Raw genomic sequence first — 55304 nt, forward strand, 5'->3', positions numbered from 1 at the left:
GTATGTGACTCACGGAGCCGCCGCCGGGCCGGGGCGGCACCGACAGCGGTGCCGCCCCGGCCCGCGAGTGTGCTGCGCCCGTCAGCCGGGCAGCCGGACCACCAGATGCTCCCCGAGCGCGCCGAGGAAGTCGGCTGCGTCGAACGCCGCGCCGGCCGAGGCCACGCCCGTGGTCCGGACCCGGCCGTCCAGGATGCGCTGCACGGCCTCGGCGGCCAGCGGTGCAGTGATCGCGTAGATGTCCTGCCCGCGGACGTCGGCGCGCAGTTCCTCGCCACCCGTGCGGATCAGGACGTCGACGAAGAACGTCTGGTCCGAGCGGCCCTGCTCGTCGACCGCCTCCGGCGCCGGGGTGTCCGCACCGGACAGGTCCCGGGCGGCCTCGGCGCTCATGTAGGTGGTGACGGACGGGACATCGAGGTGGCTCGGCACCGTGACCACGTCGGCCATGGTGAACTCGGCGACCACCGCACGCCGGCCCAGCGGCTCGGGGAAGTCCCAGTCCTGCTGCACGGGTGCGTCCTCGTGGTACTGCAGCGCGCCGTCCGCGAACCGCACCCGGCGCCCGGCGCGGCGGTCGTGCGACACCCGCCCGGCCTCGCGCGTGCCCTCGGTCGGATGCCAGCTGCTCAGCCCGTACGCGACGTGCACCTCGTCGGCGGCCGTCCGGCCGCCCAGCGCCGCGGTGACCAGCAGGTCGCCGAGGCCGCCGTAGAACGCCATCGCCGGCACCACCGGGACGCCCGCGGCCGCGGCGGCCTCCGCGTAGTCGGCGAACATCGCGGCGTTCGCCTCGATCTCCGCGGCGACGTCGACATAGGGGATGCCGGCCCGCAGCGCGGCCTCGACCACCGGCCCGGCGGTGACCGCGAACGGTCCGGCGGCGTTGACCACGGCCGCGGCGCCCGCGAGCGCCCGGTCGAGTGCGGCGGGGTCGTCCACGGTCGCGGCCCGCACGTCGACTTCGGGCCATTCCGTGGCCAGCTTGGCGAGCTGGTCCGCGTTGCGGCCGGAGGCGATCACGGCGATGCCCCGCCGGGTCAGTTCGGCCACCAGGAAGCGGCCGGTGTGGCCGGTCGCGCCGTAGACCACCACTGCAGACGTCGTGCTCATGCTCCGGAACCCCGATCTGATCGCGGGCGAAAAAGCGACGCCGTGCGGACGTCGCCGGCCGCCCCCGGAAGTCCCGGGGGCGGCCGTACGCCTGTGCCCAGCGCGGAACGGCCCGGCGCTATTCCCGGCCGCGCCAGGGGCTCATCGGGCCGCGGTCCCGGCCGCCTCGGCGACCCGCGCCGCGTGCGTCGGGCCCACCGGCACGCCGGCCGGGCGCAGCTTGTCGTACTCCTTGCGCAGCACCGGGACGACCTCCTCGCCCAGCATGTCGAGCTGCTCCAGCACGGTCTTGAGCGGCAGGCCGGCGTGGTCGACCAGGAAGAGCTGGCGCTGGTAGTCGCCGAACGACTCGCGGAAGGTCAGCGTCTTGTCGATGACCTCCTGCGGGCTGCCCACGGTGAGCGGGGTCTGGTCGCTGAAGTCCTCCAGCGACGGGCCGTTGCCGTAGACCGGCGCGCGGTCGAAGTACGGGCGGAACTCCCGTATTGCGTCCTGCGAGTTGTGGCGCATGAAGACGTGCCCGCCGAGCCCCACGACGGCCTGCTCGGGGGTGCCGTGCCCGTAGTGCGCGTAGCGCTCGCGGTAGAGCTCGATCAGGCGCTGGAAGTGCTCCTTGGGCCAGAAGATGTTGTTGGCGAAGAACCCGTCGCCGTAGTACGCGGCCTGCTCGGCGATCTCGGGCGAGCGGATCGAGCCGTGCCACACGAACGGCGGGGTGTCGTCGAGCGGCCGCGGGGTCGCCGTGAAGCCGGTCAGCGGAGTGCGGAAGCGCCCCTGCCAGTCGACCGATTCCTCGCGCCACAGGCGGTGCAGCAGGGCGTAGTTCTCGATGGCGAGCGGGATGCCCTGGCGGATGTCCTGGCCGAACCACGGGTACACCGGGCCGGTGTTGCCGCGGCCGAGCATGAGGTCGACGCGGCCGTCCGCGAGGTGCTGCAGCATCGCGAAGTCCTCGGCGATCTTCACCGGGTCGTTGGTGGTGATCAGCGTCGTGGACGTGGACAGGATGAGGCGCTCGGTGCGGGCCGCGATGTAGCCGAGCATCGTGGTCGGCGAGGACGGCACGAACGGCGGGTTGTGGTGCTCGCCGGTCGCGAAGACGTCCAGGCCGACCTCTTCGGCCTTGAGGGCGATGGCGACCATGGACTTGATGCGCTCGTGCTCGGTCGGCGCGCGACCGGTGGCGGGGTCCGGCGTGACGTCCCCGACCGTGAAGATCCCGAACTGCGTACCCATGACCCGCTCCCGAAGCTCGTGCCGTGCTGTTGTTGAAAATTGAACTACAAATCCAAACGGATAGCAATCCGTTTAGCTTCCCGGGCCGCGCACGGCCCCGGAAACGGCCGTGGGGGGGGGCCCCGCCGCCCGGGGCGCGCGGCCCCCGGGGGGGGCGCCCGCGCCCGGACCCGGCCGTGCGCGCCACCCCTGACCAGGGGTGACGCGCACGAGGAGGAAGCGGCCGGGCCGCCTGCGGGGGCGGCTAGTAGCGGTCGCCCTGCGGGGCCGGCAGGGCGTTCAGCTCGTCGAGGTCCGCGGCGCTCAGGACCACGTCGGCCGCGCCCGCGTTGTCCGCGAGGTACTTCGGGGTCTTCGTGCCGGGGATCGGGACGACGTACTCGCCCTGGGCGAGCACCCACGCCAGCGCGACCTGCGCCGGGGTGGCGCCGAGCCGGTCCGCGATGGTCCGCACCGCGGCCGCCAGGACCTGGTTCGCGGCCAGCGCGTCCTGCTGGAAGCGCGGCAGCGAGCGCCGCCAGTCGCCCTCGGGCAGGTCGTCCACGGTCGCGAAATTGCCGGTCAGGAAACCGCGCCCGAGCGGCGAGAAGGGCAGGAACGCGATGCCCTCCGCATTGCAGTACGGCACCACCTCGGCGAGCGCGTCCCGCGTCCACAGCGACAGCTCCGACTGCACCGACGCCACCGGGTGCACCGCCTGCGCGCGGCGGATCTCCTCGACGCTCACCTCGGACAGCCCGATGTGCCGGGCCTTCCCGGCCGCGACCGCCTCGGCCATCGCGCCCCACGTCTCCTCCAGCGGGACGTCGGCGTCGACGCGGTGCAGCTGGTAGAGGTCCACGTAGTCGGTGCCCAGGCGCCGCAGGCTGTCGTCGATCGACTTGCGCACGTGCTCCGGGCGGCCGTTCTTGGTGAGGCCCGAAGTGCCCTGCCCCAGGCCATGGCTCAGCTCCAGGCCGACCTTGGTGGCGAGCACCGCTTGGTCCCGGATGCCGGCCAGGCCGCGCCCGACCAGCTCTTCGTTGGTGAACGGGCCGTACACGTCGGCGGTGTCGATGAGGGTCACCCCGAGCTCGATCGCCTGCCGCAGGACGGAGACCGACGTGGCGTCGTCGCGGCCGTTCGGGTCGTACGCGTGGGTCATGCCCATGCAGCCGAGTCCGATGACCCCGACGGACGGTCCGTGCGCACCAAGCGTGGTCGTTTTCATGAGCGTGCTCCCTGGGTCGGACGGGCTGCGGTACGGGACCCAGCCTGTCTCTTGGAGCGCACTCGAAGTCAACCGGGTAATCCGCCGGGCGCGCCCGGCGCCGGGGAAGCGGCGGGTATGCGGGCCGGGCATGCAGGTGGGCGTACCGCCGCCCCGGCCGGCGGTACGCCCACGGCCCCTCCTCGGGCGGCCGCCCTGCGCGTCAGTGCGCGGGGACGGCCGAGGGGCCCGCGGCCGCCACGCGACACAGCTCGCGCAGCGGCGCCGTCACGGACTGCGGACGCTCCGTCAGGACCATGTGCCCGCATCGGGGTTCGATACGCAACTCGGCATGCGGCAGTTCCGCGGCCAGCCGCCGGCTGTGCTGCAGCGGGGTGAGCTTGTCGCGGTCCCCGACCACGATGTGCACGGGCACGGACGCGAGGGCCGCGAGCTGTCCGGCCTTGTCGTGCGCGGCAATTGCGGGGAAGTAGCCGCACAGCGCCTCGACCGAGGTGTTGTGGACCATCCACGCGCACGAGCGGACCACGGACTCGTCCGCGTCCGGGCCGAACAGCCCGAGCTTCACCGACCGCAGATGCGACTTGGTGTGCGGGCCGGGCAGGATGCGCCGCCCGCGCGCGAAGACCTCGGGGCGGCGCTGCCCGAGCGCGAAGAACCGCAGTCCGGCCCGCGCCCGGAGCCGCTCGGCCACCGGGAACGGCTCGGCGAGCGGGACCAGGTCGCCCGACGACGTGCCGACCAGCAGGACGCCGCGCACCCGCGCGCCGAACAGTTCGGGCCGCGCGGCGGCCAGCGCCATGATCGTCATGCCGCCCATCGAATGCCCGCCGAGGACCACCGGCCCGCTCGGCGCGACGGCCTCAAGGACGTCGAAGAGGTCCTGACCCAGCTGGTCGATGGAGTACGGCCGAACCAGGCCCGAGCTCGAACGGCCGTGCCCGCGCTGGTCGTACGTCACCACACGCACCGAGGCGCCCGGGTCGGTGACGAGCGTGCGGGCCGGGACCGCCCACGAGCCGTGCGTGAGCGTCCAGCCGTGCGCGAGCACGACGGTGACCGCGGCGTCGGCGGGGCCGTGCTCGACGACATGCAGCGCCGCACCGTCCCGGGCCAGGACCACGCGGATCCGGCGCAGCGGGACGATCGGCGCCGGGGACGCCTCGGGTGCGGCCGCGGGAGCCGGGACCGGTACGGCCTGCACAACTGCGGCCGCGAGCTCGGGCTCGGCGGTCGCCTTCGCGGCGGCGGACTTGGTCTGCCGCGGCGCTCGGGCGGGCTTCTTGGCGGACTTCGCGGTCGTGGCGGGAGCGGGCTTCTTGGCGGCGGGCTTCCTGGCGGCGGGCGGCGCGGGCGCGGCTGCCGCGGCGGTGTCCTCGGCCGGACTCACGTCGGTCATCTTCACGGCTCCTCGGAGCGAAAAAGGACGAAGAAAAGGGACGAAAAGGGGCGGACGTACGGCCGGTTCCGGGGTCTGCGGCGGCGGTGCGGGTGCGGGCGGCCGGGGACGGCGGCCGCCCGCGCGGGAAGCGGGCGGTCAGGCCGCCGGGTCGGTGGCGTCGGCGGACCGCAGCGCGACCGGGGCCGGCAGGGGCGGGGCCGCGGTCGGCAGCGAGCGGCCCGCGAACGTCCGGACCAGGGGCTCGAGGCCGGAGCCCAGCAGGCGCTGGCCCACGTCGATGAGGGTGGCGTCCGGGCCGACGAAGACCCGGGCGCGGTTGCGCTTCACGCCGCGCACGATGATGCGGGCCGCACGCTCCGGCGAGGTGCGCGCGATGCGGTCGAAGTCGGCGGCGAGTTCGCCGGCCTCCAGGCCCTTCGCGGCCCGGGCGCTGCGCGCGATGTTGGTCTTGATGCCGCCTGGGTGCACGGTGGTGACCCGCACGCCCGAGTGCGACAGGCGCATCTCCTGGCGCAGCGACTCGGTGAAGCCGCGCACCGCGTACTTGGCCGCGCAGTAGGCGCTCTGCGTCGGGATGCCCATCAGCCCGAACACGCTGGAGATGTTGACCAGATGGGCGTCCCGGGCGCGGCGCAGGTGCGGCAGGAAGGCCTTGGTGCCGTACGCGACGCCCCAGAAGTTGATGCCCATCAGCCACTCGAAGTCCTCCCACTCCATCTCCTCGACGGAGGCGGTGAGGGCGACGCCGGCGTTGTTGACCACCAGGTTGACCGTGCCGAAGTAGTCCGCGGTGTCGTCCGCCCAGGCCTGCACGGCGTGCCGGTCGGCGACGTCCACGCGGGTCGCGGTGGTCTCGCTGGCGCCGTGCCCCAGGGCGATGGCCGCGGTCTCGCGCACCGCCTCGGCATCGATGTCGCTCAACGCCAGGCGCGCGCCGTGGCGGGCGAGTTCGTAGGCGAGCGCCCGGCCGATGCCGGAGCCGGCACCCGTGATCGCGGCGACCTTGCCGGCGAAGTCCTGCACGTCCAGCTCCTTGTCGGGGGACTCGGTGGATCTCGGTGGGGGAAGCAGTGCGGGGGCGGCGCGGGGTCAGTGCGGGCCGGCGGAGGTGCGGGCGCGGTCCCGGACCTGGTCGCGGGTCCGCGCGCGATGGCCGGCCGGAGAGAACTTGCGGTTCATCCACATGAACTTCCACACGTGGTCCGGCCACAGCGTCGTGTTCTTGCCGGTGCGCGGGTCCAGGTACCAGCTCTTGCAGCCGCCGGTCACCCACACAGTGTCGCCCAGCTTGGCCTGCAACTGCCGGTTGTAGGCCTCTTGCGCCTCGGGTGTGACGTCCAGGTCGGCGATGTCGTGCCGGTCCATCTGCCGGATGGCGTCCACCGCGTACTTGATCTGCGCCTCGATGATCAGCGTCATCGAGGAGTGCCCGAGGCCCGAGTTCGGCCCGATGATGAAGAACAGGTTGGGGAAGCCGGCCGTCATCGCGCTCTGGTGTGCGGACATCCCGTCCTTCCACGCGTCCGCGAGCAGGACCCCGTCGCGCCCGGTGATGGCGTGCGCCATCGGCATGTCGGTGGCCTCGAAGCCGGTGCCCAGGATGATCGCGTCGCACGGGCGCTCGGTGCCGTCCGCGGTGACCACCGAGTTCTTGCGGATCTCGGTGATGCCGTCGGTGACGACGTCCACATTCGGCTTGCCGAGCGCCGGGTAGTAGTCGTTGGACAGCAGGATGCGCTTGCAGCCGATGGTGAAGTCCGGGGTGACCTTGGCGCGCAGCTCCGGGTCCGGGACGCCGCGCTTGAGGTGGTGCCGCGCGATGCCCTCGATGCGCCGGACCAGGCCCGGGTGCTTGCCGTTGAAGCCGAGCCAGAACGTCTCGCGGCCCCAGAACAGGCCCAGCCGGACCGCCTTCTGGACCGGCGGCGCGGCCTTGTAGAGCGCCCGTTCGGCACCGCTCAGCGGGCGGTCGGTGCGCGGCATGATCCACGGCGCCGAGCGCTGGTACAGGTCGAGCTGCCCGACCTCGGGCTGGATCTGCGGGACGAACTGGATCGCCGAGGCGCCGGTGCCGATCACCGCGACGCGCTTGCCGCGCAGGTCGTAGTCGTGGTTCCAGCGCGACGAGTGGAACAGCTCGCCCTCGAACTCGTGCAGGCCCTTGATGTCGGGGTACGCCGGCTCGCTCAGCGGCCCGCCGCCGCTCAGCAGGATGTCCGCGGTGAGCGCGCCCTGCGAAGTGGCCAACTCCCAGCGCGACTCCGCGTCGTCCCAGGCCGCATGGCGCACCTCGTGGCCGAACCGCAGGTGCGGGAGCAGTCCCAGGTCGCGGGCGCAGCGCCGCAGGTACTCCTGGATCTCGGGCTGCGGCGAGAACGACCGCGACCAGGCCGGGTTGGGCGCGAAGGAGAAGGAGTAGAGGTTGGACGGTACGTCGCAGCAGGCGCCCGGGTAGGTGTTGTCGCGCCAGGTGCCGCCCACGTCCGCGCCGCGTTCCAGGATGACGAAGTCGTCGATGCCGTACTTGAGCAGGCGCGCGCCGGCGCCGAGTCCCGAGAAGCCGCTGCCGATGACGGCGACGCGCACATGGGGGACTGCGGACGGGGTGGGGGGCGTTGTCGGCAAGGTGTACTCCGGCACTCGGTCGGGCCCATGGCGGTGCTGACAGGCTGACCTTAGGAACATTACTGAACAGTAGTCAATAGATTGGCGGGGACCTCCGTACACTGTGCCGCATGCCTGCACCGCGACGAACCCGGCTGACGCCCGATCAGCGGCGAGCGCAGCTGCTGCTCCTGGGGCGCGACCTGCTCGGATCCCGGACCCTGGACGAGTTGTCGATCGACGAACTCGCCGAACGGGCGGGGATTTCGCGCGGCCTGATGTTCCATTACTTCAAGTCCAAGCAGGGCTTCCACCGCGCCGTCGTGGAAGCCGCCTGCGAGGACTTCCTGGCCTGCACCGCACCCGACTCCGCCCTGGAGCCGCTGCCCCGGCTGCACGCGGTGCTCGGCGCGTTCGTCGACTACGTCCTCGACCACCGGGCGACCTACGTCTCGCTCGTGCGCGGCGCGGCGAGCGCCGACGAGACGGTCCGCGAACTCGTCGACGCGGCCCGGCGCACCCAGGCCTCGCGCATCCTCGCCGGCTGCGCCGAACTCGGCCTGGCCGACACGCCGCTGCTGCGCACCGCGGCCCGTGCGTGGGTGGTCTTCGCCGAGGAGACCGTCGTCGCCTGGCAGGAGCCGGACGGCGACCGCACCGAGCTCGCCGCCTTCCTGGAGCGCACCCTGGTCGGCGTGCTCAGTTGCGTGGACCCCGCCGCGGACGTGCTGTCCCGGGCCTGACACCGCCGCCCGGCCCGGGCCGACCCGGCCGGGAGTACATGGCGGCCGCAGCGGGAACCGGAGACCCGACCGGGACGCGCCCGCGCCCCGGCGAGGGCGAGGAGCGCATCCCATGAGCACGACCCGGTACGAAGTGGCGCAGGAAGTCCGCGGCCAGGAAGGCGCGCAGTGCGCGCACCTCGGCCAGGTGCAGGACGTCACGCCCAGCACTCTGGAGGGCTGCGAGGACTGCCTCAAGGCCGGCGGGACCTGGGTGCACCTGCGCGAGTGCCTCGCGTGCGGCCACATCGGGTGCTGCGACAACTCGCCGAACCGGCACGCCACCGGGCACTGGAAAGGCGCGCAGCATCCGGTCGTCCGCTCCTTCGAACCGGGCGAGGCGTGGGCCTGGTGCTACGACGACCAGCTCTTCCTGCTCCCCGCCGAGTGACGGCGCCGGAGCTCCGGCCTACCGCCACGCGGCCGTGCCGGTGCCCCACGGCTCCGGCGGCGCGGACCAGTCCTCCGGGCCGCCCTTGATGCGGAACGGCGGCAGCGCATAGGCGAGTTCGCCCTGCTGCCCGACCATGAAGCCCAGGTGCGGCGCGGCCGCGACCCGGCGCGGGAACGTCGGCAGGTGCTCCTCCGGATCGTGGTGCCGCATTAGCCACGCGGCGGTCTGCGCGAGCGCCGCCTCGACGTGCGAGCCGCGTCCATCCTCCTGACGGGCCGCCAGGGCGCGCAGCACGCCTGCCGCAAGCAAATAGCCCGTGCCGTGGTCGAGCGCCTGCGCGGGCAGCACGCCCGGGCGCGGGTCGCCGTCCGCCTCGACCTCCGCGATACCGGTCGGGCACTGCACGACGCTGTCGAAACCGCGCCGGCCGGCCCACGGCCCCGGGCCGCCCCACGCGGACAGGTTCGCGGTCACGACGCCCGGGTGCCGCGCGGCCAGCGCATCCGGTGCGAGCCCGAAGCGGGCCAGCGCACCGGGCCGGTAGCCGGTGACCACGACGTCGGTGTCGGCGAGCAGCTCGTCCAGCTTCCCGAGCCCCTCCGGGGTCCGCAGATCGAGCAGCGCGGACCGCTTGCCCAGGCAGAAGTCGACGGCCTGGCCCGGAAGTTCCGGCATATGCGGCGGATCGATGCGCAGGACGTCGGCGCCCAGCAGGGCCAGCGTCCGGGTCGCCACGGGTCCGGCCACCACGCGCGTGAAGTCGAGCACGCGCACCCCGGCCAGCGGCAGCAGCGGTGATGCGCCGTCCGGCTCGGGCAGCGCGCCGAGGCGGCGCGGCGAGGGGACGCCGGTGCGGCGCATCGTGACCAGCGGGGAGTCCGCCAGCGCGGCACCGTGCTCGTGTGCCGCCCACTCCTCGGGGGTGCGCACCGCGAACGCCACGCCGCCGGCCGCGAGGATGAGCTCCTCGGCGTCCGCGGTACGCATCGGGGCCAGCGCGGCGGCCACGATCTCGGCCGGGTCGCCGCTCGGATCCGTCTCGGCCGCCGCGGACGCCTCCGCGGAGATGCCCAGCGCGGCGTACAGCGCGGCCCGGTGGTGCGGGTAGTTGGCGTGCAGCCGGACCACGCCGTCCGCGCAGCCGAAGAACTTCGACAGCGGGTCCATGCCGCCCAGCGGCTTGCCGGACAGCCGCAGATGCCGCTCGCTGGTGAAGGCGACCGCGGTCGCCTCGCTGTCCACGGTGACCGCGGCGGGTTCGGCGGCGCCGGTGCGCAGCGCGCCCAGTTCGGCCGCGGCCAGGCCGGCCGCCGCGGCGAGCGCCTGGGCCGCCTCGGTGACCGGCAGCCGGGCTGGGAGGGTGTCCGGCCGGCCGGTGAAGACGACGTTCGCGGTCGAGGCGGGGTCGCCGCCGAGGAACTGCCAGGCCTCGTCGAGCAGCCGGACTGGAGAAGGACGCATGGCCCCATCCCATCACCGGGGGCACCAGGCAGCGCGGGCGGGGGAGGGGTGCGCCGCATGGCAATCATCACGTTTGGCCGGGAAGCGTATCCGGATATCCGTGCGAGGAAGGCAGGGTTTTGCGGTGAACTGTCCGTTCCCCACGGGACCTCCACGAAGTCTCCTTCACCCTTTTGCGTGGTGTGCGGGGTTCGGAGGCAGCGCTCCGCGGCCCGGGACCTGACACTGGATGCGGGGCAACCGCCGTGTCGGTCACGTCGGTTGGGGTGAGATCCGAAATTGGGGAGAGACGCACCATGCGGAGGATCTGGGGCGGCAGCGGAGCAAGCGGACTGGGCGTCAACGACGTGTTGATGAAGGACGCCCGGTTGAGCGTGCCCGCGCGCGGTCTGGCCGTACATCTGCTCTTACTCCCGGACGGCGCGCAACCGGACCTGGTCCGGCTCGCGTCGCGGCCGGGGGAGACGGCGGAGTCCATCGAGGGGTACCTGGGGGAGCTGGAAGAGGTCGGCTATGTGCGCCGCCGCGTCGTACGCGACGAAGGGGGCCGGGCCGTCGAGGAAGTGACCGTGTACGCGAGGGCGGGTGTCGACGAGGACCACGAGGGCGTCACCGGGCGGCTGTTCCGCTGGCCGGCCTCGGAGCGGCGGGCCGCGGGCGAGACGGGTGCGGGCGGCGGGGGAGGCGCGGCCGCCCGGGCGCGGTGAGCGCGGCCGCGGCCGGCGGGTGACCTTCGCGGGGCCTGCCGCGTTGTAGAGCGCAGCCGGGCGGACCGTCTGCGGAGGAGAGGGTCCGCCCGGGGCTTCCGTCCGGATGTTACCTGCGGGTAGCATCCGGCCCATGACCACGGAATTCGACATCCTCGCCGACGGGCTGCGCCAGTCCGTGCCCCTGGTCCGGACCCTCGGTCTGGAGTTCGTCGAGCTGAGCCGCGACCACGCGATCCTGCGCCTGCCGGACAACTCGGACTTCCACAACCACGTGGGCGGCCCGCACGCCGGGGCGATGTTCTCGCTCGGCGAGTCGGCGTCCGGCGCCATCGTGCTGGCCGCCTTCGGCGACCAGCTCGGCCGCGCGGTCCCGCTCGCGGTGGGTTCGGAGATCCGCTACAAGAAGCTGGCCATGGGCACCGTGCTCGCCGAGGCCCGGCTGGGCCGCCCGGCCGAGGACGTCGTCGCCGAACTGGACAAGGGCGAGCGCCCGGAGTTCCCGGTGTCCATCGAGATCCGCACCGAGGACGGCACGCCGACCGCGGAGATGACCATCGTCTGGACGCTGCGCCCCAACCGCGCGTAACGCCCGGCGGCGGAGTCGGAACCGGGGCCGCGCGTGCTCCGGTCCGACTCCGCCGCCCCGCTCCGAGACCCCGCCGCGCTGCCGCGGGCCCCCCCGCGGGCGGCGCGCCGCCCCGGGCCCCCGCGGCCCCCGCCCCCCCCCCCCCCGCCCCGCTCCGAGACCCCGCCGCGCTGCCCGAGTCCCCGGCGCCGCAGTGTGCGCGGCGCCTGGGCAGCGCGGCGGATTCCTCGGCCGTCTCCGCTCAGTACCGCCAGCGGGTGGCGGCGGCGATCTCGTCCGGTGTCGACGTCGCGAACAGTGCGGCCTCGGCCCGGCGTACCGCCGCGACCGCGGCGTGCAGTTCGGCGCCGAGCGCCGCCTGCAGCATGGCCGAGCGGTCGAACGCGGCGACCGCGTCGAGGAGCGAGCCGGGCAGGCGCTCGGCCGGCTCCGCGCCGTGGTCCGACGCCGGGTTGCCGGTCGTCTCGGCCGGCAGCGCCAGGCCGCGGGCGATGCCGTCCAGGCCCGCGGCCAGCACGGCACCCACCGCCAGATACGGATTGGCCGCCGCGTCGAAGCACTTCACCTCGGCGTTCGCACCGGCCTCGGCGGTCTCCCGGCCGCCCGGGATCAGCCGGACCGCCGCCTCGCGGTTCTCCCGGCCCCAGCACCGGTACGCGCCCGCCCAGTGCGACGGCACCAGCCGCAGATAGCTCGCCACCGACGGCGCCCCCACCGCCAACAGCCCCGGCAGCGCGTCCAGCACGCCGGCCAGGAACGCCTCCGCGTCACCGGTCAGGCCGTGCGGCCCCGGCCCGCCGCGCATCAGGTTCCGCCCGTCGCGCCACAGACTCAGGTGCAGGTGGCCGCCGTTGCCGACCGCGCCGGGCACCACCACGGGGGCGAACGACGCGCGCAGCCCGTGCCGCGCCGACACCGCGCGGATGACGTGCCGGACCAGCACCGCGCTGTCCGCCGCGCCGACCGGATCCTCTGCCGCCACCGACACTTCGAACTGCCCCGGCGTGTACTCGGGATGGATCTGCAGCACGGTCAGCCCCGCGGCATCCAACGTCTGCAGCACGTCGCGCAGGTAGTCCGAGCAGTCGACCAGCCGCTGCATGCCGTACGCCGGGCCCTCGGTCGGCAACGTGAGGCGATCGCCGTCGCCGTCGCCGGTCCGCACCGCGACCCACTCGACCTCGAAGCCGGCCTGCACCGCGAACCCCAGGGCCGCCGCGGCGTCCTGCATGCGCCGCGCGAAACGGCGGGAGCAGCCCGGGTGCACGCCGCCGTCCTGGGTCAGCCGGTCGCCCGGCGCCCAGGCCCATCCCGGCAGCGCGGCCATCGGCACCAGGCGGTCCAGGTCGGGCACCAGGCGCAGGTCACCCACCGGACCGCCGATCCACGTGCTGTCCGTGATCGAGTCGTCCACCAGGAACACGTCGAAGCACGGCGCCGCGCCCACGCCCCACACCGCGGCGTGCTCCAACTGCCCGACCGGGACGCCCTTCACGCGGCTGATGCCGGAGTTGTCCACCCAGCCCACCGCGACGCCGGCGACACCCAGCGTGCGCAGTTCGGCGGCCGACTCCTGCGCCCGGGCGGCCTGGTCGCGGCGCGGGATGCCGGGCGGACCCGGCGTATCGGGGATCGGCATATCGGGGGCCGGTGCCGCGAGGCCGGGGAGTGGAGGAGTCTCGATGCCCGTCATACCCGCAATCCTTTCGGGCCACGGCACCGGCCGGAAACTCCCCGTTCGGGGGAATTTCGACCGTCGAAAACCGGATGCCCGGCGCCGCGGCGGCCCCCTAGGCTCATGATCATGAACCCCGACGCCCCGGCCTGGCCCGACCTCCGCATCTGCTTCCTCGGCGACTCCTACACGCAGGGCGTCGGCGACCGCGAAGGCCGCGGCTGGGTGGGGCGCCTCGCGGAGAAGGCCTGGGACCGCGGCCGGCCGGTGACCGGTTACGGCCTCGGGGTGCGGCGCCAGACCTCCTCGGACATCCTCGGCCGCTGGTCGGCCGAGGCCGCGCCGCGGCTGGCCGAGGGCGAAGCGCACGGCGTGGTCGTCGCGTTCGGCCTCAACGACACGGCGCACGTGGACGGCCGCCCGCGCGTGCCGCAGGACGAAACGGTGCGCAACCTCGAGACGCTCCTCGCGGAGGCCGCCGGGCGCGGATGGCCGGTGCTCGTGATCGGCATCCCGCCCATGCCCGCGCCCCGCCGCCCGGACGGCACCGCGTATGCGACGGCCCTGGAGGCCGCCTTCGCGAAGACCTGTGCGGCGCACGGCGTGCCGTTCGTCCCCGTGTACGACCGCCTCGTGGACCGGCCCGAATGGTGGGCGAGCATCGAGGCGTTCGGCGACGGCGCGCACCCGGACGAGGCGGGCTACCGCATGCTCGCCGACATCGTCGCGGACGGCGGCTGGTGGCCGTGGCTCGACGCCGTGGCGGCCCGCGCCTGACCTGGCCCGCTGCCGCCCGCGGCGCGTCAGTGCTTCAGACCGAGGCCGCCGGCCATGAGCCGCTGCCCGACCGTGAGCGGCTCGGCGACCGGCCCCTCGGGACGCCACTGCGGCAGGTACACCACGCCCGGGGCCTGGAGTTCGAGCCCGTCGAAGTAGGCGGTGATCTCCTCCAGCGTGCGGAACCGCCCGGTGCCCAGGCTGGTGAGCAGCGCGCCCTCCAGGGCCAGGGCGTCCGGGCTGGACGCGCAGAAGTGGGTCAGCAGGAAGCGGCTGCCCGCGGGCAGCGCGTCCAGGTACGTCTTGACGATGCCTTCCGGGTCCTCGTCGTCTCCCAGATGGTGGATCACGCCGACGAGCATGAGTCCGACAGGCTGGTCGAAGTCGATGAGTGCGCGTACGTCCGGGTGGGACAGGACGGCCTCGGGCTCGCGCAGGTCGGCGGTGACCACGGTGGTGTTCCGGTTCTCGGCGAGCAGGGTGCGCCCGTGGGCCATGACGATCGGGTCGATGTCGACATAGACGACCCGGGCGTCCGGGGCCACGGCCTGCGCGACCTGATGCGTGTTCTGCACCGTGGGCAGACCGGAACCCAGGTCCAGGAACTGCCGGATCCCGGCGGACGCCATCGCGTGCACGGCCCGACCCAGCATCGCGCGGTTGAAGCGGGCGACGTCGCCGATCTCCGGGACTATTTCCTGCGACTGGCGCGCTATGGCTTGATCCACAGCGAAGTTGTCCTGACCTCCGAGGATCGCGTCGTACACGCGTGCGATGCTCGGGACGGTCTCGTCGATCTCGCTCATGGTTCCCCTATTCGTCTGCTGCACAAGGCAGTTCAGCTGTTCGGTGATCCTGGCGCGGCCGTGCCCGAGGGAGCGTAGCCGCTTCCCGCAGGCGTCGCCGGACAGGGGAGCCGGCCGCCGGGCGGGCATAGGGGTGCGGTCCGTCGGGCAGCGGCGGTATCTGCGGCCGTCCGTTACGGACACGCCCAAGGGGCTCCAGGTCGCGCCTTTTATGGGGATTGGTACGTATTTCTTATATTGAGGGGGTGGACGGCACGGAAGGCACAGAAGGTTCGGCGCGGGCCGGCGGCCCCGAGGAGGAGCTCGCGGAAGCAACCGAGGAACCGACTGCGGCGACCACCGGGCGCGACTCCGGCGGCACACCCGACGGCGCCTCCGACGGATCTGCCGCGGAGGCCCCCGAGGGCGCGCTGGGCGAGGCGGTCGAGGACGCCCCCGCGGCCAAGGCCCCCGACGACCCGGCCGCCGCGGCCCGCCGCGCGCGCCGCCGCCTGCACGCCGTCCGCGTCGTCGCCTTCGCCGTGGTCGCGGTCTGCGTCGCGACCATCACCGGCCTCGGCGTCGCCCGCAGCACCGTGCTCGACCGCGCCTGGTACGACTCCGTCCTCGAACGCGAGGAGGCCTACGACCGGCTCTACGACGAGGTCCTCGTCGACCCGGAGATGGCCCACCTCACCCGCGACCTGCTGGCCCGCCTCCCCGTGCCGCCCAACCAGGTCACCGCCAACCTGCGCCTGGTCCTGCCGCCGTCCACGCTGCGCGGCATGACCGGCGACCAGATCGGCCGCGTCGTCGCCTACCTGCGCGGCGACGAGCCGGACCTGCGCTTCTACGCCGACCTCAAGCCGATCATCAACAACCTGGGCGGCGTCGCCGAGGTCTTCGTCGGAGACCTGACCGGCGACGTCCCCTCGGTCACCGAGGACAACGCGCCCGCGTTCGTCGCGTCCGTGCAGCGCGCCCTCGACGCGCTCGCCCTAGGCCAGAGCCCGGACAGCCTGCCCGCGCTCGACCTCGCCCCCGAAGCCGCGCCGCAAGTCGCCGACCTGATCCTGGAGAAGCTGCCCGAGGACCGCCGGGCCCCGCTGCGCGAGCCCGTCATAGCGTCCCTGCGGGCCGGGGACCTGGGCGGTGTGCTCGTCGCGGTGGTCCCCGCGCTGTTCGGCGACAAGGTCCTCGACGCCAAGCTCGGGCTCGCCTCGCTGAGCAAGGGCGAGCAGTGGGACCTCGTCGTCGACGTGCGCGCCCAGGACACCGACGTGAACCTCGGACCGCTGCCCCAGCTGCGCGCGTTCACGGTCTTCGGCCTCGGCAAGATGCTGACGCTGGCCTGCGCGTTCGCCCTCGGCGGCCTGTACGTCCTGTGGCGCACCGCACCGCACCGCGGACTCGGCCGGCTGCGCGGCCCCGGCGCCGCGCTGGCGGCCGGCGGCGTGCTGGCCGCGGGGGTCTGCCTGATCGCCTGGGCCGCACTGCCGCACCTGATTCCGGAGGACCGCGGCGGCTGGGCCCCGTCCGTCCGCAGCCTGGTCGACGACCTCCAGGGAGCTGCCACGCGCGACATCGTCGGCGTGTGGATCACCGCATCCGCCGTCCCGGTCTTCGCGGGCAGCGTGATCGCCGCCGTCGCGACCGCCGCGGTACGCCGCGGGGAGCGCGGCCGGGCCCCCGCACCGCGCTCCCGGGTCCGCACCGTGACCGGCTTCGCCGCGGTCGGCGCCGCCGGTGCGCTGGCGCTCACCATCCTGGTGCCGGTGCCCACCGTCGGCGACTCCGACAAGCAGCGCCGCTGCAACGGCATGCCGCAGCTGTGCGACCGGCGCTACGACGAGGTCGCGTACCTTGCCACGCACAACTCCATGTCCTCCACCGCGGACCGCTTCATCAGCCCGCTCCAGGACCCCGACCTCATCACCCAACTCGACCTGGGCGCCCGCGCCTTGCTCGTCGACACGTACATGTGGGAGACGCCCGAGGAGATCGCGCCCCGGCTGGCCGGCTCGGACCTGTCGCCGGAGGAGCAGGTCATCATGGCCGGCGTCATCGACCGCTACGCACCCGCCCGGCCCGGGCTGTGGCTGTGCCACTCGCTGTGCCGCGGCGGCGCGCTGCCGCTGGTCGGCACGCTGCGCTCGATCGGCGACTGGCTCGACGCCAACCCGAACGAAGTCGTCACCCTCATCGTGCAGGACGCGGTCAGCGGCGAGCAGACCGTCGACGCCCTGCAAGAGGCCGGCATGGACCGCTTCCTGGCCACGCCGCCGGCCGATGCGGACGCCGCCTGGCCCACGCTGCGCCAGATGATCGCCGCCAACCAGCGCCTGGTGGTCTTCGCGGAACGCGGCGACGGACCCGACCCGCGCTACCGCAACTTCTACCGGTACGGGATGGAGACGCCGTACATGTACCGCAGTCCGGAGGAGATGGACTGCGTGCCGAACCGCGGCGGGACCGGCAAACGGCTGTTCCTGATGAACAACTTCGTCACCGCGCAGGGCGGCAGCCGCATCGACGCGGGCAAGGCCAACACCAGGGAATTCCTGCTCGACCGCGCCCGGCGCTGCGAGCAGGTCCGCGACGCGCAGGTCACCTACATCGCGGTCGACTTCGCCACCATCGGCGACGCACGCGGTGCGGTGGACGCGCTCAACAGCGAACGTACGCGCCGCGCCGCGCAGTTCGGCCCGGGCGCACCGGCTGCCCCGGCCACGCCCCATGCCCCTTCGGCTCCCGGTACTCCCGGCACACCCGGTGCGCCGAGCGGCGGCACCGTGCCGGTGCCCGCGGCGACCATGACGCCGACCGCCCCCGCAGGGGCGTCCCGGGTTCAGTACGACAGGCCGAACCCGGCGGGGAAGTCCGGGTCCTGAGCGGGGCCGATCGGGAACGCCAGGCGCCCGAGCGGCGCGTGCCGGCCGAAGACCACATCGAGGACCATGCGGTCGGAGGCGCCCCGGTCGGCCAGCAGCGCCGCGCAGTTCCCGGTGAACTCGGGCGCGGGGCTGGTGCCTTCGATGCGCAGGACGACGATGGTCGGCACCGCGGCGGCGATGTCGAGCACGCGGTCGGTGTCGTCGTCGGTGATGCCGTCCGGTGCGGGGCAGTCGATCCGCAGCACCGCGACCTCGGCCTCGGCGGGATCCGCCACCGGCTGCGCGTACTCGGCCGCGGCGGCGGTGTCCTCGAGGCCCTCCAGGTACACCCGGACCCCGTCGCGCAGCGGCAGCGCGGGGCCGCCGGTCGCGCTGGTCCGGGTGCTGGTGCGGTTGGTCAGCAAAGTGAGTGCGCGCATCTGGGCGTCGTCACCGTCCGCGCGGGCGCCGGGGATCTGCCGCGGAACCGGTCCGGCGGCAGGCGCGCGGAGCGCGGCGCGGGCTTCGGACCGGGCTTCACCGCGGGCGGCGACCCGGGGGTCGACACGGGTGTCTGAAGGCGGCATCTTCCGGCGGCTCCCTTCGGGTGGGCCCCGGACGGGCCCATTCTGCGCCGCCCCATCGTGGCAGATAGCACGGACAGACGTGGAAGCCGCGTACCCGGGAGAGTGGCTCCGTCCGGTTGGTCGGGGCCGCCGGAAGCGCCGCGGAAGTGCCGCATGAGCGCCGGTGCGTGCGCCGGTCCGCGGGTCAGGTGCGCGGGTCGGGCAGCGCGGCCGCGGCGTGGAAGCCGAGCACCACCAGCACATCGCGCGTGGTGTGCTTGGCGGGGCCGTACCCGGCGATGTCGATGCTGGTGATCCGGTCGCCGCGGCCGCGGGCCAGCGTGAGGCCGGTGCCCTTCCTGGGGTCGGTGTAGAAGACGGCCGCGTCGCCGAGTCCGGGGATGTCCTCGATGCGTTCGGACGGCGACGCGGTCAGCCGGGTCACCTGCTCGGGCCCGCCGAGCAGTGCGCGCGGCAGGTCGACGACCCGTATCGAGAGCACCAGCACGCCGTCCGCATCGGAGAACTTGCAGGCGCGGTCGTGGTCGTCGGGCGCCGCGGCGAGCGGGGCGGAGCCCAGCGCGGCGGCGACCTGGGCCGGGGTCAGCAGCGTGCAGCCGGGTGTCGGGGGCGCAGCCGGGACGGCGGCAGGGAGGTCGGTGGCAGCGCCGGGCAGGGTCGGGGGAGAGGTCGACGGAACGGGCGGCGGCGGGGTCTCCGGGCAACACGGTGCGGACGACGGTGTGCATCCGGACACCAGCCACACACCGGCCGCGGCCAGCGCGCAACCGAAATCCCGCCACTTCATGCCGAGCCCCCCAACCCCGTCGCCCCCGGGCGTGCCTGCCGGGCCAGGACCGATCCCCACCGGTCCGCGGCCGACCGCGGATTGCTCCCCGTCCCGGACTCTAGTGACCTGCACGATGCCCCCGTAAGGGCCTCGGGCGTCTTGGCATATATAACCGGCCCTTGCGGTGTTGTTCTGTCAACAGTTCACAACCTCGCACCGACAACCGGAGCCGGTTCGGCGCGCCCGGGCGCAATCGCTATCGTCAGGGTCATGACTTCCGCACCACACAGCACGTCGCAGGGCGCCCGCGATGTCACGCAGGCCGTCATCCTGGCCGGTGGGCAGGGCTCCCGGCTGCGGCCGTACACCGACGACCGGCCCAAGCCCATGGTGGAGATCCCGGGGACCGGGATCCCGATCATCGGGCACCAGCTGCAGTGGCTGGCCGCCGAGGGGGTCACCGACGCCGTGGTGTCGTGCGGGCACCTCGCCGAGGTGCTCCAGGACTGGCTGAAGTCCGCGGAACTGCCCTTGAACGTCTCGACCGTGGTGGAGACCGAGCCGCTGGGCCGCGGCGGCGGGCTGAAGTTCGCGGCGCGTGCGCTGCCGCGCCCGGACGAGCCGTGGTACGCGACCAATGGCGATATCTGGACGCGGTTCTCGTTGCGCGAAATGGCCGCCTTCCACGACGAGCGGCACGCTACCGCGACGCTGTCGCTGGCCCGGCCGCGCATCCCGTGGGGGGTCGTGGAGACCGACAAGTTCGGGCACGTGCTGGACTTCATCGAGGCGCCGCCGTCGCCGTACCTGATCAATGCGGGCGTGTACGTGTTCTCGCCGGAGTTCACCGCGCTGCTGCCGGACGTGGGCGACCACGAGCGGACCACGTTCCCGCGGCTGGCCCGGGAGCAGCGCCTGTCCGGCTTCCCGATCCCGCAGGGCGCGTACTGGCGGGCCATCGACACCGCGAAGGACCTGTCCGAGGCGGCGAAGGAACTGGCCGCGCTCAAGTAGCGATCCGGGCGGGCGCGCACGCGGGTGCGGGCAGGCACGGCCCAGGGCACGGTACGCGGCATCGACCGCCGCGTACCGTGCCTTTGCCGTTTCGGGTGCGCCCGGGGCTCGTGCCGGCGGTCAGCGCGAGGCGAGGAACGCCTCGACCTGCTCGTGGATGTAGGCGGTGTCCTCGTCGTCCATGCGGTGGTTCATCGGCACGATGAAGGCGTACTCCATGACGCGGTCGGCGTTGGGGTAGCCGTCCGGGTCGGCGCGGTGCGCGATGTCCTTGAAGCCGGGCTGGCGCAGGATGTTGCCGGACCAGACGGTGCGCGTGGAGATGCCGCGGTCCTCCAGGTACTGCTGCAGTTCGCCGCGGGAGAATCCGGCTTCGGGGTTGATGATGGCCGGGAAGTTGAGCCAGCCGGTGTCGAGGCCTTCGGTCTGGCGGGGCGGGATGAACGCCTCGGGGTGCTTGGCGAAGAAGGCGTGGTGGGCGGCGAAGTGCCGCTGCCGGGTGGCCAGGAAGCGCGGCAGCTTCTCCAGCTGGGCGAGGCCGAAGGCGGCGCCGAGTTCGCTGGGTTCGAAGTTCCAGCCGATCTCGTCGAAGATGAACAGGTTGTCGTAGAGCACGCCGTCGATCTCCTCGAAGAAGTCGCGGTTGCCCTTCTTGGAGCCGAACAGCTGGAGTTCGGAGCGGCGGCCCCAGCGGCGCAGCATGAGGCCGCGGTCGCGCAGCGCTTCGTCGTCGACGAGGACCATGCCGCCGTTGCCGGCGCAGGTGATGATGTGGCTCATCGCGAAGCTGGTGACCGAGATGTCGGCGCGGGTGCCGGTGGGGGTCCCGCGCAGGGTGGCGCCGAGGGCGTCGCAGGAGTCTTCGACGACGGCGAGGCCGTGCCGGTCGGCGATCTCGCGGATGCGGTCCCAGTCGGGGGCGTTGCCGGCCAGGTTGGGGGTGAGGATGGCCTTGGTGCGGGGGCCGATGAGGCCTTCGAGGCGGTCCACGTCGATCTGGAACGAGTCGGGGTCGACGTCGGCGAGGACCGGGACGAGGCCGGCCTTGACCATGGGGGCGATGTCGGTGGAGAAGGTGAGGGTCGAGGTGATGATCTCGTCGCCGGGTTCGAGGCGGAGGAGTTCGATGGCGAGGTAGAGGGCGGACGACCCGGAGTTGCACATGAGGCCGTGGCTCTTGCCGAAGAGTGCGGCGACCTTCTGCTCCATGGCGGCGACGTTGCGGCCGATGGTCATGGCGCTGGGCGGGCCGTTGAGGATGGCCAGCATGGCGTCTATCTCGGCCTGGTCGTGGACGCTTCCGGCGTACGGGATCTTGCGCATGGGTGCCGCCCCCTGGGTGGTGTCGGTGCGAGTGTGATGCTGTCCGGGTGCCGGGTGTGGAGCTGACGTCCCGTCACTGAATCCTTTTCATAGCTATCATGGCTATGATGGCGGGGCAAGGAAATGCGGAGGCGCGGCAGCGCCGCCGGAACAGGCTCGAGGAATCGGGGAGCACAGTGCGGTACACGACAGTGGGCACGTCGGGGCTGAAGGTCTCCGAGGTCGGTCTGGGCTGCAACAACTTCGGCATGCGCATAGAGGAGCCGGCCGCGCACAAGGTGGTGGGCGCCGCCCTCGATGCGGGCGTCACCTTCTTCGACACCGCCGACATGTACGGCGGCGGCCGGTCCGAGGAGATGCTCGGGCGTGCGCTGGGTGCCCGCCGCGACGACGTGGTGGTGGCGACCAAGTTCGGTGCGCCGAGCAAGGACGTGTACGGCGGCGGTGCGTCGCGGCGCCATGTCATGCGGGCCTGCGAGGCCAGCCTGCGGCGGTTGGGCACCGACCACATCGACCTGTACTACCTGCACTTCCCGGACCCGCAGACACCGGTCGACGAGACGCTCGCGGCGCTGGACGACCTGGTCCGGCAGGGCAAGGTCCGCTACATCGCGAACTCGAACCTGGCCGGCTGGGAGCTCGTGGACGCCGACCACATCGCGCGCAACGCGAACAGCGCCCGGTTCGTGGCCACCCAGCTGGAGTGGAGCCTGCTGTCCCGTGAGGTGGAGCGCGACACGGTGCCGGCCGCCCGGCACCTGGGCCTCGGGGTCATCCCGTACTTCCCGCTGAAGTCGGGGCTGCTGAGCGGCAAGTACCGGCGCGGGGCGGACTTCCCCGAGGGTTCCCGGCTGGCCGCGGGCCCGTGGTTCGCGAGTGTGGCCACCGACGAGAACTTCGCGATCGTCGAGCGGCTGACGGACTACGCCGAGGCGCACGGCCGGACGCTGCTGCAGCTGGCGCTGTCGTGGCTGGCCGCACAGCCCGAGGTGCCGTCGGTGCTGGTCGGTGCGACCACGCCGGAGCAGGTGCTGGCCAATGCGGAGGCGTTCGTGCCGCTGACCGCGGACGAGGTCGCCGAGATCGCCGCGCTGGCGGTGCCGGTGGAGGGCGGCCGGTGAGCGACCGTGTGCCGGGGGCCGGTCCGGCGTCCGGCGCCGCCGACCCGGTGCGGCCGCAGAGCGTCGCGGACGCGGTCGCGGGGCGGCTGCGCGCGCGGATCCTGGACGGGGTGATCCCGGACGGCGGGACGCTGCCCAAGCAGGACGACCTGATGGCCGAGTTCGGGGTCGGGCGCACGACGGTGCGGCAGGCGTTCCGGGTGCTGGAGACCGAGGGCCTGATCACGGTGCTGCGCGGCAACACCGGGGGTGCGGTCGTGCATGTGCCGCGGCCGGCGGATGCGGCGCACATGTTCGGCATGGTGATGCATGCCCGGCATGTGCCGCTGGCGGATCTGGCGGGGGCGCTGCGGCAGTTGGAGCCGGTGTGTGCGGCGTTGTGCGCGGCGCGCCCCGACCGGGATGCGGAGGTGCTGCCGCGGTTGCGGGAGGTGCATGCCCGGATGGCGGCGGCGCTGGACGACGGGCAGGCGTTCCTGCGCGAGAACCGGGCGTTCCACGAGGCGTTGGTGGAGTGCTGCGGGAACGCGACGATGCAGATTCTGCTGGGTGCGGTCGAGGTGCTGTGGGCCCGGCAGGAGCAGTCGTGGGCGGGTGCGGCGCTGGCCGATACCGGTCGCGGGGTGCGGGAGGCGGGTGTGCGGGTGCACGGCCGGCTGATCGATCTGATCGCGGCGGGGGACGAGGCCGAGGTGTACCGCGTGGCGGTGAGCCATATCGCGGAGGCGCAGGAGTATCCGCTGCGCGACCACAGCGAGCGCCCGGTGCGGGTCTGAGGGTCGGGACCGTCCGGGGTGGGGCCTGGTGCTTGCCGGCCCGCCCCGGACAGCCGTCTTCCGTCCGAGGCCGGTCCGGCACGCCACAGGGGGTGGCCATTGCCTGCCGCGCCCCTCACCCGCGGCCCCAAGGTGTCGGCTGCGGGCTGCCGTTCCTCCTCAGAAGGGGCTGGGCAGTCGCGGGATCGGCACGCTGATCACCGTCGGGCGGTCTGCGGCGAGTGCGTCGCGGAGGGCGGGGCCGAGGTCGGCGGGGGAGCCGACGGCGAGGCCGTAGGCGCCGAAGGAGCGGGCGAGGCGGGCCCAGTCGGGGTTGTGGAGGGTGGTGCCGATCTCCCGGCCGCCGAAGCGTTCGCGCTGGTCGCGGTTGGAGTTTCCGTAGGCGCCGTCGTCGAAGACGATGTTGACGGTGTTGATGCCGTATTGCACGGCGGTGGCCAACTCGGCGGCGGCGAAGAGGAATCCGCCGTCGCCGTTGACGGTGACGACGGGCAGGTCGGGGCGGGCGGCCTTGGCGCCGAGGCCGGTGGGGAAGGCGAATCCGAGGGTGCCCATGTACGAGGTGGCGAGGTAGCCGCGCGGGGTGTGCACGGGGTAGCGCATGTGGCACATGTAGCCGACGGTCGTGGTGCAGGGGATGAGGACGGCGTCGTCGGGGAGGGTGGCGCGCAGGGTGTCGACGATGGCGGCCTGGGGTCCGATGGCGGCGAGTTGGCGGTCGACGGTGGTGCGCATGGCCTGGGTCTCGGCGGTGCGGGAGGGCCGGGGCGGGCAGGTGCGGCGGAGTTCGGCGAGGAGGGCTTCGGCGGCGAGTGCGGCGTCCGCGGCGACGGCGACGGCGGCGGTGTGCTGCCGGTCGAATTCGGTGGGGTCGGCGTCGATGTGCACGAGGGGGATGTGCGGGGCGATGCCGGATCCGGTGAAGCGGGTGCCGATGGCGAGGACGGCGTCGGCGTCGTCGAGGACGGGGCGGAGGCGGGGGTTGAACCACATGGTGCCGACGCTGAGGGGGTGGCGGTCGTCGACGGCGCCTTTGCCTTCGCGGGTGGTGACGATGGGGGTCTGGAGGTGTTCGGCGATGGCGGTGAGTGCGGCGTGGGCGCCTGCGGTGACGGCGCCGCCGCCGGCCCACAGGAGGGGGCGTTCGGCGTTGCGGAGGAGTGCGGCGGCGGCGCGGACGGCGTCGGGGTCGGGGGCGGTGCGGCGGGGTTCGGCGGCGTCGAGGAGGGTGACGTCGGCTTTTTCGGCGAGGGCTTCGGGCGGGATGTCGAGGACGGCGGGGCGGGGGCGTCCGGTGCGCAGGGCGGCGAAGGCGCGGTGCACGGCGGCGGGGACGTCGGCGGCGTGCCGGATGCCTTGGGTGTGGCCGGCGACGGGGGCGACGATGTCGAGTTGGCGGTGGATTTCGTGGAGGGCGCCGGTGCCGCGGTCGATGGCGTCGCGGGGGATCTGCCCGGCGAGGAGCAGGACGGGCGAGGAGGCGGCGTAGGCGGTGGCGAGTCCGGCGCCGGCGTTGTAGAGGCCGATGCCGGGGACGACGAGGGCGCAGCCTTCGCGGCCGCTGATGCGGGCGTAGCCGTCGGCCATGTAGGTGGTGGCCTGTTCGTGGCGGGTGGTGGTGAAGGCGATGCCGGGTTCGTCGTGGAGGGCGTCGAGGAGGTGCATGATCTGGTCGCCGGGGAGGCCGAAGAGGCGGGTGACGCCTTCGCGGTGGAGTTGGGCGGCGAGGGCTTGGGCGCCGGTCATGAGGGTCATGCGGTTTCCCCGGGCGTCGCAGGGGCGGTGGCGGCGGTGCTGCCGAAGCGGGGGGTGCGGCGTTCCAGGAATGCGGTGACGGCTTCGCGGTGGTCGGCGGTGGTGAAGGTGAGGGCTTCGAGGGCGAGTGAGGTGTCGAGGAGCCTGCCGACGCGGTCGTCGAGTTCGGCGTTGGCGAGGCGTTTGTTGAAGCGCAGGGCGATCTGGGGTCCGCGGGCGAGGCGTTCGGCGAGTGCGGTGGCCTGGGCGAGGACGTCTTCGGCGGGGCAGACGTGGTTGACGAGGCCGAAGCGGAGGGCTTCGTCGGCGGTCATCATGTCGCCGGTCATGAGGTATTCCTTGCCGCGGTTGAGGCCGAGGAGGAGGGGCCACAGGATGGCGCCGCCGTCGCCGGCGACGAGGCCGGCGTTGACGTGGGGGTCGCCGATGCGGGCGGTGTCGGCGAGGAAGGTGACGTCGCAGAAGAGGGCGAGGGTGGCGCCGAGGCCGAGTGCGTCGCCGTTGATGGCGGCGATGACGGGCTGCGGTATGGCGAGTTGGGCGCGGACCAGGGCGGCGGATCCTTCGAGGAGTTCGGGGTTGCCGTCCGGGTAGCCGGTGGCGAGTTTGGCGTCCATGCCGGCGAAGTCGGCGCCGACGCAGAAGGCTTTGCCGCCGGCGCCGGTGAGGAGGACGACGTCGACGTGGTCGTCGGTGGCGATGCGGCGGAAGAGCGGGGTGAATTCGGCGTGCATCTCGGGGCTGATCGCGTTGCGGCGGGCCGGGCGGTCCAGCGTCACCGTGAGGATGCGGCCGCGTAGTTCGGTGCGCAGGTGGGTGAAGCCGTAGTGGTCGCCGTCGGCCATGCCGGTCTCCCTGGGGCAGGGGAGCGGCGGGGGTGGCGCTGCGTCCGCCTGCTCCGGTTCGGGGGCTTTCGTCGCGCGTGCCTGCCGGGCCGTGGGCGGTGCCGTGCTCGCTCGGGCTTCCGGCGGCGTGAGCCTATCATCCTCATCTTGTAATCATTATGATGATGGCGCTTGGCCGCCAGGAATCGCCGGAAGTGCCGGAAGGACTGCGTGTGATCCGCTTTGCCCAGCACGCCCGGCTTGCCGGGGCCTATCTGCCCGCGTACGGAGCGGTGGCCGGCGACGGGCCGCGTACCGGACTTGGGCGCGCCGCGCCGCATGTGAACCCGGCGACCGGGCGCGTGCAGGCGCAGGTGGCGATCGCCGGGCCGGAGGATGTGGACGAGGCGGTCGCGGCCGCCCGCGCGGCGCAGCGGGTTTGGCGGGCGACGCGGGTGGATCTGCGGCGGGACGCGCTGCTGCGGCTGGCCGGCCTGGTCCGGCGCGATGCGGGGCGGTTCGCCGCGCTGCTGACGCTGGAGGCGGCCGTCCCGGCGGCGACGGCGCAGGCGCTGCCCGCGCGGGCTGCGGACTACCTTGCGTACTACGCGGGGTACGCGGACAAGCTGGAGGGCCGGGTCGTCCCGGTCTTCCCGGAGGCGGCGTTCGACTACACGCTGCCGGAGCCGGTCGGTGTGGTGGCGGCGCTGACCACGTGGAACGGCGGTGTGTCGGCGCTGGCCCGCAAGGCGGCTCCGGCGCTGGCCGCGGGGTGCGCGGTGGTCGCCAAGCCGAGCGAACTGGCGCCGTTCTCGGCTTTGCTGCTGGGGGAGTTGGCCTTGGAGGCGGGGCTGCCGCCCGGTCTGCTGCAGGTGCTGCCGGGGGATGCGGAGGCGGGGGCGTACCTGGCCGGGCATCCCGGCATCGACAAGATCACTTTCACCGGCGGGTCGGCCGCGGGGCAGGCCGTGGCCCGGGCGGCGGCCGCGCACACCACTCCGATGCTCCTCGAACTCGGCGGCAAGTCGGCCAACTTGGTCTTTCCGGACGCCGACCTCGAGGCGGCGGCGCGGTTCGCCGCCGCGCTGCCGATGTCGATGGCCGGGCAGGGGTGCGTGTTCCCGACCCGGCTGTACGTGCACGAGGACGTGTACGCGCCGTTCCTGGACACGGTCGCGCGGACCGTCGCCGCGCTGCCCGTCGGGGACCCGCTGGACCCGGCGACCGCGGTCGGCCCGCTCATCTCGGCTGCGGCCCGCACCCGCGTCCTCGCCATGATCGACGCGGCTGCCAAGGACGCCGGCGCGGTGCGCGTCACCGGCGGCGCGGCCGGCACCGGGGACCTCGAGGCCGGCCATTTCGTGCACCCGTGCCTGGTCGAACAGCCGGACCACGACGCGGAGATCGCCCGCTGCGAGGTGTTCGGGCCGGTGCTGTGCGCATGGCCGTTCCGGGACGAGGCGCACGCCCTGGACCTGGCCAATGCCACCGGGTACGGCCTCGCCGGCTACGTGTTCACCCGCGATGTGGCCCGCGCGCACCGCGTGGCGGCCGCCTTGGACGCCGGGTACGTGTCGGTCAACGGGTTCGCCGCGCTGCCGGCGTCCGCGCCGTTCGGCGGCCGCCGCGGCAGCGGCCACGGCCGCGAGGGCGGCGCCGAGGGCCTCCGCGAGTTCGTGTCCTGGAAGAACGTGTACCTCGCCTGACCCGCCCGCGTCGCCGACCGCCGCCCCCGCACCTGTCCGCCCCCGAGCCGCGTACGGAGACCCGCCCTGTGACCGAAGCCAACGACAAGGTCTACATCCACGAGTTCGTCGACATCATCGGCCACAACCGCGCCGCGTACATGCACCACATGACCGCGAACTGGAGCCCCATCGCGCAGGACGAGCGCAACCAGCAGTGCTACGGCGTGTGGGGTGTGGTCGGCACCACCCGCGGCTGGCCGCAGGTCGTCAACCTGTGGGAAGAGGACGGCTTCGCCGGGCTGGCCCGGTCCTTCCGGCACGAGCTGGGCCATGCGAGCCTCCAGGACCCCAAGCTGGCCCGCTGGTGGTCCGCCGCGGCCGCGCTGCGCAGCGGCGGCACCGACCGCGTCCTCGTCCCCGCATCCTGGACGCCGACCATCGGGCAGCTGACCGCCGCGCACTCCGGGGCCCCGGACTGCTGGGCGCACGAGCAGGTCACGGTCGCCCCGGGCACGGCCGCCGACTACCTGGAGCGGGCCCGGGACGAGGCCGCGCCCGCGTACGCCGCGCACGGCTGGGAGCTGGTCGGCGGGTTCACCACCGCGATGCGCAACGACGACGAGGCGTTCCTGCTGTGGCGCATCCCGGCGTGGGAGCAGTGGGGTGCCGCGGAGGCCGCTGCGTCCACCGATGCCGCGCTCCTCAAGTGGCGCAGCCGCCGCCTGGGCCTGGTCGAGGACTTCCACCGGTTCCTGCTCGTGGACGCCCCGCTGTCCCCGCCGCGCACCGGCCGCCAGCCGCGCCGTGAAGACCGCACCGACTGGACCGACGAATGACCGCCGACTGAGCGAGGAGTGACCGAGATGATCCCGTGGCTGGTCGATCTGGACGCGCATGTCGTGGAGCCGCCGGATGTGTGGTCGTCGCGGCTGCCCGCGCGGTACCGGGATGCGGGGCCGCGCATCGAACTGCTGCCGGGGAGCGTGCCGGTGCTCACCGGCGGCACGTACCGCGAGGCGCCGGGCACCGAGGGGCCCGATGTCGCGTGGTGGCATTACGAGGACCACTACTACTCGGTGAAGCGCCTGATCGCCGCGGCCGGGTACCCGGCGGACGAGATCACGATGACCGGCATCACGTACGACGAGATGCGGCCGGGGTGCTGGCGTACCGCGGAGCGGCTTGCCGACATGGATGCGAACCATGTGCAGGCGCAGATGTGCTTCCCGAACTACCCGCGGTTCTGCGGGCAGTTGTTCCTGGGCGGCAAGGACCGCGAGCTGGCGCTGCTGTGCGTGCGCGCGTACAACGACTGGATGGTCGAGGAGTGGTGCGGCACTTCGGGCGGGCGGTTGATCCCGCTGTGCCTGATCCCTTTGTGGGACGCCGAGTTGGCGGCGGCCGAGGTACGGCGCAATGCGGCGCGCGGGGTGCGGGCGGTGGCGTTCAGCGAACTGCCGACGTATCTGGGCCTGCCGAGTATCTACTCCGGCTACTGGGAGCCTTTGTTCGAGGCGTGCGAGGAGACCGGCACGGTCCTGTCGATGCACATCGGGTCGGGCACCAAGACGCCGCAGGCGTCCCCGGACGGCCCGGATGCGGTCGCGTCGACGATCATCTTCGGGAACTCGGTGGCGTCGATGGCCGACTGGATGTTCTCCGGGGTGCTGCACCGGCGGCCGCGGCTGCAGCTGCTGTTCGCCGAGGCGCAGATCGGGTGGATCCCGTATCTGCTGGACCGCATCGACGACGTGTGGAGCACGCACCGCGGCTGGTCCGGCAGCCAGTCGCTGTGCCCGGAGCCGCCGTCGACGTACTACCACCGGCAGATGTTCTCGTGCTTCTTCAAGGACGCGGTCGGCGTGGAACTGCTGCACCGGGTCGGCGAGGACAACGTCGCGTTCGAGACCGACTATCCGCACCAGGACGGCACGTGGCCGCATTCGCGCAAGGCCGCCGAGGAGCAGTTCGGGCATTTGAGCCCGGAGTCGGTGCACAAGCTCGCCCGCGGCAACGCGATCCGGCTGCTCGGCCTGGACCTGCCGGAGCCGGAACCGGAACCCGCCGGACCGCGTGCGGGGGCGCGGTGATCCCCGCGACGCCCGCACCGCCGCATGTGCCGCTGGACCTGGGCCTGGACGCGGCCGCGGAGGAGTTCCGGCAGCAGGTGTGCGCGGAGCTGACCCGGGCGATGGCCGCGGACCGCACGGCCGGGCACCGCGATCCGGCGGACCGCACCGGGCTGGACGAGAAGTTCGAACGCCGGCTGCTGGCCCGGGCCGGCCGCCTGGGCTGGCTGGGCGTCTCGCTGCCCGCCGACGCCGGCGGCGCGGGCCGGCCGCCCGCGTGGGCGGCGGCGTTCGCGTACGAGGCGGCCTGGCACCACGCGCCGCTCGTCGACACCGGCGTGGTGCTCGCGTCCGCCCCGGTGATCGCGTACGGCACCGCGGCGCAGCGCGCCGAACTGCTGCCCGGGATGCTGGCCGGCACCGAGACGTGGTGCTGTGCGTACACCGAACTCTCTTCCGGGAACGACGTGTTCAATGGCCTCGCGGCTCGGGCCCGGCGGGACGAGGACGGGGTGTGGCGGCTGTCCGGGACGAAGGCGCTGGTCACCGGGGCCGCGAAGGCCGACCGGTGCCTGACGGTCGCGCGGACCCCGGCCGGGATCTCGATGTTCGTGGTCAACCTGCGCGGCCCGCGGCGCGGTGTCGCGGTCCGCGGCGTGCCGACCATCGCCGGGTACGCCCTGGACGAGGTGGTGTTCGAGGGCGCCGCGGCCGAACTGCTGGGGGAGGACGGTGCGGGGCGGCGGCAGGCGGCCCGCGCGGTGCGCGCCGAGCACGGCGGGATGTTCCAGCTCGGGTGGGCGCACCGCATCGCGGCCGACCTGACCGACCGGTACGGCGGGGTCCCGATGGCGGCGTCGGGGGCCGCCCTGGTCGAGGCGGATCCGCTGGTGCGCGAGCGGATCGGCGAGCTGTGGGCGCGGCTGTACGCGGGCCGCGCGACCGCGCTGGCGTCGGTCGCGGCGGCGCCGGGCGGGCGGCCCGAGCCGGTGGCGGCGCTGCTGGCCAAGGTCCGGCTCACCGAACTCCTCAAGGACGTCGCCCGGGACGCCGCGGCGGTGGCCTGCGCCGAGCCGTGCGCCGCAGAGGACGCGGAGGACGCGGCGGACCCGCCGGGCCCGTGGGAGGCGCGGTTCGCCGCGGAGGCGGTGCTGCGCCTGGACGGGCCGGTCAGCGTCGGCGCCAACGACCTGCACCGGGAGGCGATCGCGGCGTATGTGCTGGGCGAGCGCCGCTCGGCCGCGCCGATCCTCGACACCGACACCGACACCGACACCGACACCGACATCGACGGCGAAGTCGGCGACGGCCGGGAGAAGGACGGCGGCCCGGCTGCGCTCTCCCGGAGTGCGGTCCGCGCGGCGGCGCAGGCGCTGGCGCACACCGTCGCATACGTGCAAGCCCGGGCCGCCTACGGCACCACCCTGGCGCGCCTGCCTGTCGTGCGGCGGCGCCTCGCCGACATGTACGGCGACCTCGATGCCGCCCGGCGCCTGCTCGACGGCGTCGGCGCCTTTGCCCGGGACCCGGTGGAGGCGGCCGCGGCTGCGGAGGCACAGGCCGGCCGGCTGTGCCTGCGGGTCGTCGAGGACGCCGTGGAACTCTGCGGCGGGCACGGTTACTTGGCCGAGTCCGGTCTCGGGGACTGCTACCGGGCCGCGTGGGCGGCCGCGCGCCGCGCCGACTACGGGCCCGTCGCGATCGGTCTTGCGCGCCGCGCGCGCTGGGCGCGCGAAGGCCTCGCCTGACGGGCGGGAGCGCGGCGGCCCACGCGACCCGGTATCAGTCCTTCGTGTCCGCGGACGCGGGGGACGCGGGGGAGTGGCCGGGCAGCGGCTTGGCCATGCAGATGCTCGCCGGGCTGTCCCGGTAGTAGCCGAACTTGGGGAGGTCGACGTAGCCGCACGAGCGGTACAGCGCGATGGCTTCCTGCTGCCGGTCGCCGGTCTCCAGGATCATGCGGGTCTGGCCGGCTGCCGCGGCGCGGGACTCGAGCTCGGCGAGCATCGCGCGGGCCAGGCCGCGGCCGCGGGCCTCGGGGCGGACGTACATGCGCTTGATCTCGGCGTCGGACGCGCTCAGCCCGGGCTCGTCCGGGTAGTCGGCCTTGCGCCAGCCGCCGCAGGCCAGTGCGCGGCCGTCCTCGTAGCGGACCAGGAACAGCCCGGTGGGCGGGTCGAAGTCGGACTCGTCGACCAGCGTCTCGTCGGGGCTGCCGTAGCGCTCGACGTAGATCTGCTGCACCTCGTCGCAGAGCTTGCGGACGTCGGGGTGCTGGTAGCCGAGGGCGATGTAGTCCATTCGGGAACGGTAACCCGGCGCTCAAGCGAATTTCCGGCGGGGACCGCGCGGACGCATAGTGCGACTCTTGACCTCGTCAGACATTGCGGCTGGACTCGGGGGGCCCAGTCCGGACCCGTCCGAGTGAGGACCGCCCGTGCGCATCCCCCGCCACACCCTCGTGCAGTTCAGCGACGTGCACATCGTGCCCGAGAACGAGCTGCTGATGGGGACCCTCGACACCCTCGCGCAGATGCGCCACGCGCTGGAGGCCGTCGAGGAGGCGGACATGGACCCGGTGGCGCTGCTGTTCACCGGCGACCTCGCGGACACCGGCGACGTGCGGGCGTACCGCCGGCTGCGTGCGCTGGTCGAGCCCGCCGCGGCGCGGATCGGCGCCCCGGCGGTGTACGGCATGGGCAACCACGACAACCGCGAGGCGTTCCGCGAAGGCCTGCTGGAGACCGACCCGAGCGGTATCGAGCACGACTTCGTGCACCAGGCCGGGGACGTGCGCGTGGTGGTGCTGGACAGCACCACGCCGGGCAGCCACGGCGGCGCACTGACCGGTGACCAGCTGGAGTGGCTGCGCGCGGTGCTGGCCGAGCCCGCCCCGGCCGGGACCGTGCTGGCCCTGCACCACCCGCCGATCCCGACGCCGCTGGCGTTCCTGGAGCGGCTCTCGCTCAAGGCGCCCGAGGAGCTCGGGCGCGTGGTCGCGGGCACCGACGTCAAGATCATCCTGACCGGGCACAACCACCACGCGACGTGCGGCGTGCTGGCCGGGGTGCCGGTGTGGTCCGCCCCTGCGGTGGCGTACCGCGCGGACGTGTTCCCGCCGGCCGGCACGTACCAGGGCGTCACCGGGGTCGGGTACACACGTGTGGACCTGTACGAGGACTGCGCGACGGCCACGTTCGTGCCGGTCGGCCCGGTGGAGCGGGTGTACCACTACGAGCGCGCGAAGGTCGACAAGTACCTGGCCGCCAACGAGCACTGAGCCCCGTCGCCCGGACTGCCGCCGGGGCCGGTCACCCGCAGAAGCGGGACGCCGGCCGCCACGGCGGCAGGACGGGCGGCCGCGGCACGGCCTGCGTACTCCTGCTCGACCTCCTGCTCGACCTCTTGCTCGACGCAGCCCCCTGAGCGTCCCGGCGCGTTCTCATGGCCCCAGGTTCCCGCGCTTTTTGGACAGGGTCTTGGACGAATGGGAACCCCGTGTGCGGAAATCCGGGCGGACACCGCAACCGCCGGGTGGGTCGCGGATGTTGCGCCGAAGGTCCCACGCCGGCCGGGCAGGCCGGGTTAGGGTCCGGATTCAAGCAAGCGCTCGAAACAGCACCCGGACGAACCACGCCCGCGAAGGGGACTTCTGGCATGAGCACCGGCGAAGGCACGTACGAAGGATTCACGGCCGAGGAACGCGCCGCGATGAAGGAGCACGCACAGGAGGGCAAGAAGGCCGCCCGCCGCGCCTCCAAGGCCGACAAGGCCGCCGAGGCGGAGCGCGACGTGGTCGCGAAGATCGCCGAGATGCAGGAATCCGACCGCGTGATGGCCGAGCGCATCCACGCGATCGTCAAGGAGCACGCGCCCGAGCTGGCCCCCAAGCTCTGGTACGGCATGCCCGCGTACGCGCTGGACGGCAAGGTCGTGTGCTTCTTCCAGAGCGCGGAGAAGTTCAAGGCCCGGTACGCCACCTTCGGCTTCAACGACACCGCGAAGCTGGACGACGGCACCATGTGGCCGACCGCGTTCGGGCTGACCGAGGTGACCCCCGAGGTGGAGAAGCGCATCGCCGCGCTCGTGAAGCAGTCGGTCGCCTGACCCGCGGTACCCGTACGTACCCGCGGGCCGGACCGGCCCCGGTCCGGCCCGCCCGGTCCGTGCGGTCAGCCGGCCACGCCGCCGCCGTCCGGGCGTACGTGTGCCAGGTAGGCGGTGGGGGAGCAGCCGGCGAGTTCGCGGAAGTCCCGGTTCAGATGGGCCTGGTCGTAGTAGCCGCAGGCGTCGGCGAGCACCGCCAGCTCCGTGCCGCCGGGGGCGCCGAGGAGCCGCACGGCCTTCCGGAAGCGCATCAGCTTGCCGACCGACTTCGGCGGCAGGCCGACCTGTTCGCGGAACCGCGCGGTCAGGTGCCGGCGGCTCCAGCCGGTCTCCGCAGCGAGTTCGGCGACGCCGACCCGCCCCGCGGACGCGGCCAGCAGGTCCCAGGAGCGCGCCACCTCCGGTCGCGGCACGGGCCCGGCCGCGAGCCGCCGCCCCCCCCAAGCGTCCAGCACCGCGCACCCGGCCGCCCCCCCGGGCGCGTACGCGAGGCGCTGCGGCAGGTCGGCGCCCAGCCCCGGTGCGGCGCCGGCCAGCGCCTCGAACGGCACGATGCGGTCCGCGATCTCGCTCATCGGCAGACCGAGGAGCGTGTACGCGCCCAGCGGCGTGAGGTCGACCTGCACCCCGGCCTGCACGCCCGCGTGCTCGGTCAGGGTGGGCCCGTTGTGCAGCCCCGCGACGAACGACACCGTCTCGCCGGGTGCGTCGACGCCGGGCCGGGAGGCCAGCCGGATCGGGTCGCCGAAGCTGATGATCAGCACGATGCCGGGTGCGGCGACCTCGCGGCGCCGGACCGGCGCGGTGAAGTCCTCGCGGTAGCCGCAGTAGCCGGACAGCAGCCCGACCAGTGCGGGGTGCGCGGTCCGCCGGGCCATCTCCCACGAACCCGGCGCCGACTCGTGCCGCACCACGTCCAGGAGCGGCGGCACACCGGGCACCGCCGGTGCGTACGCGGTCGGGAGAGTCGGGGCCGTGGCCATGCTGACAAGTGTGGCACCGTGGGGTGACACGGGCGGTCCCGAACCGCCCGGCGGAACTTGGGGAGCGGGACATGCGGTTCGCGGTGTCGGCCGACGAGGTCGCGGGCGTGGCGGAACTGATCGGCGCGGAACTCGCCCGGCGCGGCCACGAGGTCGAGCTGTACGGCGCGCTCGCCCCCGGTCAGCGCGCCGACTGGGCGTGGTGCTCCGAGGCGGCGGCCCGCGCGGTCGCCGAGGGCCGCGCCGACCAAGCGGTGGTGGCCTGCTGGACGGGCGCGGGCGCGTCCATCGCGGCGAACAAGGTGTCGGGCGTGCGCGCCGCGCTGTGCACCGACGCGGTGATGGCCGACGGCGCCCGCAAGTGGGCGGACGCGAACGTGCTCGCGCTCAGCCTGCGGCTGACCTCCGAACCGCTCCTGGTGGAGATGCTGGACGCCTGGTTCGCGGGCGCCCCAAGCGAGGACCCGGTCGATCAGGAGAACGTCGCCCACGTCGCCGGCATCGCCGACGCGCCGCCCGCATCCTGACGCCGCCCGCGTCCTGACGCTGCCGGGCCAGGACGCTGCTGGGGTCAGGTCGCCGGGCCGCAGACGCGCGCCCCCGGCCCCGGACTTCGCCGGGAAGGGGGCGCATGGTCGGTGCCTGCAGGGAACTGCGCACCGGTCAGAACGTCTTGGTGTAGGTGAGGAATCCTCCGTTGCTGCTGTTGATCTCGACGGTGGCACTGGTGACGGTCACCGGACCGACGGTCGCGACCCACGACTTGTTCGGGCAGGCCTTGTTCGGCGCGGTCGGGGTGATCGTCGCCGAGATGTTGAAGCTCGCGTTGCCGTGCACGGCCTGGATGACCTGCGGCGGTGTGGTCACGCTGCCGCTGCCCGACTGTCCGGGGACCGGTCCGGCGGACTTGCCCGGGTTGAAGCACGAGACCGGGAAGGTGTAGTTCACGGTCAGGTCGGCGACGATGGATGTACCGGCGCCCGCGACCTGGCCGGTCGCGTTCACGGTGTTCCCGTTGACGCTGATCACCGGAGTCTGGTTCTGGTAGAAGTGCAGGCCGCTGCCGATGGCCGGTGCCGTGGCCGTCAGCGGGATGGCGAGTGCACCCGCACCCAGAAACAGGAGCTTGGTCTTCATGTAACGCATGGCTGCTCCCTTTTCGGGCCTTGCCGTCGTCGGCCACCCGGCCGGCGACGGCCTGTGGTGCCCATCGAAAAGGAGCCCATCGGAAGGCAGGAGCAGGTCCTCGCCGGCGGCCCGCGGACGGCATACGGTCACCCGAAGCGCTGCGGGTGCCGACTATGGCGAGGTAGTGGTCAAGTTAGCCATGCCTCCGCCGGTCCTCAAGATCGAAACGACCGCGATTGCGACAGTTTCGCGATGGCCGCCGGCAATTGCTTCGCGACATTGATTCCACCGCGGGCCGCTACGCCGCCGGCTCACGCACCCGGGCGGAGGTCCAGGCGGCGCAGCAACTGGGCGTTGAGGGCGACCACGACGGTCGACAGGCTCATCAGGATCGCCGCCAGCTCCATCGGCATGTCGATGCCGGCCCAGGCCAGCGCGCCCGCGGCGATGGGCACGGTGACCAGGTTGTAGCCCGCGGCCCACAGCAGGTTCTGCAGCATCTTGCGGTACACGGCCTGGGACAGCTTGCGGATGCCGACCACGGCCCGCGGGTCGTCGGAGGCCAGCACGATGCCCGCGGACTGCACCGCGACGTCGGTGCCCGCGCCGATGGCGATGCCCACGTCGGCACGGGCCAGTGCGGGGGCGTCGTTGACGCCGTCGCCGACCATCGCGACCCGGCGGCCGCGCCGCTGCAGCGCGGCGACCTTGGCGTCCTTGTCGCGCGGCAGGACCTCGGCGTAGACCTCTTCGACGCCCAGTTGCCCGGCCACCCATTCGGCGACCGGCCGGGCGTCGCCGGTGATCATCGCGGCGCGCACGTGCTCGCCGTGGAGTTCGGCGACCGCCTCGTACGACTCGGGCCGGACCTCGTCCTCCAGGGCCAGGGCGCCCGCGAGTTCGCCGTCCACCACCACGTACAGCACGGTGGCGCCGTGCCGCGACCACAGGCGGGCCGCCTCGGCCAGGTCGTCGGCCGGGCTCAGGTCCGCATCGCGGAGCAGGCCGGGGCCGCCGACGCGCACGTCGCGGCCGGCCACGTCGGCGCGGATGCCGATGCCGTCCTCGGTACGGAAGTCCCGGGCCGCGGGGAGGTCCGCCGGGCCGGCGGGGGCGGCCGCCGCGGCCCGGACCACGGCCTGGGCGAGCGGGTGCCCGCTGTCGCGTTCCGCCGCGGCGGCCAGCGCGAGGGCCTCGCCGGGCGCCCAGCCGTCCGCGGTGCGCTGCGCGGTGACCGCAGGGGCGCCGCGGGTCAGGGTGCCGGTCTTGTCGAAGAGAACGGTTTGCACGTCGCGCATGCGCTCCAGCGCGATGCGGTCCTTGACGAGGATGCCCTGCCGCGCCGAGATCTCTGTGGAGATCGCGATGACCAGCGGGATCGCCAGGCCGAGGGCGTGCGGGCAGGCGATGACCAGGACCGTGACGGTGCGCTCGACCGCGGCCGCGGCGTCGCCGAGGAGCGACCAGACCACGACCGTGATCAGCGCCGCGCCGACCGCGTAGTAGAACAGCAGTGCGGCGGCCCGGTCGGCGAGCGCCTGGGCGCGGGACTTGGACCGCTGGGCATCCGCGACCATGCGGCGGATCCCGGCGAGCTGGGTGTCCTCGCCGGTCGCCGTCACCACCACGCGGACGGCGTTGTCGACCAGCACGGTGCCGGCCACCACGGAGTCCCCGGCGCTCCGACGGGCGGGCTTGGACTCGCCGGTGACCAGCGACTCGTCGAACTCGGCGGAACCCTCGGCGACCTTCCCGTCCGCGGGCACCCGCGCGCCGGCCCGGACCAGGACCGTGTCGCCGGGCACGAGGTCGGCGATGGGGACCTCCGCCACCGAGCCGTCCGCCGCGACGCGCTCCGCGGTGTCGGGCAGCAGCTCGGCGAGCGCCTCCAGGGCCCCGGACGCGGCGCCCAGGGCGCGCATCTCCAGCCAGTGGCCGAGCAGCATGATGTCGACCAGCAGGGCCAGTTCCCACCAGAAGTCCAGCTCGTGCGAGGCGATCTCGAGGCTGGCCGCCCAGGACGCGGCGAACGCCACGGTGATGGCCATCGCGATCAGCGTCATCATGCCGGGCCGCCGCGCGGCGAGCTCGCCGCGCGCGCCGGACAGGAACGGCTGCCCGCCGTACAGGTAGACCGCGGTGCCGAGGACCGGCGGCACCCAGGTCGAGCCGGGGAACGACGGGACGCGGTAGCCGAGCAGGTCGGCGAAGCCCATGCTGAGCCACACGACCGGGACGGACAGGATCAGGCACTGCCAGAAGAGCCGCCGGAACATGTCGGCGTGGCCCGCGTGGCCCGCGTGGCCTGCATGGCCGTCGTGCCCGGCGTGCCCCGCGTGGTCGGCCCGGCCGTCGTCGTCCGCATGCTGCACGCGGCCCAGGTGGTCCCCGTGCGGCTCGTGCACCTCGTGCGCCTCAGGCTCGTGCGGTCCGGGCCCGTCGGGAGGCGAGGCGTGTCCGGCGTGTGTCATCCGCTCCCGATGCCCGCACAACCGGTCGGCTATCCGGAAAAAGCCGACGAGTTGTCGTCCCGGACCGGGACCGGAAGAAGGGGAGTCCCGGGCCGCCCGGCGGGGGAGGAGCACACCCTGAGGGCGGACTCCCGCGCGCCACGGGCGCGGAGCCGCCCCGACCGGAGGGGGGACGGCCATGGCGGACGACTGGCCTGCCGACTGGGACCGGCTGGTCCAGGGCATCGGCTGCCCGATGTGCGAGCAGGGGCGCCCGGAGCGCACCCCGTACGGGGTCCTGCTCCGGGCCGGCAAGCACACCGACGCCTACCTGCAGCGCGCCGACGTGCGGCCCGGGTACAGCCTGGTGGTCTGGCGGGGCCGCCATGTGACCGAGCCGACCGAGCTGACCGACGACGAGGCCGCGGCCTACTGGGCGGATGTGCTCGCCGTGGCGCGCGGGCTCATCGCGTACTACCGGCCGCTCAAGATGAACTACGAGACGCTCGGCAACTCGCTCCCGCACCTGCACACCCACCTGGTGCCGCGCTATCGCGAGGACCCGGCGCCGGGGCGGCCGTTCCCGCTCGGGCAGGCCGTCCCGGACCTGCCGGACGAGCAGGTGGAACGCGAAGCGGCGGCCGTCCGCGCACTGCTGCGCTGACGGCCGCCGCTTCTCCGGTCAGTGGTGGCCGAACTCGTCCGCGGCGTCCCCGTCCCCGTCCCCGGCGTCGCCGGCGAGCCGCGAGCCGCGGAGCATGAACCAGGCCGCGGCGGCCGCGGCCAGCAGCACCGCGGCACCGGCGCCGGCGGCGAGCTGCAGGCCGTCCAGGAACGCGTCCTGCGCCGAGCCGGCCAGCGCCGCGCCCATCGGCTCGGGCAGGTGCCCGGCCGCGTCGACCGCACCCGCGAACGAGTCGTTCGCGGCGTGCGCCGCGGCGCCGTCGACGCCCTCGGGTATGGCGAGGTGGCCCCGGTACACGCCGGTGATCACCGAGCCGAGCAGGGCGATGCCCAGCGCGGCGCCCAGTTCGTACGCGGTCTCCGAGATCGCCGAGGCGGCGCCGGCGTTCTCCTTCGGTGCGCTCGACATGATCAGGTCGGCGGTCACCGTGAACGACAGGCCGGCGCCCAGGCCGACGAACAGCAGCGCGGCACCGATGACCGGGTACGGGGTACCGGAGTCCAGGGTGACCAGCGCGCCGAGCGCCAGACCGACCGCGGCCAGGCCGAGTGCCACCGCGAACCGCGGCGACACGCGGCGCGCGACCAGGCCGGCGGCCAGACCGGTGAAGACCGCGCCGACCGTCGCGGGCAGCTCGGCGAGACCGGCCTCCAGCGGCGAACGGCCCTGCACCAGCTGGAAGTACTGGGACAGGAAGAACACCACGCCGGACAGCCCGAAGACGGTCAGCAGGTCGGCCAGTACCGCACCGGAGAAGTTCCGGTTCGCGAACAGGCGCATGTCCAGCAGCGGGACGCGCAGCGCGAACTGGCGGCGCGTGAACCACACGAGCGCGGCCACGCCGGCCGTGCCGGTCGCCACGACGTCCCAGCGCAGGCCGTACGCGGCGGCCTCCTTGACCGCGTACACGACGGCGATCATGCCGACCAGCGAGAGCAGCGCGCTCGGCACGTCCCACGGGCCGGGGTTCGGGTTCTTCGACTCGGGCAGCACCTTGATGCCGATGACGATCAGCAGCAGCATCACCGGGAGGTTGATGAGGAAGACCGAGCCCCACCAGAAGTGCTCCAGGAGCAGTCCGCCGACCACCGGGCCGACCGCGGCACCGGCCATCGACATGGCACCCCAGATGCCGATCGCGAAGCTGCGCTCGCGCGGGTCCGGGAACAGGTTGCGGATCAGCGCCAGCGTGGACGGCATCAGCGTCGCACCGGCCACACCCATCGCGGCACGCGCGGCGATCAGCGCCTCGGCACTCGGCGCATAGGCGGCGGCCAGCGACAGTGCACCGAACGCGGCCGAGCCCCACAGCAGCAGCTTCTTGCGGCCGAGCCGGTCGCCCAGGGTGCCCATCGACACCAGCAGGCCGGCGATGACGAACGAATAGGCGTCGCCGATCCACAGCAGCTGCGCACCCGAGGGCTGCAGGTCGGCGCTGAGGAACGGGACGGCCAGTCCCAGCACGGTCGCGTCGATCGCGACCAGCAGGACGGCCAGCGTCAGCACGGTGAGGGCGACCCACCGGCCGGGGTGCGGCGCACCGGAGGCGGCCGCGGGGGCTGAGGCGGGGCCGGGGCCCTTGATATGGGAACCCGGGTTGGCGGTGGTGGCAGGCGAGCTGTTCACAGCAGATCCAAGTCGGTGCAGTAGCGGTGAGTCGGCGAGTCCGAGGAGTCGCAGAAGTCGGGTGCGGCAGGTACCGCGGGTGCCGCAGAGCGGCTCAAATCTCGGGTACGGCAAAAGATCTCGGGTACGGCAAAGGAGTCGGTCGGGACCGAACGGTCGCCGCGGCACGGAAGCGGCATCGGAGGCGGAGCCCTGGTGCGGCCGTTCGCGTTGCGGTGTCGTCCCGTCGCGGTGTCGTCCCGATGCGCCCGGGCAGTGGCGCTAGCTCACGGCCGGGTCCGGTCCTCGTCGGACGCCGCCGATCAGCAGTTCGGCCACCACCCGCGGTGCGTCGCGGCGGGCGAGCCGCCCGTCGCGGACCGACCAGCCGGCGCCCACGGCCAGCGAGAACGCCGCCTCGGAGATCCACTGGGCGGGCAGGTCGATGCGCAGCGAGCCGTCCTGCTGGCCGCGCCGGACGACCGCGGTCACCCGGCTGTCGACGGCTTCCCAGGCCGCATCGATCTCGGGGTTGTCCACCAGCGCGTTCTCGCCGTAGAGGAACCCGAGGAACTCGGCGATCGGCATCAGCTCGTCGACCATGCGGCGCAGCGCGGCGGCCGCATCGCCTTCGTCGAGCCGGGCCGCGTCGACGGCCGCGGAGACCTGCTCCAGCGCGCGGCTGCCCAGCGCCAGGGCCAGTGCGTCCCGCCCCGGGTACATGCGGTGCAGGGTGGCCCGGCTGATGCCGGCGGCGCGGGCGATCTCGTCCATCGAGGCCGCGGGACGCCGGTTGAGGTGGCGGGCGGCTTCGCGGAGGACGTGTTCGCGGTCGGTGGACATGATCCGAAGATACCTCAAGTGAGACAGTTATGTCTCATGAATTATTCGGCTTCCGCCGTGCGCCCTGTCATGCGGCCAGCCGCCGCCCTGCTCTCCGCCTGCCGCAGGGGCTTCCGGTGCGCGCTCCCGACTGGTACCAAGAACTTGACCTTCTCTAGTAAAACCGGTTTTCTCTAGCTGTACCCAGCGACGCAGGCACGGAGGCCCGATGTCCGAGAACCCGACCACCGCACGCGACCCGTTCGACCTGACCGGGCGCGTGGCGATCGTGACCGGCGGCAGCCGCGGCATCGGCCTGGCCATCGCCAAGGGCTTCGCGGCCCGCGGCGCCAAGGTGGTCGTCGCCAGCCGCAAGGCCGACTCGTGCGAAGCGGCGGTCAAGGACATCGAGGCGGCCGGCGGCCAGGCCCTCGCGGTGCCCACCCACATGGGCGAACTCGACCAGCTGCAGACCCTGGTGGACCGCACCGCGGAGCACTTCGGCGGCATCGACATCGTGGTCAACAACGCGGCCAACCCGCTGACGCTGCCCATCGGGCACTACACGCCCGAGGCGTGGGACAAGTCCTTCCAGGTCAACCTGCGCGGCCCGGTCTTCCTGACCCAGTACGCCCTGCCGCACCTGCGCCGCAGCACGGTCGGCGCGTCCGTCATCAACGTGATCAGCGCCGGGGTCTTCCTGCGCTCGGAGCCGACGTCGCTGTACGCCTCGGCGAAGTCCGGCCTGCTGGCCTTCACCCGGTCCGCCGCGGGTGCGCTGGCCAAGGAGAACATCCGCGTCAACGCGCTGGCCCCGGGCACCGTCGACACCGACATGGTCCGCAACAACACGCCCGAGGTCGTCGCGTCCATGGAGAAGTCGTCCCCGATGGCCCGCATGGCCACCCCCGAGGAAATGGTCGGCCCGGCCCTGCTGCTGGCCTCCGACGCGGGCAGCTACATCACCGGCCAGGTCATCAGCGCGGACGGCGGCCTGACCGTCCACTGACCGGCGCCACCCGCCGTGCAGCCGGCCGCCCGGGGCCTGTCGCCGACAGCCCCGGGCGACGGCTTCACGCGCCCACGATGCCGTCGATGCCCTCGCGCAGGAAGTCGGCGTGGCCGTTGTGGCGGGCGTACTCGAGGATCATGTGGAGCATCACCAGGCGCAGCGAGACGTCGCTCTCCCACTTGGGCACGTACGCGGTCACGTCGAGGGACTCGGCGGCCTGCTCGATGCGGCGGGACTGCGCGACCTCGTGCTCCCAGGCGGCGAACGCCTCGTCGCGGGTGGAGCCTTCCGGGTCGTAGGCGTCCTGGAAGTCGCCCTTGTCGGACCACAGCATCGGGACGTCCTCGCCGGCGATCACGCGGCGGAACCAGTTGCGTTCGACCTCGGCCATGTGCCGGACCAGCCCGAGCAGCGTCAGCGTGGACGGCGGCATCGAGCGCTTCCGCATCTCCTCGGTGTCCAGGCCCGCGCACTTCATGGCGAGCGTGGCGCGGTGGTAGTCGAGGAATGCGCGCAGCATCTCGCGCTCGCCGCCGGTCAGGGGCGGGCCGACGCGGTCGTCTTCGGTAGTCACGCCGAGCGACTCTAGTCCGGCAGGGGCGGCCGCGCGGGCACCGGCGCGGTCCGATCCCGAACGGCGCCGGGCGGTGTCGCGGGGTGCCGTGCGGGTGCCGCGCGAGTCCGTCCGCGCGAACGGATCTTGGTCCTGGGCACGCGCCGAGGTGCCTGGTACGGTGCGCCGATGGCATCGGTCAAGCAGTTCCAGGTCACCTTCGACTGCGCCGCGCCCCGGCGCCTGTCCGCCTTCTGGTGCGAGGTCCTCGGCTACGAATTGGCTCCGCCGCCGTCCGGGTTCGCGACCTGGGAGACGTACGAGGAGTCCCGGCCGCCCGAGGAGCGCGACTCGTGGAGCGCCTGCACCGACCCCACCGGCGTCGGCCCGCGCCTGTTCTTCCAGCGCGTCCCCGAAGGCAAGGTCGTCAAGAACCGCGTGCACCTCGACGTGCGGGTCGGCACCGGGCTCGTGGGGGAGGAGCGCCTGGCCGCGCTCGAAGCCGAGTGCGCGCGCCTGGTCCCGCTCGGCGCGGTCCGCGTGCAGCTGCTCTACGACGGCCACGACTCCTGCATCGCCATGCAGGACATCGAGGGCCACGAGTTCTGCATCGACTGACCGGGCGCCGGCCCACGCCCCGGCGGCCGGCGCGGCCCGGGCTCACGCCCCCGGCAGCGGGAAGATCAGGCAGCTGCTCGTCGCGTGCGCCAGCAACTTCCCGCGCTCGTCCAGCAGTTGCGCCTCCGCCAGGGCGGTGCGCCGCCCCGCGCTGAGCACCTTGCCCACCGCGCGGATCCGCCCCGAGTCCATCGTGACCGGGCGCAGGAACTTCGTGTTCAGGTCCAGCGAGGTGTATCCCACGCCGTGCGCGAGCGTCGTGTGCACCGCGCAGCCCGCGGCGGAGTCGAGCAGCGTGGCGTAGACGCCGCCGTGCACGCTGCCGATCGGGTTGTAGTGCTCCTCGCCCGGCACCAGCGAGAACACCGCGTACCCGTGCTCCACTTCGTCGAGGGTGAAGCCGAGCGTCTCGGCGATCGGCGGGGGCGGGTACGTGCCGGCGATCATCGCGCGCAGGAAGTCCAGGCCCGCCATCGATGCCGCCGTCGCGGCGGTGGCCGCCGGGTCTTCCCACTCGATCGTCCGCGTCCGTCCCATGTGCGTGCCTCCCGCTCGTGCTGCCGGCGCCGGATGACTCTGAAAAACAGAGCCAGGGGACTAGACTACCCCCATGGCCCTGCAGTGGTTGGACACCGACCCCGAGAACTGCCCGATCGCGCACACCCTCGATCTGGTCGGCGAGAAGTGGTCGCTGCTCATCGTGCGCGACGCCGCCAACGGGGTGCGCCGCTTCGACGACTTCCGCCGGCACGTCGGCCTGTCCGACGCGGTCCTCGCCGACCGGCTCCGCAAACTCGTCGGGCACGGCGTCCTGGAGACCCGCCCCTACCGGGACGCGGGCAGCCGCGCCCGGCTCGAATACCTGCTCACCCCCAAGGGCTGGGACCTGTGGCCGGTGCTGCTCGCCCTCAAGCACTTCGGCGAGACGCACGCGGGCGACCCGCGCGGCCTGATGATGGAGGTCCGGCACCGCGACTGCGGCGCGCCGGTCCGCCTCGTCGCCGAATGCGCGGCCGGCCACGGCGCGTTGACCAGCCGGGACGCGGTCGCCACGCCCGGCCCGGCGGCCCGGCCCCTCACCGAGCGCTCCGGCGCCGGCCGCGCCGGGTAGCCGGAACGGTGGCCGCGCGACCGCCGAGCGGTCTGCGCACGACTGCCGCACGGTCCCGGGAGGAGTGCGGCGGGCAGTGCGGCGGGCACCCGGTCGGCCCGCCCCGGTTGCCGAGACTCCTGTGGCGTGTGAGGTTGGACGAAAATGTCGCCATCCTCGCAATCCGCGGGAAAGCAGGGCAGTTCGGCATGGGCAAGCAGCGTCGGATCGTGGCGGTTCTCGCCTGCGCCACCGCACTCGCGGTGGCGTCCGGGTGTTCGGACGACAAGGAATCCCCCGAGGTCGCGGCCTCCAAGTCGGCCAGCGCCGCGGCCAACGCCGCGTGCGCCGACCTCGACAAGCTCAAGACCGACGTCGACAAGCTGAAGACCGCGGACCCGGCCGACACCAGCAAGGACGAGGTCAAGGCCGCGGTCGACACAATTGCCACCGACCTGTCGAACCTCGCCGGCAACACCGGCGACGTCAGCTCCGCCCTCAGCTCCGCGGTCAAGACCGCCGGCGACGCGGTGAAGTCGGTCTTCGACTCGCTCTCCGGCGACTCGACCGTCAACCAGACCGTGGACGCGCTGAAGAAGCCGCTGGAGGCGCTGAGCAGCACCGTGAGCGCGACCCGCACCACGCTGAAGTGCTGAGCGGTACGCCGGGCCCGTGAAGTCCCGGCCAAGACACCGCATCGGTGAAGCACCGGCCGTCCGGTCCGCCGGACGTGTGCACGTCGGTCGGACCACCGCATCGATGTGCGCACGCTTCGCGGACTCGAAGCAGCGGCTCCGGTCGAGTATGTCGTGCAGCGCGGCGTAGCCGCCGCGCACGGTGTGCCACGATGTCCGGATGATCGCGACCGAGCCCAGCGACGCCCGGGTGGCCGGCTTCTGGCAGGCCCTCGGTCTGCCCGGACTGATCGACGTGCATACGCACTTCATGCCGCGCCAGGTCCTCGACAAGGTCTGGGCGTACTTCGACGCCGCGGGCCCGCTCACCGGCCGCGCCTGGCCGATCGCGTACCGCACCGAGGAAGACCACCGGGTCGAGGTGCTCCGGGCGTTCGGGGTACGCCGCTTCACCGCCATGCTCTATCCGCACAAGCCCGAGATGGCCGCCTGGCTCAACGCCTGGGCGGCGGACTTCGCGGCCCGCACGCCCGACTGCCTGCACACCGCGACGTTCTTCCCGGAACCCGCCGCGGCCGCCTACACCGCCCAGGCCGTCGAGGACGGCGCCCGCGTGTTCAAGGCGCACCTGCAGGTCGGCGCGTACGACCCCAACGACGACCTGCTCGACCCGGTGTGGGGGCTGCTCGCCGACGCCGGCGTCCCCGTCGTGACGCACTGCGGCTCCGGCCCGGTGCCCGGCAAGCACACCGGCCCCGAGCCCATCGCCCGCCTCCTCGCCCGGCACCCGCGGCTCAAGCTGATCGTGGCGCACATGGGCCTGCCCGAGTACGCCGAATTCCTCGACCTCGCCGAGCAGTACCCCGGCGTGCTGCTGGACACCACGATGGCCTTCACCGACTTCACCGAGGCCGCATCGCCGTTCCCCCGCGCCGAACTGCCCCGCCTCGCGGACCTGGGCGACCGGGTTCTGCTCGGCAGCGACTTCCCGAACATCCCGTACCCGTACCTCGACGCGCTGACCGCGCTCGAACGCCTCGGCCTGGGCGCGGACTGGCTCCGCGCGGTATGTCACGACAACGCCGCCCGCGTCTTCGCCCTACCGGCCTGACCCGAGCCCTGCCGGCCGCCCCGGTCGTAGGGGAGTCGTAGGGGAGGTGCCCGGCTCAGCCCTCGGCCGCCGCCTCGTCGAACGCCTTGACGACCCGCTTCGGCGCCGTCATCCGCCACGAGTCCGTGAGCATCGCGCGCAGCTCGTCGGCGTCCTCGACCGCGGCCAAGTGGGCCCGGATCCAGTTGTAGTTGTCGTCGTGCCCATGCCGCATGAAGAACTTCTCCGGCTCGGCCGCGATCAGCTCGGCCCGGTCCTCCTTCGGGCAGCGGAACGCCACCGAGGCGTCGTCCTCGGCCAGCGCCGCGAAGATCTTGTCCCGCACCCGGAACGTCGGCGCCCCCCACGCGAGTTTCTCCGCCGTCTCCGGCAGCGCAAGCGCCTCGCGGCGAACGTCGTCGGGGGTCGTCGCCATCGGTTCCTCCGTCACCACGCGAACTAGACCAATCCTCGCCCACGCTATGCGCCCGCCTGGACAACCGCAGCCGGACAGTCGACGTGTCGTTGGACCTGGCGGCGCGTTACCCCGCGGAGCGCGGCGAACCAGTCGACCCCGGCGAGGCATTGGACCACGGTTCGCGCAGGCGCGCTCATCGCCGAGTACCGGGTGGCTGACCGGCGCTTCCTGAAGCGGCTGCGCGAATGGAGAACAGTCCGAAAGTGATCGGGGCAGCGGCCGGCGGGGAAGCCGCGTGGGCGACTGCGTCGGACCTTGGCGTATCCGCGGCATTCGCCAGTCGGCACCGCCACCCGTTCCCGACCGACCCCGCCAGATCCTCGTTCCCATCCCCCGACCATAGGACTGGCAATCGGCTCCGTGCGATCGCGAAGGCGCTCCCTGCGCGCCCTACTCGCGCCGTGACGGGATAGCTACCTTGTCAAGTGAGCCCCGTGCAACAAGGAGGCAATCATGGGCGGTAAGCGCTCCAGTCCGCTGGACAACGCAGGTCGAAATGGCCACCACGGACGTACACCGGCTGGACTGCCACGATCCTCTGTCAGCGCCTCATGAACGCCTCACTCGTTGTCGTCGTGATCCTTGCGTTGGTGGTGGGCAGGCCCATTGCACGATTCATCGGCAACACCCTCGGGTTCGCTGTCGGCTGCGCCGAGACGGTGTTCGTTCTGATGATTGCAGTCGGCCTGATCCTGCTGCTGGCCCAGCTCTTGGGCATCCCTGTCTTCGGCTGACACAGGACGCCGGGTGTATACGGGACCGCGGTAAGCCCGAGCTGCGGAGCCAGAGCGGGGGTCTGCCCCGCGTTACCCGGCACGGCGCCAAGTTCTCTCATTGAAAAGGCAATTCATGCTTTCGGGGAGTCCCGGAGGGTTAGGATCTATTCATCACGTCGAATGCTGGGGGGCATGCGATGATCGAGAAAACCACGGAGTCCGGCGCCCTTGAGGTTGTCTATCTGGCGGACGCTGAGCCGCACGCGCGTGGTGCAGCTAAGAGTTCGGCGGACCTGCGATCGTGTCTGATCCTGCATGCGCTGTTTTCCGGCAGCCTGATCATCGGGGATTCGCAGAGCCTGAACAACCCCTACTTCCGGCGGTTGGTCTCTTTGGAGGAAGCGCTGCCCGCAGGAGAGGTCTCTGTTCCCCGGGACATCGCGCGGCTCCTGCAGCATGGGAACCTGCGGATTGCACGCCGGGCCGGGCAGACGCTCCGCCTGATTCGGGATGAGCACGCGGCACGGGGGGTCGAGAATGTGCCGGACGCGTCGTACGCGGAGTTGCTTGAGACCATGACGGACACACACGCGGTCTTCTGGGACCGTGCCGAGGTCGAGGGCGCGTTCAAAGCGGGTGTCCTGGAGCGGCTCGAAGCAGTCCGGTCGGAGACGCCGAACCCGGCCCGCTTGGCGGTGTACGAAGCGGCGTCGCAGTGGGCGGAAGAGCAGCCGGTCTTGCTGTACAAGGCGTTGCGCGACTGGATGTCGACTTACGCGACGTCCCACACGGCGTCCTTTGACCTGTCCGCGGCGCTGCGGCAGATCGAGTTGCAGACCAGTGCGTCGTATCAGCGGGCGCTGCCCAAGGCACTCGAGGCAGGCGTCGCCAAGGCTCGGCAACACTCGGACATCATGCCGGCCGCGAGAGTCCGTACGGTCCTCGAGGTGAACGGCCTTCCAGGGGTTCTGCTGGACAATCACCTGCTGGCCAAGTTGCCGGCGGAGGCGTTCTTCGGGTTGGCTGAGGAGCCTGCGCGGGACGCCCTGGTCGGGGAGTTCCGCAAAATCCGATGTGGCCTGCCGTCCGATGTGGACGTCCTGCGCTCGGCCGCCGAAGAATTTGCGGCCCTGATGAGTGAGGTGTTCGACGCCGTCTTCCGCGGCGTCGGTGGGACTCCGTGGGACCGGTTGCAGGGCCGCCGCCGACTCATGCGGCTGCGCCTTGAAGAGGACCTCGGGAGCGGGCGGCTGGCGGCAGCTCTGGAGGCCAACTGGGAGAAGACCTCCGCCCGGGCCGCGCTGGCCTATCGGGTAGCGGGAGCTCCGGTACCGGATGAGGCCGACGGTTCGCCGACCGAGACGAAGGCGGTGGACACGCGCGACCGCTTGGTCACGGCTGCATGAGACCCGATTCGGATTCCGGCGGCTGGTCTGTCGGGTAGGCAGTATCGATGTGCCTCGCAGCGACGGCCAGCGTGAGGGCGGCCAGGGTCACTCCGCACGTGATACGGCCCGCTCGCAGCCAGGAGCCCAGGTCGCCCCAGGGAACCCAGATCGGGTTGCACACCGACTCCATCGTCTCCGGTTGCGCCGCGACCGACTGCGACGGGTCCACGATCGCGCGGTACACGTGGACGGGGGTCTCGATAAGCCCGGTTTCCGGATGCAGCATCCCGACTTCGTGCACCGACGTCGCCACGAGCCCGGCCTCCTCGCGTAGTTCGCGTACGGCCGTCTCATGCGCCTGCTCGCCGGGATCGCGTGCGCCGCGAGGGAACTCCAGCGACGCCGTTCCCAGTGCATATCGGTACATCGGCACCAGCGCTACCCCGGCGGGTCCACTCGGGACCACGACCACGCCCGAAGTCGACCACTGCCAACGCAGGTAGTTGCCCGGGGAGCCGCTTGGCGACACTGTCTCATCGTTGAAGAGGCGTCCGAAGCGGTTGCCGAACACCTCGACGGCACGAGTCCGGGCAATCGGGGGTGGCTCCTGGTTCGAATCATCGACCGTCCTCATGCTTCCTCCCGTGCATTCGTCGTTCCGCAGGACCGCGTGAACGTGAACGGCACCACATGTTCAAGGTGCGGCCGCCAACCGCTCCCGCCAATCGGCCTGTTCGCCGACGAACTCAGCTATCTCGCCGGACAGTTTGATGAGCGCATTCATCCACATCCGTCGTTTTCCAGGGCGTGTGTCGTCCCAGCCGGCAAGTGACGCTGCGAGGACGGCCGCCTCACGCAGCGCAATGTATCCGTCGCGGAGCCGGTTCGCCATCAAGAGTCCAGAAGCCTGCCGATACAGGCCGTCCGGCAGGCGGTCGAGATAACGGCCCGGTTGGTGAAGTGCCAGCTCGCGGAGCCGGGCGATCGCTTCTTCGTCGCTGGCGACCGCGTCGGCCAACGCGCCCGTGCGTTGCTGGCACACCGCGAGCATCTCCAGACACGCCAGGAGAGTGTCTTCCTGCCGCACGCTGGGTGGCGCCGTCCGGCACAGCATCACGCTGCGAGCCGCGTCGGCTGTCGCCGAGTGGACCTGTCCGTTCAAAATCCTCAGCTCGGCGAGTCGGCTCAGCGCCGCCGCGGCAACCAGGGTGTGACGGCGCCCGTCCGGCTCCTCCAAGAGACCGTCGTACAGGTCGATCGCCTGGTGGCTGTAGCGCAACGCCTCCGCCTCGCTGCCCGACCGTTCCAGCAGAAAACTCAATCTGCTCAGCGCCGCTGCATAGTCCGCTGCGTAGCTGTCCGAGCGTTCGACCAGGCTCCCGGCCAATGCCGCCGCAGTGCGGGCGGCGTCGACCGCCGTTTCCACGTCTCCTAGGTCCAGGACTCTGAGGCCATATGCCGAGAGGCGTCGAAGCCTGCGGAACTGGGCGGGCTCGTCGAGGAGAGACCCCGACGCGGCGAGCAGCCGCCGAAGCACGATCTCCGACACTGCGGACATGCTCGACGGGTAATCGGGCAGCAAGGGTTCCAATGCCTCGAGCAGCGACTCCGCGCAACATTCCAGCACCGGCACCATCAGCCGGGCGAGGGGCTCCGCATTCGGCAGCACACCGATGCTCGTCACCAAGGCGGGCAGCAGCACGGCCGGGGAGGACGCGATCGCCGTCTCGAGGGCCGAGTCGAGAACCGGATAGCTGTCGTGATGGTCGATACGCCCAACTACCGTGCACCCTCGAGCCCGGGCGAGCGCCTCCACCGTCTCGACCGCAGCGGCGACTCGCCCGGCGTCGTCCTGGCCCGGGCGCGCCCCGAGGACCGCGGATAGGTAGCCGTCGGCATCGCCCGAAGCCTCAGGCGAGGCGAAGACCCGCCGGGTCAGTGCCTCCGCCAGCCGATCAGGCTCCAACGGCGCGATCCCGCCCCCAAGGGCCGGGTGCAGCTCTTGCAGACACGCCACGAACCCGTGGAGATTCGGTGTTCGGGTCCCACCGAACGCTCCGGCATGGACGCGCCCAAGCAGGGCTGCGAGTTTCCTGGGGCTTATTCCCGGCGCGAGTGTCGCGATCAGGAGCAGGCCGGCCGAGCGCTCTGTTCCGCTTGGACCAGTGAACTCCGTGTCGCCGGGCATATGCGCCGTCAGCTTCTCCTGGCAAACACGGAGTTCGTGTGCGCAGACAGCTTCCAAAGGGTCGTCGCTGGGCTGCCAGAAGCCGCCGCGTTCCTCGGTCAGGACCGCATCCAGAGCAAGGGCGAGGATACCAAGCAGCGAGTCCTGATGCGCCGCGTGCGACAGCAGCGCCCCGGGAGGGATCATCCCGGGACGGCCCCGCATTTTCGCGAACTGAGTAAACGCTGCTGTCACGGAGAATTCGCCCCCGGTGCCTTGCGTGTCGATAACGCGCGGCAGTGACTCGACAGCCGAGCCGGGGGGTAGCAAATCCCCCAGGCGAGTGGTCAGTGCGTGCCACAGGGGACGGTCGGAACGTCCCAGTAGAAGAACACGCAGGCGCGGCCGGACAGGGCCGCACTGCGCGACGGACTGGGTCAGTGCGACGACATCGTCCATCCGGGCCTGGGCGTAGTCCACGACCACAAGAGCCGGAATGCGTGCTGTAAGAGCGGAGTTGAGTTCCTCCAGCCTGTCGTTTTCCTTGTCTTCGTTCCAAAACCCGGCCAACCAGCCGGACCGCCGCATTCGCGTGCACAGTTCGGTGGCAAGGCGGGTCTTACCGGAACCGCCAGGAGCGTGCAGCAGCCGCAGCAGCCAGTCGGACTCGCTATTACACCATTGCTCCAACTGTTCCAGTTCGGGACGTGGAAAGAACGTCAGGACGTGCCGAGAAAGGTACTGCGCAGGTGTCAACCCGTCCGCTCCGGCAGACCGTCCGCGACCGAACAAACGAACTTGCCTCGCATGTACCCCCGAAGCGACGTTGCGCCAGGGAGTACCCGGCACATGTGCGTCCGCATTGCGTTCGACCACCCGCGGCAGACAGTCGCGGACAGCTTCAAGGGGGACCAACCAGCCGCCCAGCGAGCCGCTCTCCTCCCGCGACGCCTTTAGGACACCGCAGATCCGCCCGGTGCCGATGTTCAGAACCGGGCCGCCGCTGAACCCTCCGACAACTTGATCACCCTGAAGGCGGAGGAATCTGCCGCTGACCCCCACCACCGACAGCCGCAACGTGTCCGGATGGATACCGGTGTCCGGCGTCGTAGCGCTGAAACCGTGCACCACGACCTCGTCTCCCGGCGCAGGATCGGCGTCGTCGAGCCACACGCCCAGCCCATCCAACGGCTCAGTCAGCCTGAGAGCAGCCAGATCGGGGAACGGATACAACAGGCCCCCGTCATGGCGAGCGGGAAAGGCCCTGGCCACCTCGACAGGAATCATGCGGCCGTCGACCGTCCGAACATGGAACGGCACGGACCCGACGACGACGTGGGCACACGAGAGTACGGTCTCAGCCGAAACCAGGAACCCCGTTCCGCGGAATTCGGTGTTCGACCAGACCTGGACAACTTGGCCCCCTGCGAGACGGGCCAGGTCCACGCGACGTGACCGCTGCTCATGGGCGGCGCTCACCAGTGCGTCCTGCGGCCGCCGATGTAACGAAAACCACCAGCACGCGCCACGCAACCGCGCAGGACCGATTGGAGTCCCCGTCGGAAGATGCGACGGCCCGGTACCCCCGTAGCCACTGCGATGGAGCGCTGACACCTCGTTAGGACGGTGCCCACAGATATCGGGCCGCCGACAAGGACAACGGCCACAGGCAGGCGCGCACCTCGTACCACGGGACGAATCCGACACAGATCAAAGCCGACATGCGGCACGATCTCGCCCACCACCTCAAGCCCTGCGCGTCCAGCTTCCTGCGGACACCAGCCCCCGCCATGTCATGAGGAAGGCGACAGTCGTTCGTCGTCCGTCGGTCGTGTCAGTGTCGGCTGCCCCGCCTGCTGGGCCGGCAACTCGGCTGGCGCGCCGGGGAACTGGGGGAATCGAGGGTCGCCCCCCTCGATCCGACTCTTGTTCCAGGTGGCCGTGATCTTCAGTGCCGCCGCCCCCTCGCTGCCCGCCGCGAGTGCGGTGACCAACACGCCTGTCTTCACCGTGAGTTCGATGGAGAACTCCAAGACGACCTCGTCCGGCGCCACAGCTTCCAGGCCGGTGCGCACACTGCCGACCACGGAACGCAGAGTCTGCGGGAGATCCGTCAGCCGATACCGGGAACGTCCGAACGCGGTGTCACGCGGACCGCTGTCTGCTCCTGCTATGCGAACCCAAATGGTGGCCCCATCGGGTGTCTCAACCTCGACGATGTCTGACACGCCGCCCCCTTTGCCTGCTGCCCTACAGCGGTGCCAACCGGCACACGTACCAGTGTGGTGGGCCGCAGGCGAGCGTTCGCTGTGCTTTTCGAAACCTCCCCATTTGTTGCGTGGGCGAGGGAATGTGGTCGTGGTGACCGGGCCGACTGGGACGCGCTGTTGGTGCAGGCCGGAGCCCGAATTCAGTCCTTCGTCACGAGAGAGAGTGGCGGCAGGTCCAAGGGGAGCGTTTTCACTGGAGCGCACGATCGACCGGTCCGGCCCCACGCCGACGCCACCGGGACCACCGCCCGGGCCCGCACTCGCGACCCGCAGGCCGGGGCCGGCCGACGTCATCCAGGAGCTCGACTCGAGCCACGTTGCATCATGTGCAACGCGCATTGCGCAGAATGCTTCAGGTCTCTAGCATTCGGCAGCGGCGGGGCACACGACCGGGACCGCCGGGCGAGCAGGCCGGAGACCGAGACGGGGGCGCAGCGCGGATGAGCCAGAGTGTCGGCCGGGCCCTGCGCATCCTCATCGAACTGGGTGAAGGCCCGCGCTCCCTGGACCAGCTCGCCGCCGAGCTCGGCGTGCACAAGACCACCGTCCTGCGGTTGCTGCGCACCCTCGAGGACGACGCCTTCGTGCATCGCGACGCCAACCACCGCTTCCACCTCGGCGCCCGGCTGTTCGCCCTCTCGCATGCCGCACTCGAGCAGCGCGAGATCCTCGGGTACGCGGCACCCCACCTGGCCCGGCTCAACCAGGCCACCGGGCAGACCGTGCACCTGGGCGTCTACGAGGGCGGCGAGGCCGTCTACCTGGACAAGCACGAGTCGCGGCACAGCATCCGCATGTACTCGCGGGTCGGCCTGCCGATGCCGCTGCACGCCACCGCGATCGCGAAGGTCCTGCTGGCCGGGCTGCCGCCCGCCGAACGCCGCGCGGTGGCCGACCGCATCGCGTACACCCGCTACACCCCCAACACGATCGGCAGCGCGGACGAACTGCTCGCCGAGCTCGACCGGGTCGCCGATCGCGGCCACGCCCTCGACGACGCCGAGCACGAGACGTTCATGACCTGCATCGCGGCCCCGATCCGCGAGGCGAGCGGCCGCGTCGCCGCCGCGGTGTCGCTGTCCGTGCCGGACGTCGTCCTGAGCCGCGAGCAGGTCCTCGAACTGCTGCCCCGGCTCGTCGAGACCGCCCGCGCGGTCTCCCGGGACTGCGGCCACACCGGCTGACCGCGGCCCATGAACCCCGCGCCCCTGAAGCACAGGCACGTGAACCACACGCAGTACCGCACCGCACGAGAGGAACCGAGTACCCGATGAGCGAGCAGCCGCCGACGACCGAGAAGACCGCCGTCCTGACCGACGGCGCCCCGGCACCCGCCTGGGTGTTCTCCCAGGGCATCCGCAAGGGCCCGCTGCTGCAGGTGTCCGGCCAGGGTCCGCAGGACCCGGCGACCGGCGCGTACCTGCACGAGGGGGACGTGAAGGCGCAGACCCGCCGGACGCTGGAGAACGTCAAGGCGATCCTCATCGCGGGCGGCGCGAGCGTCGAGGACGTCATCATGTTCCGCGTCTACCTCACCAAGCGCGAGGACTTCGGCGCCATGAACGAGGTGTACGGCGAGTTCATCAAGGAGAACTGCCCGAGCGGCGTCCTGCCGTGCCGGACCACGGTGTTCGTCGAACTCCCGCACGAGGTCATGCTCGTCGAGATCGACGCGCTCGCTTCGGTCTGAGGCCCGGCTCGGAGCCCGCGGCCGCCGGCGCAGTGTTGCGGGCGGCCGCGGACTCCGGTCGCGGTGTCAGCCGGGGATCAGCACCAGCCGCCCGCGCAGCCCGCCCGCGGCCAGCCGCCGGTACGCCTCCTCCGCCTCGGCCAGCGGGTACGTCCCGGCCACCCGCAGCGTCAGCCCGCCCTGCGCGGCGACCCCGGCCAGCGCCGCCAGTTGCGGCCCGTCCGCGGTGATCCACGTGTTGCTCGTCGCGATGCCGCGCAGCGGCACGGCCGGTACCGGGCCG

Annotated in this window: 52 protein-coding genes and 1 pseudogene (1 of these 53 cut by a window edge); 26 read left to right on the forward strand and 27 right to left on the reverse strand. The window is 72.5% G+C overall.

Translation table 11 applies throughout. From position 1 onward, the window contains the following. Nucleotides 1-81: 81 nt before the first annotated feature. The 6 genes from LZ495_RS10420 to LZ495_RS10445 all read right to left on the reverse strand — a co-directional run bounded on the left by LZ495_RS10420 (nt 82) and on the right by LZ495_RS10445 (nt 7586). Complete coding sequence (locus LZ495_RS10420; RefSeq protein WP_235051785.1) at nt 82-1113, reverse strand: saccharopine dehydrogenase NADP-binding domain-containing protein; 1032 nt, start codon at nt 1111-1113, stop codon at nt 82-84. Nucleotides 1114-1254: 141 nt separating this feature from the next. Continuing rightward, the gene (locus LZ495_RS10425) at nt 1255-2349 is read right to left on the reverse strand and encodes an LLM class flavin-dependent oxidoreductase (protein ID WP_235051786.1); all 1095 of its coding nucleotides are present in this window, start codon (nt 2347-2349) and stop codon (nt 1255-1257) included. A 244-nt stretch (nt 2350-2593) separates the two neighbouring features. Next, entirely contained in the window at nt 2594-3559 is a 966-nt protein-coding gene (locus LZ495_RS10430; protein ID WP_235051787.1) for an aldo/keto reductase, read from the reverse strand. A 202-nt stretch (nt 3560-3761) separates the two neighbouring features. Further along, complete coding sequence (locus LZ495_RS10435) at nt 3762-4958, reverse strand: alpha/beta fold hydrolase (RefSeq protein ID WP_235051788.1); 1197 nt, start codon at nt 4956-4958, stop codon at nt 3762-3764. A gap of 138 nt (nt 4959-5096) precedes the next feature. Then, nucleotides 5097-5984 (reverse strand): SDR family NAD(P)-dependent oxidoreductase, encoded by an 888-nt coding sequence (locus LZ495_RS10440; protein WP_235051789.1) that lies wholly within the window; start codon nt 5982-5984, stop codon nt 5097-5099. 66 nt (nt 5985-6050) lie between these two features. Continuing rightward, nucleotides 6051-7586, reverse strand: coding sequence for a flavin-containing monooxygenase (locus tag LZ495_RS10445; RefSeq protein WP_235051790.1), 1536 nt, complete (start codon nt 7584-7586; stop codon nt 6051-6053). Between the two features lie 110 nt (nt 7587-7696). Here LZ495_RS10445 and LZ495_RS10450 point away from each other — a divergent pair, with 110 nt between their 5' ends. Both LZ495_RS10450 and LZ495_RS10455 read left to right on the forward strand, forming a co-directional pair. Further along, a complete protein-coding gene (locus tag LZ495_RS10450) occupies nt 7697-8308 on the forward strand; it encodes a TetR/AcrR family transcriptional regulator (protein WP_235051791.1) in 612 nt (203 codons plus the stop codon). Nucleotides 8309-8420: 112 nt separating this feature from the next. Beyond that, the gene (locus tag LZ495_RS10455) at nt 8421-8738 is read left to right on the forward strand and encodes a UBP-type zinc finger domain-containing protein (RefSeq protein WP_235051792.1); all 318 of its coding nucleotides are present in this window, start codon (nt 8421-8423) and stop codon (nt 8736-8738) included. An 18-nt stretch (nt 8739-8756) separates the two neighbouring features. On the opposite strand, the gene LZ495_RS10460 is transcribed toward LZ495_RS10455, so the two are convergent. Then, entirely contained in the window at nt 8757-10202 is a 1446-nt protein-coding gene (locus LZ495_RS10460) for a CoA transferase (protein WP_235051793.1), read from the reverse strand. Nucleotides 10203-10498: 296 nt separating this feature from the next. Between LZ495_RS10460 and LZ495_RS10465 the strand changes: the two genes are divergently transcribed. Continuing rightward, nucleotides 10499-10909 carry a hypothetical protein gene (locus LZ495_RS10465; protein ID WP_235051794.1) on the forward strand — a complete coding sequence of 137 codons (411 nt, stop codon included), beginning with the start codon at nt 10499-10501 and terminating at the stop codon, nt 10907-10909. A gap of 133 nt (nt 10910-11042) precedes the next feature. Continuing rightward, nucleotides 11043-11498 (forward strand): DUF4442 domain-containing protein, encoded by a 456-nt coding sequence (locus tag LZ495_RS10470; protein ID WP_235051795.1) that lies wholly within the window; start codon nt 11043-11045, stop codon nt 11496-11498. Nucleotides 11499-11739: 241 nt separating this feature from the next. On the opposite strand, the gene LZ495_RS10475 is transcribed toward LZ495_RS10470, so the two are convergent. Then, entirely contained in the window at nt 11740-13137 is a 1398-nt protein-coding gene (locus LZ495_RS10475; protein WP_235051952.1) for a glutamine synthetase family protein, read from the reverse strand. Nucleotides 13138-13302: 165 nt separating this feature from the next. Between LZ495_RS10475 and LZ495_RS10480 the strand changes: the two genes are divergently transcribed. Further along, nucleotides 13303-13950 carry a DUF459 domain-containing protein gene (locus tag LZ495_RS10480; protein ID WP_235051796.1) on the forward strand — a complete coding sequence of 216 codons (648 nt, stop codon included), beginning with the start codon at nt 13303-13305 and terminating at the stop codon, nt 13948-13950. Nucleotides 13951-13976: 26 nt separating this feature from the next. On the opposite strand, the gene LZ495_RS10485 is transcribed toward LZ495_RS10480, so the two are convergent. Next, on the reverse strand, nt 13977-14756 hold the full coding sequence (locus LZ495_RS10485) for an SAM-dependent methyltransferase (RefSeq protein ID WP_235051797.1): 780 nt from the start codon (nt 14754-14756) through the stop codon (nt 13977-13979). 245 nt (nt 14757-15001) lie between these two features. On the opposite strand from LZ495_RS10485, the gene LZ495_RS10490 reads away from it, so the two are divergent. Beyond that, nucleotides 15002-17626: a phosphoinositide-specific phospholipase C-related protein gene (locus tag LZ495_RS10490; protein WP_235051798.1), complete on the forward strand. Its 2625-nt coding sequence runs from the start codon at nt 15002-15004 to the stop codon at nt 17624-17626. On the opposite strand, the gene LZ495_RS10495 is transcribed toward LZ495_RS10490, so the two are convergent. Beyond that, entirely contained in the window at nt 17584-18195 is a 612-nt protein-coding gene (locus tag LZ495_RS10495) for a glycoside hydrolase family 3 protein (protein ID WP_235051799.1), read from the reverse strand. The two genes, LZ495_RS10490 and LZ495_RS10495, sit on opposite strands and share 43 nt — an antisense overlap. A 184-nt stretch (nt 18196-18379) precedes the next feature. Further along, nucleotides 18380-18982, reverse strand: coding sequence for a hypothetical protein (locus LZ495_RS10500; RefSeq protein ID WP_235051800.1), 603 nt, complete (start codon nt 18980-18982; stop codon nt 18380-18382). Between the two features lie 252 nt (nt 18983-19234). On the opposite strand from LZ495_RS10500, the gene LZ495_RS10505 reads away from it, so the two are divergent. After that, nucleotides 19235-19978, forward strand: a complete 744-nt coding sequence (locus LZ495_RS10505) for a nucleotidyltransferase family protein (RefSeq protein ID WP_235051801.1) — start codon at nt 19235-19237, stop codon at nt 19976-19978. A 120-nt stretch (nt 19979-20098) separates the two neighbouring features. Here the strand turns inward: LZ495_RS10505 and LZ495_RS10510 are convergent. After that, nucleotides 20099-21313, reverse strand: a pseudogene (locus LZ495_RS10510) (DegT/DnrJ/EryC1/StrS family aminotransferase); the annotation flags it as partial. A gap of 164 nt (nt 21314-21477) precedes the next feature. On the opposite strand from LZ495_RS10510, the gene LZ495_RS10515 reads away from it, so the two are divergent. Together LZ495_RS10515 and LZ495_RS44780 are read left to right on the forward strand one after the other, a co-directional pair. Beyond that, nucleotides 21478-22422, forward strand: coding sequence for an aldo/keto reductase (locus LZ495_RS10515; RefSeq protein ID WP_235051803.1), 945 nt, complete (start codon nt 21478-21480; stop codon nt 22420-22422). Continuing rightward, nucleotides 22419-23198, forward strand: a complete 780-nt coding sequence (locus LZ495_RS44780; protein ID WP_235051804.1) for a FadR/GntR family transcriptional regulator — start codon at nt 22419-22421, stop codon at nt 23196-23198. Before LZ495_RS10515 ends, LZ495_RS44780 begins: the two co-directional genes overlap by 4 nt. A gap of 159 nt (nt 23199-23357) precedes the next feature. On the opposite strand, the gene LZ495_RS10525 is transcribed toward LZ495_RS44780, so the two are convergent. Both LZ495_RS10525 and LZ495_RS10530 read right to left on the reverse strand, forming a co-directional pair. Further along, nucleotides 23358-24953 (reverse strand): thiamine pyrophosphate-binding protein, encoded by a 1596-nt coding sequence (locus LZ495_RS10525; RefSeq protein WP_235051805.1) that lies wholly within the window; start codon nt 24951-24953, stop codon nt 23358-23360. Continuing rightward, nucleotides 24950-25798, reverse strand: coding sequence for an enoyl-CoA hydratase/isomerase family protein (locus LZ495_RS10530; protein WP_235051806.1), 849 nt, complete (start codon nt 25796-25798; stop codon nt 24950-24952). The genes LZ495_RS10525 and LZ495_RS10530 overlap by 4 nt, the downstream gene beginning before the upstream one ends. 212 nt (nt 25799-26010) lie before the next feature. Between LZ495_RS10530 and LZ495_RS10535 the strand changes: the two genes are divergently transcribed. From LZ495_RS10535 to LZ495_RS10550, 4 genes are all read left to right on the forward strand, one after another. Then, nucleotides 26011-27483, forward strand: coding sequence for an aldehyde dehydrogenase family protein (locus LZ495_RS10535; RefSeq protein ID WP_235051807.1), 1473 nt, complete (start codon nt 26011-26013; stop codon nt 27481-27483). Between the two features lie 68 nt (nt 27484-27551). Next, nucleotides 27552-28301, forward strand: coding sequence for a hypothetical protein (locus tag LZ495_RS10540; RefSeq protein WP_235051808.1), 750 nt, complete (start codon nt 27552-27554; stop codon nt 28299-28301). A gap of 27 nt (nt 28302-28328) precedes the next feature. Next, entirely contained in the window at nt 28329-29555 is a 1227-nt protein-coding gene (locus tag LZ495_RS10545) for an amidohydrolase family protein (RefSeq protein ID WP_235051953.1), read from the forward strand. Continuing rightward, nucleotides 29552-31282: an acyl-CoA dehydrogenase family protein gene (locus tag LZ495_RS10550; RefSeq protein ID WP_235051809.1), complete on the forward strand. Its 1731-nt coding sequence runs from the start codon at nt 29552-29554 to the stop codon at nt 31280-31282. Before LZ495_RS10545 ends, LZ495_RS10550 begins: the two co-directional genes overlap by 4 nt. 34 nt (nt 31283-31316) lie before the next feature. On the opposite strand, the gene LZ495_RS10555 is transcribed toward LZ495_RS10550, so the two are convergent. Further along, the gene (locus tag LZ495_RS10555; RefSeq protein WP_235051810.1) at nt 31317-31835 is read right to left on the reverse strand and encodes a GNAT family N-acetyltransferase; all 519 of its coding nucleotides are present in this window, start codon (nt 31833-31835) and stop codon (nt 31317-31319) included. A 136-nt stretch (nt 31836-31971) separates the two neighbouring features. On the opposite strand from LZ495_RS10555, the gene LZ495_RS10560 reads away from it, so the two are divergent. Together LZ495_RS10560 and LZ495_RS10565 are read left to right on the forward strand one after the other, a co-directional pair. Continuing rightward, nucleotides 31972-32814, forward strand: coding sequence for a metallophosphoesterase (locus LZ495_RS10560; RefSeq protein WP_235051811.1), 843 nt, complete (start codon nt 31972-31974; stop codon nt 32812-32814). Between the two features lie 377 nt (nt 32815-33191). Further along, complete coding sequence (locus LZ495_RS10565; RefSeq protein WP_235051812.1) at nt 33192-33641, forward strand: iron chaperone; 450 nt, start codon at nt 33192-33194, stop codon at nt 33639-33641. Between the two features lie 65 nt (nt 33642-33706). On the opposite strand, the gene LZ495_RS10570 is transcribed toward LZ495_RS10565, so the two are convergent. After that, nucleotides 33707-34624, reverse strand: a complete 918-nt coding sequence (locus tag LZ495_RS10570) for a helix-turn-helix domain-containing protein (RefSeq protein ID WP_235051813.1) — start codon at nt 34622-34624, stop codon at nt 33707-33709. Between the two features lie 71 nt (nt 34625-34695). On the opposite strand from LZ495_RS10570, the gene LZ495_RS10575 reads away from it, so the two are divergent. Continuing rightward, nucleotides 34696-35151, forward strand: a complete 456-nt coding sequence (locus LZ495_RS10575) for an RpiB/LacA/LacB family sugar-phosphate isomerase (protein WP_235051814.1) — start codon at nt 34696-34698, stop codon at nt 35149-35151. A 136-nt stretch (nt 35152-35287) separates the two neighbouring features. Here LZ495_RS10575 and LZ495_RS10580 read toward each other — a convergent pair whose 3' ends face one another. Beyond that, a complete protein-coding gene (locus LZ495_RS10580; protein ID WP_235051815.1) occupies nt 35288-35770 on the reverse strand; it encodes a hypothetical protein in 483 nt (160 codons plus the stop codon). A 293-nt stretch (nt 35771-36063) separates the two neighbouring features. Beyond that, complete coding sequence (locus LZ495_RS10585; protein ID WP_235051816.1) at nt 36064-38223, reverse strand: heavy metal translocating P-type ATPase; 2160 nt, start codon at nt 38221-38223, stop codon at nt 36064-36066. A 178-nt stretch (nt 38224-38401) separates the two neighbouring features. Between LZ495_RS10585 and LZ495_RS10590 the strand changes: the two genes are divergently transcribed. After that, on the forward strand, nt 38402-38866 hold the full coding sequence (locus LZ495_RS10590; RefSeq protein WP_235051817.1) for an HIT family protein: 465 nt from the start codon (nt 38402-38404) through the stop codon (nt 38864-38866). Between the two features lie 18 nt (nt 38867-38884). Here the strand turns inward: LZ495_RS10590 and LZ495_RS10595 are convergent, their stop codons facing one another. Both LZ495_RS10595 and LZ495_RS10600 read right to left on the reverse strand, forming a co-directional pair. Next, entirely contained in the window at nt 38885-40471 is a 1587-nt protein-coding gene (locus LZ495_RS10595; RefSeq protein WP_235051954.1) for an MFS transporter, read from the reverse strand. A 303-nt stretch (nt 40472-40774) separates the two neighbouring features. Next, nucleotides 40775-41335: a TetR/AcrR family transcriptional regulator gene (locus LZ495_RS10600; RefSeq protein ID WP_235051818.1), complete on the reverse strand. Its 561-nt coding sequence runs from the start codon at nt 41333-41335 to the stop codon at nt 40775-40777. A gap of 208 nt (nt 41336-41543) precedes the next feature. On the opposite strand from LZ495_RS10600, the gene LZ495_RS10605 reads away from it, so the two are divergent. Continuing rightward, nucleotides 41544-42323 carry an SDR family NAD(P)-dependent oxidoreductase gene (locus LZ495_RS10605; protein WP_235051819.1) on the forward strand — a complete coding sequence of 260 codons (780 nt, stop codon included), beginning with the start codon at nt 41544-41546 and terminating at the stop codon, nt 42321-42323. 64 nt (nt 42324-42387) lie between these two features. Here LZ495_RS10605 and LZ495_RS10610 read toward each other — a convergent pair whose 3' ends face one another. Further along, complete coding sequence (locus tag LZ495_RS10610) at nt 42388-42846, reverse strand: DinB family protein (protein WP_235051955.1); 459 nt, start codon at nt 42844-42846, stop codon at nt 42388-42390. A gap of 222 nt (nt 42847-43068) precedes the next feature. Between LZ495_RS10610 and LZ495_RS10615 the strand changes: the two genes are divergently transcribed. Beyond that, entirely contained in the window at nt 43069-43497 is a 429-nt protein-coding gene (locus tag LZ495_RS10615; RefSeq protein WP_235051820.1) for a VOC family protein, read from the forward strand. A 42-nt stretch (nt 43498-43539) separates the two neighbouring features. Here the strand turns inward: LZ495_RS10615 and LZ495_RS10620 are convergent, their stop codons facing one another. Then, entirely contained in the window at nt 43540-44034 is a 495-nt protein-coding gene (locus LZ495_RS10620; RefSeq protein ID WP_235051821.1) for a PaaI family thioesterase, read from the reverse strand. A gap of 79 nt (nt 44035-44113) precedes the next feature. On the opposite strand from LZ495_RS10620, the gene LZ495_RS10625 reads away from it, so the two are divergent. From LZ495_RS10625 to LZ495_RS10635, 3 genes are all read left to right on the forward strand, one after another. Further along, nucleotides 44114-44608, forward strand: a complete 495-nt coding sequence (locus LZ495_RS10625) for a winged helix-turn-helix transcriptional regulator (protein ID WP_235051956.1) — start codon at nt 44114-44116, stop codon at nt 44606-44608. Between the two features lie 188 nt (nt 44609-44796). After that, nucleotides 44797-45243: a hypothetical protein gene (locus LZ495_RS10630; protein WP_235051822.1), complete on the forward strand. Its 447-nt coding sequence runs from the start codon at nt 44797-44799 to the stop codon at nt 45241-45243. Nucleotides 45244-45442: 199 nt separating this feature from the next. Further along, the gene (locus LZ495_RS10635; RefSeq protein ID WP_235051823.1) at nt 45443-46333 is read left to right on the forward strand and encodes an amidohydrolase family protein; all 891 of its coding nucleotides are present in this window, start codon (nt 45443-45445) and stop codon (nt 46331-46333) included. A 55-nt stretch (nt 46334-46388) separates the two neighbouring features. Here the strand turns inward: LZ495_RS10635 and LZ495_RS10640 are convergent, their stop codons facing one another. After that, nucleotides 46389-46748, reverse strand: a complete 360-nt coding sequence (locus tag LZ495_RS10640; protein WP_235051824.1) for an MmcQ/YjbR family DNA-binding protein — start codon at nt 46746-46748, stop codon at nt 46389-46391. 593 nt (nt 46749-47341) lie between these two features. Here LZ495_RS10640 and LZ495_RS10645 point away from each other — a divergent pair. Beyond that, entirely contained in the window at nt 47342-47524 is a 183-nt protein-coding gene (locus LZ495_RS10645) for a hypothetical protein (protein WP_235051825.1), read from the forward strand. A 179-nt stretch (nt 47525-47703) separates the two neighbouring features. After that, nucleotides 47704-48912 (forward strand): hypothetical protein, encoded by a 1209-nt coding sequence (locus LZ495_RS10650; protein ID WP_235051826.1) that lies wholly within the window; start codon nt 47704-47706, stop codon nt 48910-48912. On the opposite strand, the gene LZ495_RS10655 is transcribed toward LZ495_RS10650, so the two are convergent. The 3 genes from LZ495_RS10655 to LZ495_RS44785 form a co-directional block, all read right to left on the reverse strand. Continuing rightward, nucleotides 48899-49528, reverse strand: coding sequence for an NUDIX hydrolase (locus LZ495_RS10655; protein WP_235051827.1), 630 nt, complete (start codon nt 49526-49528; stop codon nt 48899-48901). The two genes, LZ495_RS10650 and LZ495_RS10655, sit on opposite strands and share 14 nt — an antisense overlap. Before the next feature lie 60 nt (nt 49529-49588). Further along, nucleotides 49589-52540, reverse strand: a complete 2952-nt coding sequence (locus LZ495_RS10660; protein WP_235051828.1) for a S1 family peptidase — start codon at nt 52538-52540, stop codon at nt 49589-49591. 314 nt (nt 52541-52854) lie between these two features. After that, on the reverse strand, nt 52855-53289 hold the full coding sequence (locus LZ495_RS44785; protein ID WP_235051829.1) for a CU044_2847 family protein: 435 nt from the start codon (nt 53287-53289) through the stop codon (nt 52855-52857). 482 nt (nt 53290-53771) lie between these two features. Between LZ495_RS44785 and LZ495_RS10670 the strand changes: the two genes are divergently transcribed. Together LZ495_RS10670 and LZ495_RS10675 are read left to right on the forward strand one after the other, a co-directional pair. Then, entirely contained in the window at nt 53772-54515 is a 744-nt protein-coding gene (locus LZ495_RS10670) for an IclR family transcriptional regulator (RefSeq protein WP_235051830.1), read from the forward strand. An 86-nt stretch (nt 54516-54601) separates the two neighbouring features. Beyond that, the gene (locus LZ495_RS10675; RefSeq protein ID WP_235051831.1) at nt 54602-55021 is read left to right on the forward strand and encodes a RidA family protein; all 420 of its coding nucleotides are present in this window, start codon (nt 54602-54604) and stop codon (nt 55019-55021) included. 66 nt (nt 55022-55087) lie between these two features. Here LZ495_RS10675 and LZ495_RS10680 read toward each other — a convergent pair whose 3' ends face one another. After that, nucleotides 55088-55304, reverse strand: the 3' end of a protein-coding gene (locus LZ495_RS10680) for an alcohol dehydrogenase catalytic domain-containing protein (RefSeq protein WP_235051832.1). Its footprint extends 725 nt past the window's final position; the window shows 217 of its 942 coding nt (coding positions 726-942); its start codon lies off the right edge, out of view; its stop codon occupies nt 55088-55090.

Source organism: Yinghuangia soli, assembly GCF_021502675.1.
GTDB lineage: Bacteria > Actinomycetota > Actinomycetes > Streptomycetales > Streptomycetaceae > Yinghuangia > Yinghuangia soli.

Coding starts and splice junctions, on each gene's coding strand:
- LZ495_RS10420 (WP_235051785.1), bottom strand. CDS start 1,113: ATGAGCACGACGTCTGCAGTGGTGGTCTACGGCGCGACCGGCCACACC.
- LZ495_RS10425 (WP_235051786.1), bottom strand. CDS start 2,349: ATGGGTACGCAGTTCGGGATCTTCACGGTCGGGGACGTCACGCCGGAC.
- LZ495_RS10430 (WP_235051787.1), bottom strand. CDS start 3,559: ATGAAAACGACCACGCTTGGTGCGCACGGACCGTCCGTCGGGGTCATC.
- LZ495_RS10435 (WP_235051788.1), bottom strand. CDS start 4,958: ATGACCGACGTGAGTCCGGCCGAGGACACCGCCGCGGCAGCCGCGCCC.
- LZ495_RS10450 (WP_235051791.1), top strand. CDS start 7,697: ATGCCTGCACCGCGACGAACCCGGCTGACGCCCGATCAGCGGCGAGCG.
- LZ495_RS10455 (WP_235051792.1), top strand. CDS start 8,421: ATGAGCACGACCCGGTACGAAGTGGCGCAGGAAGTCCGCGGCCAGGAA.
- LZ495_RS10460 (WP_235051793.1), bottom strand. CDS start 10,202: ATGCGTCCTTCTCCAGTCCGGCTGCTCGACGAGGCCTGGCAGTTCCTC.
- LZ495_RS10465 (WP_235051794.1), top strand. CDS start 10,499: ATGCGGAGGATCTGGGGCGGCAGCGGAGCAAGCGGACTGGGCGTCAAC.
- LZ495_RS10470 (WP_235051795.1), top strand. CDS start 11,043: ATGACCACGGAATTCGACATCCTCGCCGACGGGCTGCGCCAGTCCGTG.
- LZ495_RS10475 (WP_235051952.1), bottom strand. CDS start 13,137: ATGCCGATCCCCGATACGCCGGGTCCGCCCGGCATCCCGCGCCGCGAC.
- LZ495_RS10480 (WP_235051796.1), top strand. CDS start 13,303: ATGAACCCCGACGCCCCGGCCTGGCCCGACCTCCGCATCTGCTTCCTC.
- LZ495_RS10485 (WP_235051797.1), bottom strand. CDS start 14,756: ATGAGCGAGATCGACGAGACCGTCCCGAGCATCGCACGCGTGTACGAC.
- LZ495_RS10495 (WP_235051799.1), bottom strand. CDS start 18,195: ATGCCGCCTTCAGACACCCGTGTCGACCCCCGGGTCGCCGCCCGCGGT.
- LZ495_RS10500 (WP_235051800.1), bottom strand. CDS start 18,982: ATGAAGTGGCGGGATTTCGGTTGCGCGCTGGCCGCGGCCGGTGTGTGG.
- LZ495_RS10505 (WP_235051801.1), top strand. CDS start 19,235: ATGACTTCCGCACCACACAGCACGTCGCAGGGCGCCCGCGATGTCACG.
- LZ495_RS10525 (WP_235051805.1), bottom strand. CDS start 24,953: ATGACCCTCATGACCGGCGCCCAAGCCCTCGCCGCCCAACTCCACCGC.
- LZ495_RS10530 (WP_235051806.1), bottom strand. CDS start 25,798: ATGGCCGACGGCGACCACTACGGCTTCACCCACCTGCGCACCGAACTA.
- LZ495_RS10545 (WP_235051953.1), top strand. CDS start 28,329: ATGATCCCGTGGCTGGTCGATCTGGACGCGCATGTCGTGGAGCCGCCG.
- LZ495_RS10555 (WP_235051810.1), bottom strand. CDS start 31,835: ATGGACTACATCGCCCTCGGCTACCAGCACCCCGACGTCCGCAAGCTC.
- LZ495_RS10565 (WP_235051812.1), top strand. CDS start 33,192: ATGAGCACCGGCGAAGGCACGTACGAAGGATTCACGGCCGAGGAACGC.
- LZ495_RS10570 (WP_235051813.1), bottom strand. CDS start 34,624: ATGGCCACGGCCCCGACTCTCCCGACCGCGTACGCACCGGCGGTGCCC.
- LZ495_RS10575 (WP_235051814.1), top strand. CDS start 34,696: ATGCGGTTCGCGGTGTCGGCCGACGAGGTCGCGGGCGTGGCGGAACTG.
- LZ495_RS10580 (WP_235051815.1), bottom strand. CDS start 35,770: ATGCGTTACATGAAGACCAAGCTCCTGTTTCTGGGTGCGGGTGCACTC.
- LZ495_RS10585 (WP_235051816.1), bottom strand. CDS start 38,223: ATGACACACGCCGGACACGCCTCGCCTCCCGACGGGCCCGGACCGCAC.
- LZ495_RS10590 (WP_235051817.1), top strand. CDS start 38,402: ATGGCGGACGACTGGCCTGCCGACTGGGACCGGCTGGTCCAGGGCATC.
- LZ495_RS10600 (WP_235051818.1), bottom strand. CDS start 41,335: ATGTCCACCGACCGCGAACACGTCCTCCGCGAAGCCGCCCGCCACCTC.
- LZ495_RS10605 (WP_235051819.1), top strand. CDS start 41,544: ATGTCCGAGAACCCGACCACCGCACGCGACCCGTTCGACCTGACCGGG.
- LZ495_RS10610 (WP_235051955.1), bottom strand. CDS start 42,846: ATGCTGCGCGCATTCCTCGACTACCACCGCGCCACGCTCGCCATGAAG.
- LZ495_RS10615 (WP_235051820.1), top strand. CDS start 43,069: ATGGCATCGGTCAAGCAGTTCCAGGTCACCTTCGACTGCGCCGCGCCC.
- LZ495_RS10620 (WP_235051821.1), bottom strand. CDS start 44,034: ATGGGACGGACGCGGACGATCGAGTGGGAAGACCCGGCGGCCACCGCC.
- LZ495_RS10630 (WP_235051822.1), top strand. CDS start 44,797: ATGGGCAAGCAGCGTCGGATCGTGGCGGTTCTCGCCTGCGCCACCGCA.
- LZ495_RS10635 (WP_235051823.1), top strand. CDS start 45,443: ATGATCGCGACCGAGCCCAGCGACGCCCGGGTGGCCGGCTTCTGGCAG.
- LZ495_RS10640 (WP_235051824.1), bottom strand. CDS start 46,748: ATGGCGACGACCCCCGACGACGTTCGCCGCGAGGCGCTTGCGCTGCCG.
- LZ495_RS10645 (WP_235051825.1), top strand. CDS start 47,342: ATGAACGCCTCACTCGTTGTCGTCGTGATCCTTGCGTTGGTGGTGGGC.
- LZ495_RS10650 (WP_235051826.1), top strand. CDS start 47,704: ATGATCGAGAAAACCACGGAGTCCGGCGCCCTTGAGGTTGTCTATCTG.
- LZ495_RS10655 (WP_235051827.1), bottom strand. CDS start 49,528: ATGAGGACGGTCGATGATTCGAACCAGGAGCCACCCCCGATTGCCCGG.
- LZ495_RS10670 (WP_235051830.1), top strand. CDS start 53,772: ATGAGCCAGAGTGTCGGCCGGGCCCTGCGCATCCTCATCGAACTGGGT.
- LZ495_RS10675 (WP_235051831.1), top strand. CDS start 54,602: ATGAGCGAGCAGCCGCCGACGACCGAGAAGACCGCCGTCCTGACCGAC.